At 56.9% G+C, this 55,801-nt stretch carries 64 protein-coding genes (2 of these 64 cut by a window edge); 19 read left to right on the forward strand and 45 right to left on the reverse strand.

Going from position 1 to position 55,801, the window contains the following annotated elements; all coding sequences use genetic code 11:
• From macB to AC6CWS_RS06935, 3 genes are all read right to left on the reverse strand, one after another.
• Positions 1-1,561, reverse strand: the 5' portion of a protein-coding gene (gene macB / locus AC6CWS_RS06925) for a macrolide ABC transporter ATP-binding protein/permease MacB (protein ID WP_044521907.1). It extends 380 nt beyond the left edge of the window; the window shows 1,561 of its 1,941 coding nt (coding positions 1-1,561); its start codon is at positions 1,559-1,561; its stop codon lies off the left edge, out of view.
• Complete coding sequence (macA, locus tag AC6CWS_RS06930) at positions 1,558-2,673, reverse strand: macrolide transporter subunit MacA (protein WP_050532922.1); 1,116 nt, start codon at positions 2,671-2,673, stop codon at positions 1,558-1,560. The genes macB and macA overlap by 4 nt, the downstream gene beginning before the upstream one ends.
• Positions 2,674-2,820: 147 nt before the next feature.
• Positions 2,821-4,479, reverse strand: coding sequence for an ATP-dependent endonuclease (locus AC6CWS_RS06935; protein ID WP_023289003.1), 1,659 nt, complete (start codon positions 4,477-4,479; stop codon positions 2,821-2,823).
• 418 nt (positions 4,480-4,897) lie between these two features.
• Here AC6CWS_RS06935 and aqpZ point away from each other — a divergent pair, with 418 nt between their 5' ends.
• From aqpZ to hcr, 4 genes are all read left to right on the forward strand, one after another.
• On the forward strand, positions 4,898-5,593 hold the full coding sequence (gene aqpZ, locus AC6CWS_RS06940) for an aquaporin Z (RefSeq protein ID WP_004201355.1): 696 nt from the start codon (positions 4,898-4,900) through the stop codon (positions 5,591-5,593).
• A gap of 115 nt (positions 5,594-5,708) precedes the next feature.
• On the forward strand, positions 5,709-6,608 hold the full coding sequence (locus tag AC6CWS_RS06945) for a LysO family transporter (protein ID WP_023289001.1): 900 nt from the start codon (positions 5,709-5,711) through the stop codon (positions 6,606-6,608).
• Between the two features lie 143 nt (positions 6,609-6,751).
• The gene (gene hcp, locus AC6CWS_RS06950; RefSeq protein WP_065882133.1) at positions 6,752-8,404 is read left to right on the forward strand and encodes a hydroxylamine reductase; all 1,653 of its coding nucleotides are present in this window, start codon (positions 6,752-6,754) and stop codon (positions 8,402-8,404) included.
• 10 nt (positions 8,405-8,414) lie between these two features.
• Entirely contained in the window at positions 8,415-9,383 is a 969-nt protein-coding gene (gene hcr / locus AC6CWS_RS06955; RefSeq protein ID WP_065881860.1) for an NADH oxidoreductase, read from the forward strand.
• 86 nt (positions 9,384-9,469) lie between these two features.
• Here the strand turns inward: hcr and AC6CWS_RS06960 are convergent, their stop codons facing one another.
• Positions 9,470-9,904, reverse strand: coding sequence for a DoxX family protein (locus AC6CWS_RS06960; RefSeq protein ID WP_023288998.1), 435 nt, complete (start codon positions 9,902-9,904; stop codon positions 9,470-9,472).
• 151 nt (positions 9,905-10,055) lie between these two features.
• Here AC6CWS_RS06960 and poxB point away from each other — a divergent pair, with 151 nt between their 5' ends.
• The 4 genes from poxB to AC6CWS_RS06980 all read left to right on the forward strand — a co-directional run bounded on the left by poxB (position 10,056) and on the right by AC6CWS_RS06980 (position 15,368).
• The gene (poxB, locus tag AC6CWS_RS06965) at positions 10,056-11,774 is read left to right on the forward strand and encodes a ubiquinone-dependent pyruvate dehydrogenase (RefSeq protein WP_023288997.1); all 1,719 of its coding nucleotides are present in this window, start codon (positions 10,056-10,058) and stop codon (positions 11,772-11,774) included.
• A gap of 38 nt (positions 11,775-11,812) precedes the next feature.
• On the forward strand, positions 11,813-12,814 hold the full coding sequence (gene ltaE, locus AC6CWS_RS06970) for a low-specificity L-threonine aldolase (protein WP_023288996.1): 1,002 nt from the start codon (positions 11,813-11,815) through the stop codon (positions 12,812-12,814).
• Positions 12,815-12,824: 10 nt separating this feature from the next.
• A complete protein-coding gene (locus AC6CWS_RS06975; RefSeq protein ID WP_065881862.1) occupies positions 12,825-14,267 on the forward strand; it encodes an SDR family oxidoreductase in 1,443 nt (480 codons plus the stop codon).
• A gap of 87 nt (positions 14,268-14,354) precedes the next feature.
• Positions 14,355-15,368, forward strand: coding sequence for a 3-beta-hydroxysteroid dehydrogenase (locus tag AC6CWS_RS06980; protein ID WP_065881864.1), 1,014 nt, complete (start codon positions 14,355-14,357; stop codon positions 15,366-15,368).
• On the opposite strand, the gene AC6CWS_RS06985 is transcribed toward AC6CWS_RS06980, so the two are convergent.
• Entirely contained in the window at positions 15,365-16,195 is an 831-nt protein-coding gene (locus AC6CWS_RS06985; RefSeq protein ID WP_048297142.1) for an N-acetylmuramoyl-L-alanine amidase, read from the reverse strand. The two genes, AC6CWS_RS06980 and AC6CWS_RS06985, sit on opposite strands and share 4 nt — an antisense overlap.
• 31 nt (positions 16,196-16,226) lie before the next feature.
• Positions 16,227-17,366: a GGDEF domain-containing protein gene (locus tag AC6CWS_RS06990; protein ID WP_023288993.1), complete on the reverse strand. Its 1,140-nt coding sequence runs from the start codon at positions 17,364-17,366 to the stop codon at positions 16,227-16,229.
• A gap of 361 nt (positions 17,367-17,727) precedes the next feature.
• On the opposite strand from AC6CWS_RS06990, the gene yahO reads away from it, so the two are divergent.
• The 7 genes from yahO to artJ all read left to right on the forward strand — a co-directional run bounded on the left by yahO (position 17,728) and on the right by artJ (position 22,783).
• Complete coding sequence (yahO, locus tag AC6CWS_RS06995; RefSeq protein WP_065881868.1) at positions 17,728-18,000, forward strand: DUF1471 family periplasmic protein YahO; 273 nt, start codon at positions 17,728-17,730, stop codon at positions 17,998-18,000.
• A gap of 254 nt (positions 18,001-18,254) precedes the next feature.
• Positions 18,255-18,770, forward strand: a complete 516-nt coding sequence (locus tag AC6CWS_RS07000; RefSeq protein WP_023288991.1) for a lipoprotein — start codon at positions 18,255-18,257, stop codon at positions 18,768-18,770.
• 226 nt (positions 18,771-18,996) lie between these two features.
• Entirely contained in the window at positions 18,997-19,725 is a 729-nt protein-coding gene (gene artP / locus AC6CWS_RS07005; protein ID WP_032428704.1) for an arginine ABC transporter ATP-binding protein ArtP, read from the forward strand.
• A gap of 20 nt (positions 19,726-19,745) precedes the next feature.
• The gene (artI, locus tag AC6CWS_RS07010) at positions 19,746-20,477 is read left to right on the forward strand and encodes an arginine ABC transporter substrate-binding protein ArtI (protein WP_002896390.1); all 732 of its coding nucleotides are present in this window, start codon (positions 19,746-19,748) and stop codon (positions 20,475-20,477) included.
• 6 nt (positions 20,478-20,483) lie between these two features.
• Complete coding sequence (artQ, locus tag AC6CWS_RS07015) at positions 20,484-21,200, forward strand: arginine ABC transporter permease ArtQ (protein WP_023288989.1); 717 nt, start codon at positions 20,484-20,486, stop codon at positions 21,198-21,200.
• Complete coding sequence (artM, locus tag AC6CWS_RS07020) at positions 21,200-21,868, forward strand: arginine ABC transporter permease ArtM (protein WP_004201338.1); 669 nt, start codon at positions 21,200-21,202, stop codon at positions 21,866-21,868. Before artQ ends, artM begins: the two co-directional genes overlap by 1 nt.
• 183 nt (positions 21,869-22,051) lie before the next feature.
• Complete coding sequence (gene artJ, locus AC6CWS_RS07025) at positions 22,052-22,783, forward strand: arginine ABC transporter substrate-binding protein ArtJ (protein WP_004201336.1); 732 nt, start codon at positions 22,052-22,054, stop codon at positions 22,781-22,783.
• A gap of 84 nt (positions 22,784-22,867) precedes the next feature.
• Here artJ and AC6CWS_RS07030 read toward each other — a convergent pair whose 3' ends face one another.
• The 12 genes from AC6CWS_RS07030 to AC6CWS_RS07085 form a co-directional block, all read right to left on the reverse strand.
• Positions 22,868-24,340, reverse strand: a complete 1,473-nt coding sequence (locus tag AC6CWS_RS07030) for a sensor histidine kinase (protein WP_065881870.1) — start codon at positions 24,338-24,340, stop codon at positions 22,868-22,870.
• The gene (locus AC6CWS_RS07035) at positions 24,337-25,053 is read right to left on the reverse strand and encodes a winged helix-turn-helix domain-containing protein (protein ID WP_023288987.1); all 717 of its coding nucleotides are present in this window, start codon (positions 25,051-25,053) and stop codon (positions 24,337-24,339) included. The genes AC6CWS_RS07030 and AC6CWS_RS07035 overlap by 4 nt, the downstream gene beginning before the upstream one ends.
• Positions 25,054-25,131: 78 nt before the next feature.
• A complete protein-coding gene (gene rlmC / locus AC6CWS_RS07040; protein ID WP_048297139.1) occupies positions 25,132-26,259 on the reverse strand; it encodes a 23S rRNA (uracil(747)-C(5))-methyltransferase RlmC in 1,128 nt (375 codons plus the stop codon).
• A gap of 41 nt (positions 26,260-26,300) precedes the next feature.
• The gene (locus tag AC6CWS_RS07045) at positions 26,301-26,789 is read right to left on the reverse strand and encodes a YbjO family protein (protein ID WP_023288985.1); all 489 of its coding nucleotides are present in this window, start codon (positions 26,787-26,789) and stop codon (positions 26,301-26,303) included.
• A gap of 57 nt (positions 26,790-26,846) precedes the next feature.
• The gene (gene potI, locus AC6CWS_RS07050) at positions 26,847-27,692 is read right to left on the reverse strand and encodes a putrescine ABC transporter permease PotI (RefSeq protein WP_023288984.1); all 846 of its coding nucleotides are present in this window, start codon (positions 27,690-27,692) and stop codon (positions 26,847-26,849) included.
• A complete protein-coding gene (gene potH / locus AC6CWS_RS07055) occupies positions 27,689-28,642 on the reverse strand; it encodes a putrescine ABC transporter permease PotH (protein ID WP_004201331.1) in 954 nt (317 codons plus the stop codon). Before potH ends, potI begins: the two co-directional genes overlap by 4 nt.
• A 10-nt stretch (positions 28,643-28,652) precedes the next feature.
• Positions 28,653-29,786: a putrescine ABC transporter ATP-binding subunit PotG gene (gene potG, locus AC6CWS_RS07060; RefSeq protein WP_044521950.1), complete on the reverse strand. Its 1,134-nt coding sequence runs from the start codon at positions 29,784-29,786 to the stop codon at positions 28,653-28,655.
• Positions 29,787-29,947: 161 nt separating this feature from the next.
• Positions 29,948-31,060, reverse strand: coding sequence for a spermidine/putrescine ABC transporter substrate-binding protein PotF (potF, locus tag AC6CWS_RS07065; RefSeq protein ID WP_023288982.1), 1,113 nt, complete (start codon positions 31,058-31,060; stop codon positions 29,948-29,950).
• Positions 31,061-31,408: 348 nt separating this feature from the next.
• The gene (locus AC6CWS_RS07070) at positions 31,409-31,888 is read right to left on the reverse strand and encodes a type III secretion system chaperone family protein (RefSeq protein ID WP_002896365.1); all 480 of its coding nucleotides are present in this window, start codon (positions 31,886-31,888) and stop codon (positions 31,409-31,411) included.
• 88 nt (positions 31,889-31,976) lie between these two features.
• Positions 31,977-32,879, reverse strand: a complete 903-nt coding sequence (gene rimK, locus AC6CWS_RS07075) for a 30S ribosomal protein S6--L-glutamate ligase (RefSeq protein ID WP_023288981.1) — start codon at positions 32,877-32,879, stop codon at positions 31,977-31,979.
• 114 nt (positions 32,880-32,993) lie between these two features.
• Entirely contained in the window at positions 32,994-33,716 is a 723-nt protein-coding gene (gene nfsA, locus AC6CWS_RS07080; RefSeq protein ID WP_048334563.1) for a nitroreductase NfsA, read from the reverse strand.
• Positions 33,700-33,987 (reverse strand): YbjC family protein, encoded by a 288-nt coding sequence (locus tag AC6CWS_RS07085; RefSeq protein ID WP_004201326.1) that lies wholly within the window; start codon positions 33,985-33,987, stop codon positions 33,700-33,702. The genes nfsA and AC6CWS_RS07085 overlap by 17 nt, the downstream gene beginning before the upstream one ends.
• Before the next feature lie 202 nt (positions 33,988-34,189).
• Here AC6CWS_RS07085 and AC6CWS_RS07090 point away from each other — a divergent pair, with 202 nt between their 5' ends.
• Positions 34,190-34,453, forward strand: a complete 264-nt coding sequence (locus tag AC6CWS_RS07090) for a GrxA family glutaredoxin (RefSeq protein ID WP_002896352.1) — start codon at positions 34,190-34,192, stop codon at positions 34,451-34,453.
• 6 nt (positions 34,454-34,459) lie between these two features.
• On the opposite strand, the gene ybjM is transcribed toward AC6CWS_RS07090, so the two are convergent.
• On the reverse strand, positions 34,460-34,843 hold the full coding sequence (ybjM, locus tag AC6CWS_RS07095) for an inner membrane protein YbjM (RefSeq protein ID WP_002896351.1): 384 nt from the start codon (positions 34,841-34,843) through the stop codon (positions 34,460-34,462).
• 267 nt (positions 34,844-35,110) lie between these two features.
• Between ybjM and AC6CWS_RS07100 the strand changes: the two genes are divergently transcribed.
• Positions 35,111-36,796: an aspartate:alanine antiporter gene (locus tag AC6CWS_RS07100; protein ID WP_004179131.1), complete on the forward strand. Its 1,686-nt coding sequence runs from the start codon at positions 35,111-35,113 to the stop codon at positions 36,794-36,796.
• A 221-nt stretch (positions 36,797-37,017) separates the two neighbouring features.
• Here the strand turns inward: AC6CWS_RS07100 and AC6CWS_RS07105 are convergent, their stop codons facing one another.
• The 14 genes from AC6CWS_RS07105 to AC6CWS_RS07170 form a co-directional block, all read right to left on the reverse strand.
• Positions 37,018-37,236 (reverse strand): ogr/Delta-like zinc finger family protein, encoded by a 219-nt coding sequence (locus AC6CWS_RS07105; protein WP_000972391.1) that lies wholly within the window; start codon positions 37,234-37,236, stop codon positions 37,018-37,020.
• Between the two features lie 90 nt (positions 37,237-37,326).
• The gene (locus tag AC6CWS_RS07110) at positions 37,327-38,427 is read right to left on the reverse strand and encodes a phage late control D family protein (RefSeq protein WP_075886509.1); all 1,101 of its coding nucleotides are present in this window, start codon (positions 38,425-38,427) and stop codon (positions 37,327-37,329) included.
• On the reverse strand, positions 38,424-38,909 hold the full coding sequence (locus AC6CWS_RS07115) for a phage tail protein (protein ID WP_000980395.1): 486 nt from the start codon (positions 38,907-38,909) through the stop codon (positions 38,424-38,426). The genes AC6CWS_RS07110 and AC6CWS_RS07115 overlap by 4 nt, the downstream gene beginning before the upstream one ends.
• The gene (locus AC6CWS_RS07120; protein ID WP_102062314.1) at positions 38,906-41,983 is read right to left on the reverse strand and encodes a phage tail tape measure protein; all 3,078 of its coding nucleotides are present in this window, start codon (positions 41,981-41,983) and stop codon (positions 38,906-38,908) included. The genes AC6CWS_RS07115 and AC6CWS_RS07120 overlap by 4 nt, the downstream gene beginning before the upstream one ends.
• Positions 41,976-42,095, reverse strand: coding sequence for a GpE family phage tail protein (locus tag AC6CWS_RS07125; RefSeq protein ID WP_000763311.1), 120 nt, complete (start codon positions 42,093-42,095; stop codon positions 41,976-41,978). Before AC6CWS_RS07125 ends, AC6CWS_RS07120 begins: the two co-directional genes overlap by 8 nt.
• Positions 42,096-42,109: 14 nt before the next feature.
• Complete coding sequence (locus tag AC6CWS_RS07130) at positions 42,110-42,412, reverse strand: phage tail assembly protein (protein WP_001281009.1); 303 nt, start codon at positions 42,410-42,412, stop codon at positions 42,110-42,112.
• A gap of 54 nt (positions 42,413-42,466) precedes the next feature.
• Positions 42,467-42,982 (reverse strand): phage major tail tube protein, encoded by a 516-nt coding sequence (locus AC6CWS_RS07135; protein WP_102062315.1) that lies wholly within the window; start codon positions 42,980-42,982, stop codon positions 42,467-42,469.
• 9 nt (positions 42,983-42,991) lie between these two features.
• Positions 42,992-44,164 carry a phage tail sheath protein gene (locus AC6CWS_RS07140; protein ID WP_040197576.1) on the reverse strand — a complete coding sequence of 391 codons (1,173 nt, stop codon included), beginning with the start codon at positions 44,162-44,164 and terminating at the stop codon, positions 42,992-42,994.
• A gap of 133 nt (positions 44,165-44,297) precedes the next feature.
• The gene (locus AC6CWS_RS07145) at positions 44,298-44,774 is read right to left on the reverse strand and encodes a tail fiber assembly protein (protein WP_040197578.1); all 477 of its coding nucleotides are present in this window, start codon (positions 44,772-44,774) and stop codon (positions 44,298-44,300) included.
• 13 nt (positions 44,775-44,787) lie between these two features.
• Positions 44,788-46,209 (reverse strand): phage tail protein, encoded by a 1,422-nt coding sequence (locus AC6CWS_RS07150; protein ID WP_050515778.1) that lies wholly within the window; start codon positions 46,207-46,209, stop codon positions 44,788-44,790.
• Complete coding sequence (locus AC6CWS_RS07155; RefSeq protein ID WP_046042967.1) at positions 46,206-46,811, reverse strand: phage tail protein I; 606 nt, start codon at positions 46,809-46,811, stop codon at positions 46,206-46,208. The genes AC6CWS_RS07150 and AC6CWS_RS07155 overlap by 4 nt, the downstream gene beginning before the upstream one ends.
• Positions 46,804-47,712, reverse strand: a complete 909-nt coding sequence (locus AC6CWS_RS07160) for a baseplate assembly protein (protein ID WP_046042965.1) — start codon at positions 47,710-47,712, stop codon at positions 46,804-46,806. The genes AC6CWS_RS07155 and AC6CWS_RS07160 overlap by 8 nt, the downstream gene beginning before the upstream one ends.
• On the reverse strand, positions 47,699-48,058 hold the full coding sequence (locus AC6CWS_RS07165; RefSeq protein WP_046042963.1) for a GPW/gp25 family protein: 360 nt from the start codon (positions 48,056-48,058) through the stop codon (positions 47,699-47,701). The genes AC6CWS_RS07160 and AC6CWS_RS07165 overlap by 14 nt, the downstream gene beginning before the upstream one ends.
• Positions 48,055-48,633 carry a phage baseplate assembly protein V gene (locus tag AC6CWS_RS07170; protein WP_024008958.1) on the reverse strand — a complete coding sequence of 193 codons (579 nt, stop codon included), beginning with the start codon at positions 48,631-48,633 and terminating at the stop codon, positions 48,055-48,057. Before AC6CWS_RS07170 ends, AC6CWS_RS07165 begins: the two co-directional genes overlap by 4 nt.
• Positions 48,634-48,715: 82 nt before the next feature.
• Here AC6CWS_RS07170 and AC6CWS_RS07175 point away from each other — a divergent pair, with 82 nt between their 5' ends.
• Entirely contained in the window at positions 48,716-49,870 is a 1,155-nt protein-coding gene (locus AC6CWS_RS07175; RefSeq protein WP_227655262.1) for a hypothetical protein, read from the forward strand.
• Here the strand turns inward: AC6CWS_RS07175 and AC6CWS_RS07180 are convergent.
• From AC6CWS_RS07180 to AC6CWS_RS07235, 12 genes are all read right to left on the reverse strand, one after another.
• On the reverse strand, positions 49,848-50,294 hold the full coding sequence (locus AC6CWS_RS07180) for a phage virion morphogenesis protein (RefSeq protein ID WP_000829128.1): 447 nt from the start codon (positions 50,292-50,294) through the stop codon (positions 49,848-49,850). The genes AC6CWS_RS07175 and AC6CWS_RS07180 overlap by 23 nt on opposite strands.
• Positions 50,287-50,718 (reverse strand): phage tail protein, encoded by a 432-nt coding sequence (locus AC6CWS_RS07185; protein ID WP_065519357.1) that lies wholly within the window; start codon positions 50,716-50,718, stop codon positions 50,287-50,289. Before AC6CWS_RS07185 ends, AC6CWS_RS07180 begins: the two co-directional genes overlap by 8 nt.
• Positions 50,681-50,929: an Rz1-like lysis system protein LysC gene (gene lysC, locus AC6CWS_RS07190; RefSeq protein ID WP_225560005.1), complete on the reverse strand. Its 249-nt coding sequence runs from the start codon at positions 50,927-50,929 to the stop codon at positions 50,681-50,683. The genes AC6CWS_RS07185 and lysC overlap by 38 nt, the downstream gene beginning before the upstream one ends.
• The gene (lysB, locus tag AC6CWS_RS07195; RefSeq protein ID WP_048292418.1) at positions 50,814-51,242 is read right to left on the reverse strand and encodes an Rz-like lysis system protein LysB; all 429 of its coding nucleotides are present in this window, start codon (positions 51,240-51,242) and stop codon (positions 50,814-50,816) included. Before lysB ends, lysC begins: the two co-directional genes overlap by 116 nt.
• Positions 51,239-51,616, reverse strand: a complete 378-nt coding sequence (locus AC6CWS_RS07200; RefSeq protein WP_040173125.1) for a DNZ54_00345 family protein — start codon at positions 51,614-51,616, stop codon at positions 51,239-51,241. The genes lysB and AC6CWS_RS07200 overlap by 4 nt, the downstream gene beginning before the upstream one ends.
• Position 51,617: 1 nt before the next feature.
• Positions 51,618-52,130, reverse strand: a complete 513-nt coding sequence (locus AC6CWS_RS07205; RefSeq protein WP_032357597.1) for a lysozyme — start codon at positions 52,128-52,130, stop codon at positions 51,618-51,620.
• Positions 52,111-52,326 (reverse strand): HP1 family phage holin, encoded by a 216-nt coding sequence (locus AC6CWS_RS07210; protein ID WP_000171568.1) that lies wholly within the window; start codon positions 52,324-52,326, stop codon positions 52,111-52,113. The genes AC6CWS_RS07205 and AC6CWS_RS07210 overlap by 20 nt, the downstream gene beginning before the upstream one ends.
• A gap of 3 nt (positions 52,327-52,329) precedes the next feature.
• Positions 52,330-52,533, reverse strand: coding sequence for a tail protein X (locus tag AC6CWS_RS07215; RefSeq protein WP_047681888.1), 204 nt, complete (start codon positions 52,531-52,533; stop codon positions 52,330-52,332).
• Positions 52,533-52,997, reverse strand: coding sequence for a head completion/stabilization protein (locus AC6CWS_RS07220; RefSeq protein WP_002896151.1), 465 nt, complete (start codon positions 52,995-52,997; stop codon positions 52,533-52,535). The genes AC6CWS_RS07215 and AC6CWS_RS07220 overlap by 1 nt, the downstream gene beginning before the upstream one ends.
• 95 nt (positions 52,998-53,092) lie before the next feature.
• On the reverse strand, positions 53,093-53,743 hold the full coding sequence (locus AC6CWS_RS07225) for a phage terminase small subunit (RefSeq protein ID WP_102062373.1): 651 nt from the start codon (positions 53,741-53,743) through the stop codon (positions 53,093-53,095).
• A gap of 3 nt (positions 53,744-53,746) precedes the next feature.
• Entirely contained in the window at positions 53,747-54,805 is a 1,059-nt protein-coding gene (locus AC6CWS_RS07230; RefSeq protein WP_000742525.1) for a phage major capsid protein, P2 family, read from the reverse strand.
• Positions 54,806-54,821: 16 nt separating this feature from the next.
• Entirely contained in the window at positions 54,822-55,655 is an 834-nt protein-coding gene (locus tag AC6CWS_RS07235; protein ID WP_002895967.1) for a GPO family capsid scaffolding protein, read from the reverse strand.
• Positions 55,656-55,797: 142 nt separating this feature from the next.
• Here AC6CWS_RS07235 and AC6CWS_RS07240 point away from each other — a divergent pair, with 142 nt between their 5' ends.
• Positions 55,798-55,801, forward strand: the start of a protein-coding gene (locus AC6CWS_RS07240; protein ID WP_102062372.1) for a terminase ATPase subunit family protein. 1,763 nt of this gene lie beyond the right edge of the window; the window shows 4 of its 1,767 coding nt (coding positions 1-4); its start codon is at positions 55,798-55,800; the stop codon falls past the right edge of the window.

The following is a 55,801-nucleotide window of genomic DNA, read 5'->3' on the forward strand; positions in this document are numbered from 1 at the left end:
GCTGTAAGGTATGTGTGGTCCTTTCGGCGGTTTTCAAGATGCTGTCCATATTCCAGGTGAATACATCTTTTTTACCATGCCGCAGCTCCAGCAAACGCAGCAGCTGCTTTTCAGCGGTGTCGCTGTCATAGCCTTCATGAACGCGGACGGTGATCGAGTTCAGCCACGACTGGCCCATCACCCTTCCCGCCATGGTGGTGTAGGGCAACCAGACGCGGAGAATTTTACTGCTGCCGAACATCGACTGCTTTTCATCCGCAACGCCAATCACCGTGGCCGGCATATTGCCCACCAGAATCACCTCGCCCACCACTTTCGCTTTATTGGGAAACAGCTGGCGACGGGTATTGCTGTCGAGCACCACCACCTGCGCCCGGCTGTTGAGCTGCAGCTCATTAAAGGTATTGCCCTCGCTAAAGGTCATGCCGTAAACATTAAAGTATTGCGGCCCCACCCCTTCCGCGCTGGCGGCTACGTCAATATTGTTGGCGCGCAGACGCAGGCTTTTTGACACCGCCGGCGTAGCGGAACGCACCCACGGCTGTTTCTGGATCGCCAGCAAGTCGTCATACTTCAGCGCCTGTTGATAGCGCGGGTCGTCATCGCCAAAATCCTTGCCAGGGTAGACGTCAATGGTATTGGTGCCTATCGCGCGAATATCTGCCAGCACCATCTGTTTGGCGGCATCGCCCACCACGACGATCGACACCACCGAGGCAATCCCAATAATAATGCCGAGCATGGTCAGCAGGGTGCGCATTTTATTCGCCGCCATCGCCCGCCAGGCCATGACCAGCGCCTCGCGAAAGCCGCTGGTGAACTGACGCCACGCCGAGGGCTCCTCCTGCTGACGGGCGCGCAGCCCACCGCCCTGGCGGCTGGCGGAGGGGTTGCGGACGATTTCGCCATCGCGGATCTCGACGATCCGCTCCGCCTGAGCGGCGACCTGCGGATCGTGAGTGACAATGATGACCGTGTGCCCCTGCGCTTTCAGCTGGTGCAGGATCGCCATCACCTCTTCGCCGGAATGGCTGTCCAGCGCGCCGGTCGGCTCATCGGCGAGGATCACTTCCCCACCGTTCATCAGGGCGCGGGCAATACTGACCCGCTGCTGTTGGCCGCCGGACAGCTGCGACGGCTGATAGTCGGCGCGATCGCCAAGCCCCAGGCGCGCCAGCAGCTCATGAGCGCGCGCCAGGCGCGCCCGCCGTTCACTGCCGGCATACACCGCCGGCACTTCGACGTTCTGCGCGGCGGTCAGATGCGACAGCAGGTGATAGCGTTGAAAGATAAAACCAAAGTGTTCCCGCCGCAGACGGGCCAGCGCATCGCCATCCAGCTGTGCAATATCGGTTCCCGCCACCCGATAGGTGCCGCTGGTGGGTTTATCAAGGCAGCCAAGGATGTTCATCAGCGTTGATTTACCCGAGCCGGAGGCGCCCACGATCGCCACCATCTCCCCGGCATGGATACTGAGGGTGATCCCCTTGAGGACCTCAACGCTGCCGTCGCCGGAAGGATAGCTGCGACGAATATCACGCAGCTCGAGCAAGGCCGTCATTTTGCCGCCCCGCTCGCGCTCTCGCCGACGATCACCTCATCCCCCTCTTCAAGTCCCTGCACCACCGCGACGTCGGTATCATTGCGCGCGCCAATGACAATCTCACGCTCTTTGACCTCGCCGGTACGCAACAGCCGGACGTGGTAGCGGTTATCACCGACCGCATCGCCCAGGGCGCTCAGCGGGATGGTGATCACGTTCTTCACCTCGGCCAGTTGAATATGCACCTGCGCGGTCATGTCGAGGCGCAGAATCCCCTGCGGGTTCGGGACCTCGAAGCGGGCATAATAGAAGATGGCGTCGTTGACTTTTTCCGGCGTCGGCAGAATGTCCTTCAGCTTGCCTTCATAGCGGGTTAACGGGTCGCCCAGCACGGTAAACCACGCCTTTTGCCCCGGTCTGAGATGGATGACATCCGCTTCGGAGACCTGCGCTTTAACCAGCATGGTGCTGAGGTCCGCCAGGGTCAGAATGTTCGGCGCCTGCTGGGCAGCGATCACCGTCTGTCCCTGCAGGGTGGTAATTTGCGTCACTTCGCCAGCCATCGGCGCCAGGATCCGCGTGTAGTCGAGGTTGGTCTTCGCGGTGTCGAGCGTCGCCTGGTTGCGCTTAATTTGCGCTTCAATGGTGCCGATTTGCGCCTGTTTCACCGCCAGGTCGGTGGCCGCGGTATCGAGGTCCTGTCGCGAGACCAGCTGGCGCTGCGCCAGCTGCTGCTGACGGGCCAGGGTCACCTGCGCCAGCTTACTCTCCGCGCGCGCCTGATTGAGCTGGGCGCGCAGCTCCATCAACGTCGCTTCCACCTCTTTGATCTGGTTTTGCGCCTGCTCAGGATCGATAACCCCCAGCAGTTGGTCCTTTTTGACCTTATCGCCGATATTCACGTGCAGCGTCTTCAGCTGTCCGCTGACCTGGGCGCCGACGTCAACTTTTCGCAGGGCATCCAGCTTGCCGGTAGCCAGCACGCTCTGCTGGAGGTCGCCTTTGCGCACCACCAGTGTCTGGTAGTGCGGCAGCGGCGCGTTGAGGATCTGCCATCCCCAGACCGCCAGACCCAGCACCACGATCGCCAACAGCCACCAGACGGTCCTGCGTTTTCCCTTCACTTTCATATTCCGATTCCTGCTGTTTCCCCTGCCGCTCCAGGCGGTGATTCTATCGAAACCCATTGGCAACAGAACATCCATTTTTCGCGCCAATGACGTTTTGTTTAGCTGCCGGAGAGCTTTGCGCCACCGAGCTCCCCGACGGCGAAGAGATTAATCGGCGCGACCGCGGGCCAGCCACAGTACCCGCGAGAACATTTTTTTCAGCAGCGTCGGCACTGCGTCCACCCCACGGCGGCCGGCTTCCATTGCCACCTCAATCGCCAGGTCCGGCTTGGATGAACGATGAATGGCCTTGGTGATCACCCGCCGCATATTCATGGGCACATTATCCGGGATCTGCGCCACCCGGTGGTAAACGTCATCAAATCCCTGACGATACATAAAGTGTTCCATATCCAGCGCCGGCAGAGTGGTCAGATGGTCGCGCTCCAGTTCGCGATCGTTATTCAGCAGGCCGCGTACGGTCGCGGCATATTTTTTCCCTGCCTCATCGCCGTCCACCAGCACGTGCCACTGGATCCCCATCCGGCGGGCGAATTTGATCAACGGCTTCAGGCCCGACTGGGCGAATTCAATGACTTTCACCCCTTCAGCATCAAAATGATGGCCGCACTGGCGGGCCAGTTCGTTGATAACCCAGGTTTCCGTCTCCCCCTCCACCAGCAACCAACAGCGGGCGAAGAGCGATGAGGCGCGATTGAAGCGGATATGAAAGGCAATGCGCCGACTCTCTTCGGCATTCATTCCGCCGGGCCCCAGCCGCCATGCCGACACCCGCGCCGATTCACGCACCAGCCGACACACCTGCTCCACCGGCGTCAGGGACAGCAGCTCTCCGGAGTTGGTGGTGGTCACCCGCTGCAACGGCAGCAAATTCAGCAGATGCCAGGCGACGGAGAGCATGATCGGATGCAGGCGGGTCTCGGGATCTTCAATCAACAGCAGCGGCCGCGCGTCGCGATCGAGGCGCACCGTCCCTTTCGCCTGCAGCAGGGTGGCGAACAGCCCCAGCAGGATCACCCGATGGCTGCGCCCGCCGGGCTTGTCGATCATCCGGTTGATAATATCCAGATAACGCCAGCTACGCTGTTCATCATGGGAACGCCGCCGCATCAGGCGATGTCGCGTCTGGGCGCTGCTTTGCTCGGCAAAATAATGCTCCAGCAGCTGCACCATGGCCGACAACCCCTCGCGGATCTGACCGTCGGATAAATTTTGCGGGTGGCTGACCAGTTCGCGGGACAGAAAATCCAGCTGGCGGGCGGTGATCTCTATCTGCGGCGAGTGCGGTACCGTTCCGTTATGAATGCGCCGCATAAAGCGCGCGTCGCGCAGACGCAGCACCGGCATCAAACGCACCAGGTGTCTGGCCAGCTCATCGATATCCTCCAGCGCCAGCGCTTCGCCTTCGCCATCGATAAAACTGCGCAAGGTCATCACGCTGTCGTCATCGGCGAGTTCGCCTTCCAGGCGGTAGAACACCCGGTGATACCCGTCATCACAGGGCACCCAACAGCGCTGAAGCGGACGGAAACGCCGCACCCGATGGCGTCCCGGCTCCGTTTCGCGGAAGGTCAGAATAATATGCAAATGGTGCTCGCGCCCCTGGATGTCGCCCGCGGGGAACCAAAAGTCATCGCGGACAAAGTGATAAAGATCGAACTCTGGCGACAAAAGCAGGGTCAGCGCATCAAGCAGACTGGACTTCCCCCACGCGTTCTCCCCGATCAGGACGTTATTTTGCTCGAGCATCAACGACAGACGATTGATACCGCGAAAACCGACGATTTCTACGCGCTCAAGAAGCATATCCCCTCCGCTACACCACCACTCTCCTTCAGTAATCAACAGTATAGCGAGGGCGGCGGCAAGATGACACTCCGCTTAGTCACCTCGCGCATCCTATTCAGGAGGTTAAATATATTCATAAAATTACACACTTACCGCCTATTAACCGCTGTTGATTATTCATCAAACAAAATAGTTTTATTTCAGACGTTATGTTCTACACTATTGATAATCTTGGATGGATATAGGAATAGTTAAACTGGCAAACGCAATCCCTTCACCTTGCCCTAAATCAAATAATATCAATATATTTAACTGGCTCTGGGATGGCGATTATCTCTAGAATAACGCCGCTTTATTTTTATCGTCGTCCCTTATCACGATAAATAAAGAACGGCACGGTCCGCTCGTGCGCGTAAACATTTAAATTGAGGTGGTTATGTTCAGAAAATTAGCAGCCGAATGCTTCGGCACCTTCTGGCTTGTATTTGGCGGCTGCGGTAGCGCCGTCCTTGCCGCAGCATTTCCCGAGCTGGGTATCGGTTTTGCCGGCGTGGCGCTGGCATTTGGTTTAACCGTATTAACCATGGCGTATGCGGTTGGCCATATTTCCGGCGGTCATTTCAACCCGGCGGTGACCTTAGGCCTGTGGGCCGGCGGTCGTTTCCCGGCGAAAGAGGTCATTGGCTATATTATCGCCCAGGTGGTCGGCGGAATTATTGCCGCCGCGGTGCTGTACGTAGTGGCCAGCGGTAAAGCCGGCTTTGATGCCGCCGCCAGCGGTTTTGCCTCCAACGGCTATGGCGAACACTCCCCGGGCGGCTTCTCTATGCTGTCGGCTATCGTTATTGAAATCGTACTGACCTGCGGCTTCCTGCTGGTTATCCATGGCGCTACCGACAAACACGCGCCTGCGGGCTTCGCGCCGATCGCTATCGGCCTGGCGCTGACCCTCATCCATTTGATCAGCATTCCGGTCACCAACACCTCAGTCAACCCGGCGCGCAGCACCGCGGTGGCGATTTTCCAGGGCGGTTGGGCGCTGCAGCAGCTGTGGCTGTTCTGGGTCATGCCGATCGTCGGCGGGATCCTCGGCGGCGTGCTATACCGCACTCTGCTGGAAAAACGCGATTAATCTTTTCTAAAGCCCGGGTCCCCGGGCTTTTTCTTTCTGGCGACAGCTTTACTCGGCCCGGCTATTTGGATAGTGTCATGAGCGCTATTCTCATCATGCAAGGGTTGCATCGTTCATGTTCTCGGGACTATTCATCATTCTGTTGCCGCTGGTCGTCGGCTATTTACTGCCTCTTCGTCACTCCTCCGCGTTAAAACTGATTAACCGGATGCTGAGCTGGATTGTCTATGTGATCCTCTTTTTTATGGGTATCAGCCTGGCGTTTCTCGACAATCTGGCCAGCAATCTGCTGGCGATATTGCATTACGCCGCGGTGAGCGTGGTCATCATTTTACTGTGTAATATTACCGCTCTGCTGTGGCTGGAAAGAAAAATGCCCTGGCGCAGTCTGCATCGTCAGGAGAAATTACCCTCGCGCCTGGCCATGGCCCTGGAATCACTCCAGCTGTGCGGTGTGGTGGTGCTCGGTTTCTTGCTTGGCCTGACCGGCCTGTCTTTTTTACAACACGCCACCGAAGCCAGCGAATATACGCTGATCTTTCTCCTGTTCCTCGTCGGTATTCAATTACGCAATAATGGAATGAGTTTGCGACAAATAGTCCTCAACCGGCGGGGAATGATCGTCGCCGTGGTGGTCACGGCCAGTTCATTACTCGGCGGCATCCTCAACGCCTTTATTCTGGATTTGCCGCTAAAGACCGGTCTGGCGATGGCCAGCGGCTTCGGCTGGTATTCACTCTCCGGTATTTTACTGACCGAATCCTTTGGCCCGGTGATCGGCAGCGCGGCGTTCTTTAACGACCTGTGCCGCGAGCTGCTGGCCATCATGTTAATTCCGGGCCTGATTCGCCGTAGCCGCTCCACGGCGCTGGGGCTGTGCGGCGCCACCTCCATGGACTTCACCTTACCGGTGCTGCAGCGTTCCGGCGGCGTGGAGATCGTCCCTGCCGCCATCGTGCACGGTTTTCTGCTGAGCCTGCTGGTCCCGATCCTGATCGCCTTTTTTGCCGCCTGAGCAGGCGCTGGCGGCAGACTTCCTGCCGCCAATTTTGCGCTAAATCAATCTCCCTTTAAGTTGTATCAGAAATACCTTTTCTCCTCACGCGCTCGGGCATAACCTTAAACATGTATATCAAATATAACTTTAAAGGTGTGACCATGTTTTGTGTGCAATGTGAACAAACCATTCGTACCCCGGCCGGCAACGGCTGCTCTTACGCGCAGGGGATGTGCGGTAAAACAGCGGAAACCTCCGATCTACAGGATCTGCTGATTGCGTCACTGCAAGGCCTCTCCGCCTGGGCGCTCAAGGCCCGCGAATATGGCATTATCGACCACGACGTCGATAGCTTTGCGCCGCGCGCTTTTTTCTCTACGCTGACTAACGTTAACTTCGACTCCCCGCGTATAGTTGGCTATGCGCGCCAGGCTATCGCCATGCGTGAAGCGCTTAAAGCGCAGTGCCTGAACATTGATGCCCACGCGACGGTTAACAATCCGATGGCCGCTCTGCAACTGGCTAGCGACGATCTGGGCGACCTGCAGCGTCAGGCGGCGGAATTTACCCCGAACAAAGACAAAGCGGCCATCGGCGAGAACATTCTCGGCCTGCGCCTGCTGTGCCTGTACGGCCTGAAAGGCGCTGCGGCTTATATGGAGCACGCGCACGTTCTCGGCCAGTACGACAACGACATCTACGCCCAGTACCATAAAATCATGGCATGGCTGGGTACCTGGCCTGCCGATATGAACGCGCTGCTGGAGTGCTCAATGGAGATCGGCCAGATGAACTTCAAAGTCATGAGCATTCTGGACGCCGGTGAGACCAGCAAATACGGTCATCCGACCCCAACCCAGGTCAACGTTAAAGCGACCGAGGGCAAGTGCATCCTGATCTCCGGCCATGACCTGAAAGATCTCTATAACCTGCTGGAGCAGACCGAAGGCACCGGCGTTAACGTCTATACCCACGGGGAAATGCTGCCGGCGCACGGCTATCCGGAGCTGCGTAAATTCAAACACCTGATTGGGAACTACGGCAGCGGCTGGCAGAACCAGCAGGTGGAGTTCGCCCGCTTCCCGGGCCCCATCGTCATGACCTCTAACTGCATCATCGACCCCACCGTCGGCGCCTACGACGATCGTATCTGGACCCGCAGCATCGTCGGCTGGCCGGGCGTGAACCACCTGGAAGGTGAAGACTTCGCGCCGGTTATCGCCCAGGCGCAGCAGATGGCTGGCTTCCCGTACAGCGAGATCCCGCATCTCATCACCGTCGGCTTTGGCCGTCAGACCCTTCTGGGCGCTGCTGATACCCTTATCGATCTGGTGAGCCGGGAAAAACTGCGTCACATTTTCCTCGTCGGCGGCTGCGATGGCGCCCGCGGGGAACGTAACTATTTCACCGATTTCGCCACCAGCGTGCCGGACGACTGCCTGATCCTGACCCTGGCCTGCGGTAAATACCGCTTCAACAAGCTGGACTTCGGCGATATCGAAGGCCTGCCGCGTCTGGTGGATGCCGGGCAGTGCAACGATGCCTACTCGGCGATTATTCTGGCGGTCACGCTGGCGGAAAAACTGGGCTGCGGCGTCAACGATCTGCCGCTGTCGCTGGTGCTCTCCTGGTTCGAGCAGAAAGCGATCGTCATCCTGTTGACGCTGCTGTCTCTCGGCGTGAAAAACATTGTCACCGGCCCGACGGCTCCTGGCTTCTTCACTCCGGATCTGCTGGCTATACTCAATGAGAAGTTTGGTCTGCGTTCCGTGACCACCGTGGAACAAGATATGCAGCAGCTGCTGAGCGCGTAAGGAGTCCCTGATGACCATGCCAACCTCACAATGCCCGTGGCGAATGCAGGTGCATCACATCCATCAGGAAACGCCGGATGTGTGGACCGTTTCATTGCTCTGCCATGACTATTATCCGTACCGTGCCGGGCAGTACGCCCTGGTCAGCGTACGTCATTCGGCAGAGACCCTGCGCGCTTACACTATTTCGTCCACGCCGGGCGTCAGCGAATATATTACGTTGACCGTTCGCCGTATTGACGATGGCGCGGGCTCACAGTGGCTCACCCGCGACGTAAAGCGCGGCGACTATATCTGGCTGTCCGACGCGATGGGGGATTTCACCTGCGAGGATAAGGCGGATGATAAGTTCCTGCTGCTGGCCGCTGGCTGCGGCGTCACGCCGATCATGTCGATGCGCCGCTGGCTGGCGAAGTACCGTCCGCAGGCCGACGTGCAGGTGATCTATAGCGTTCGTTCGCCGGAGGATGTGATCTTTGCCGAAGAGTGGCGCAACTATCCGGTTACCCTGGTGGCGGAGCACCACGCGACGCACGGTTTTGTCGCCGGCCGTCTGACCCCGGAACTACTGCAGAGCGTGCCGGATATCGCCAGCCGCACCGTGATGACCTGCGGGCCAGCGCCGTATATGGAGAAAGTTGAACAGGACGTTGCCGCCCTGGGTGTTACCCGCTTCTTTAAGGAGAAGTTCTTCAGCCCGGTGGCGGAGGCCGCCACCAGCGGGCTGAAATTCACCAAACTGCAGCCGGCGCGAGAATTTTACGCGCCGGTGGGCACCACCCTGCTCGATGCGCTGGAGAGCAATCAGGTGCCGGTGACCGTCGCCTGCCGCGCCGGCGTCTGCGGCTGCTGCAAAACCAGAGTCGTTTCCGGGGAGTATAGCGTCACCAGCACCATGACGCTGACCGACGGCGAAATCGCCGACGGCTATGTGCTGGCCTGCTCCTGTCACCCGCTGGGCGATCTGGTTCTGGCTTGACCTTAAAAGGCCGGATGACGCTAGGTTTATCCGGCCTCTGTTTCTGCTTTACGTCGTACGCAGTTGTTCCGCCTTTCGGCGCATGGCTATCGCCAGGCCGACTGACCGGCCAGCGAGTAACGCCCGGCGCCCAAAAGCGCAATCGCCAGCGCGCCAACAAAGAAATAGACCAGATTCTCAATCGCCCACGCGCCCACCGCATCAAGCGCAAACGTCTTGCCGAGACCGACCATCAGCCACGCCACTACCATGGTGAAAGCCAACACCAGCGCCGCTGGGCGCGTCAGGATGCCGACAATCAACAAACAGGGGGCAACCACTTCCCCCACCAGCACACCGTAGGCGATAAACCCCGGCAACCCCTTCGCCACCAGCATCCCGCTAATGCCGTCCACGCCATCCAGCAGCTTGTGCAAACCGTGAAACAGCATTAACCCGCCGACGGCGAGTCGTAACAAGAGTTTACCGGCATCTTCATGCGACAGCGTTCTGTTTACTGTGTTTAACAATCCCTTAACCATTTGATGTGCTTCCTGTTTTACACCCTGTGAGACCCCAGAGTATGCCCAATACTTCAGCAATAAAACCAGCGAAAAATTGAGGGAAATCGGCAACGTACGCTGCAGTTTCATCTAAGCTTGAAGGCGTTATCAAAAAAAGGAGATGGAGATCATGAAACAAACCGTGGCCGCATACATTGCCAAAACGCTGGAACAGGCCGGCGTGAAACGTATCTGGGGCGTCACCGGCGATTCCCTCAATGGATTGAGCGATAGCCTGAACCGCATGGGCACCATCGACTGGATGGCCACCCGGCACGAAGAGGTCGCTGCTTTCGCCGCCGGCGCGGAGGCGCAACTGACCGGCGAACTGGCGGTCTGCGCCGGTTCCTGCGGTCCGGGTAACCTGCACCTGATCAACGGTCTGTTTGACTGTCACCGCAACCATGTCCCGGTGTTGGCGATTGCCGCCCACATCCCTTCCAGCGAGATTGGCAGCGGCTATTTCCAGGAGACCCATCCCCAGGAGCTGTTCCGCGAATGTAGCCACTACTGCGAGCTGGTCTCCACCCCGGAGCAGATCCCGCAAGTGCTGGCGGTGGCGATGCGTAAGGCGGTGATTAACCGCGGCGTTTCGGTGGTGGTTCTGCCCGGCGACGTGGCGCTGAAAGCCGCCCCGGAGAGCGCCAGCAGCCACTGGTACCATGCGCCGTTGCCGACGGTCTCCCCGGCCGACGAGGAGCTGCGCAAGCTGGCGCAGCTTATCCGCTACTCCAGCAATATCGCGCTCATGTGCGGTAGCGGCTGCGCCGGCGCCCACCAGGAGCTGGTGGAGTTCGCAGCAAAAATTAAAGCCCCCATCGTCCATGCGCTGCGCGGTAAAGAGCATGTGGAGTATGACAACCCGTATGATGTGGGCATGACCGGGCTGATTGGCTTCTCTTCTGGCTTCCACACCATGATGAATGCCGACACCCTGATCCTGCTCGGCACCCAGTTCCCCTATCGCGCCTTCTATCCGACCGACGCCAAAATTATTCAGATCGACATTAACCCCGGCAGCATCGGCGCGCACAGTAAGGTTGATATGGCGCTGGTGGGCGACATCAAATCAACGCTAAAGGCGCTGCTGCCGCTGCTGGAAGAGAAAACCGATCGCCGCTTCCTCGATAAGGCGCTGGAGCACTATCGCGACGCGCGAAAAGGACTCGACGATCTGGCGAAGCCCAGCGAGAAGGCGATCCACCCGCAATATCTGGCGCAGCAGATCAGCCATTTTGCCGATGAAGACGCCATTTTCACCTGCGATGTCGGCACCCCGACCGTCTGGGCGGCACGCTATCTCAAGATGAACGGCAAACGCCGCCTGCTGGGTTCATTCAACCACGGCTCCATGGCCAACGCCATGCCGCAGGCCATTGGCGCCAAAGCCACCGCGCCGGAGCGTCAGGTGGTGGCCATGTGCGGCGACGGCGGGTTTAGCATGCTGATGGGGGATTTTCTGTCGCTGGCGCAGATGAAGCTGCCGGTGAAAATTATCATCTTTAACAACAGCGTGCTGGGTTTCGTGGCGATGGAGATGAAGGCCGGGGGCTATCTCACCGACGGCACGGAGCTGCACGACACCAACTTCGCCCGCATCGCCGAAGCCTGCGGTATTAAAGGTATTCGCGTTGAGAAAGCTGCCGAAGTGGATGAAGCGCTGCAGACCGCCTTCCGCACCGACGGTCCGGTGCTGGTCGACGTCGTGGTCGCCAAAGAGGAGCTGGCGATCCCGCCGCAGATCAAGCTGGAGCAGGCGAAAGGCTTTAGCCTGTATATGCTGCGGGCGATCATCAGCGGGCGCGGCGATGAAGTCATCGAACTGGCGAAAACCAACTGGCTCAGGTAAAACAGAAGCAATACTCTGAACCAGAACAAGGAAAAGCCGTGATCGATCTGCGCAGTGATACCGTTACCCGTCCCGGGCGCGCCATGTTGGAAGCCATGATGGCCGCCCCGGTCGGGGACGATGTGTATGGTGACGACCCTACCGTCAATGAACTTCAGCGCTACGCCGCCGACCTGGCCGGCAAAGAGGCGGCGCTGTTTCTGCCCACCGGCACCCAGGCCAACCTCGTCGGCCTGCTCAGCCACTGCCAGCGCGGCGAAGAGTATATCGTCGGCCAGGGGGCGCATAACTATCTTTACGAAGCCGGCGGGGCGGCGGTTCTCGGCAGTATTCAGCCGCAGCCGATTGACGCCGCGGCGGACGGGTCGCTGCCGCTGGATAAAGTCGCAGCGAAAATCAAACCTGACGATATCCATTTTGCCCCGACCCGCCTGCTGAGCCTGGAAAACACCCATAACGGTAAGGTGCTGCCGCGCGACTATCTCCAGGAAGCCTGGGCGTTTACCCGCCAGCGCGATCTGGCGCTGCACGTCGACGGCGCGCGCATCTTTAACGCCGTGGTCGCCTACGGCTGTGAGCTGCGCGATATCGCCCAGTACTGCGACTCCTTCACCATCTGCCTGTCAAAGGGGCTTGGCGCCCCGGTTGGCTCGCTGCTGGTCGGCAGTGAGGCGTATATTCGCCGCGCCGTTCGCTGGCGGAAAATGGTCGGCGGCGGGATGCGCCAGGCGGGCATTCTGGCCGCCGCCGGGCTGTACGCGCTGAAAAATAACGTGCAGCGCCTGCAGGAGGATCATGATAACGCCGCGTGGATGGCGGATCAGCTGCGCGCCATCGGCGCCGACGTCACCCGTCACGATACCAACATGCTGTTCGTTCGCGTCGGTGATGAACAGGCCCGGGCGCTCGGCGAGTTTATGCAGGCGCGCGGCGTGCTGATCAACGCCTCGCCCATCGTCCGTCTGGTCACTCACCTGGATGTCAATCGTCAGCAGTTGAGCGAAGTGGTCGCCCACTGGCAGGCTTTTTTACAACGCTAAGGAGTCAGGCGTGTCGCAATCGGTTTTGGTGCTCGGCGCCAGCGGCTATATTGGTCAACATTTAGTCCGCGAATTAAGCGCGCGGGGTTATCCGGTGCTGGCGGCGGCGCGCCATACCGACCGACTGCAAAAACTCGCTTTGCCCGGCGTCACCTGCCGGTCAGTCGATCTCAATCAGCCGCAGGCTCTGCCTGCGCTGCTCACAGGTATCGATACCCTTTACTATCTGGTACACGGCATGGGCGAAGGCGGCGATTTTATCGCCCATGAGCGTCGGGTGGCGACGCATGTTCGCGATGCCCTGCGCCAGACGCCGGTGCGTCAGATTATCTTTCTCAGCTCGCTGCAGGCTCCAGCGCAGGAGCAGTCCGACCATCTGCGCGCTCGTCAGGTCACCGGCGATCTCCTGCGCGAGTCGGGCGTGCCGGTAACCGAGCTGCGGGCCGGAATTATCGTCGGCGCCGGCTCCGCCGCCTTCGAGGTGATGCGCGATATGGTCTATAACCTGCCGGTGCTGACCCCCCCGCGCTGGGTGCGTTCGCGTACCACCCCTGTCGCGCTGGAAAACCTGCTCGTTGATCTCGTTGAGCTACTGAATCACCCTTCCGACGCGCACCGCGTCTTCGAAGCCGCCGGTCCGGAGGTGTTAAGCTATCAGCAGCAGTTCATTCACTTTATGGCCGTCAGCGGCAAACACCGCCCGCTCATTCCGATTCCCCTGCCGACGCGCTGGATCTCGGTGTGGTTCCTCAATGTCATCACCTCGGTGCCGCCGACCATCGCCAAAGCGCTAATTCAGGGGTTGAAGCACGATCTGATCGCCGATGACCGGGCGCTGCGGGCGCTGATCCCGCAAACGCTGATCCCCTTCGATCAGGCGGTTCGCCGCACCCTGAAAGAAGAAGAGCAGCTGGTAAACTCCAGCGACTGGGGCTACGACGCCCAGGCTTTCGCCCGCTGGCGACCGGAGTATGGCTATTATCCGAAACAGGCAGGCTGCACCATCACCACTCAGGCGAGCCGCAAAGCCCTGTGGCAGGTCGTTAACCAAATCGGCGGTAAAGAGGGATATTTTTTCGGCAATCTGCTGTGGAAAACCCGCGGCGCGATGGATCTGCTGGTCGGCCACCGGCTGGCCAAAGGGCGACCGCAGCGCGACTATTTGCAGACCGGCGATACGGTCGACAGCTGGAAGGTGATTATCGTGGAGGAAGAAAAACAGCTCACTCTGCTGTTCGGCATGAAAGCGCCGGGACTGGGCCGGTTAAGCTTTACCATTAACGATAAAGGCGATCGTCGTGAACTGGACGTCCGCGCCTGGTGGCACCCGCACGGTATGCCGGGCCTGGTCTACTGGCTGCTGATGATCCCGGCGCACCTGTTTATTTTCCGCGGTATGGCGCAACGCATCACCCGGTTGGCCGAACAAATCTCAGGCAGAGTCGAAGGATAAGCATTATTCTTTCATGATTCTCATTGCATAGTCGGGAGAATCACGGAAAAATGCGCACGAAATTCTTTTCTGGGACAGTAGAGTAATATGAAGGTACTGGTTACCGGTGCGACCAGCGGATTAGGCCGCAACGCAGTGGAATATCTGCGCAACAAGGGCATCAGCGTGCGAGCGACCGGGCGCAACGAAGCGATGGGTAAGCTTCTGAGCAAAATGGGGGCGGAATTCATCCCGGCAGATTTAACCGAGCTGGTCTCTTCGCAGGCTAAAGTGATGCTCGCCGGTATCGATACCCTGTGGCACTGCTCAAGTTTCACCTCGCCCTGGGGCACGCAGCAGGCTTTCGATCTCGCTAACGTCCGCGCCACCCGCCGCCTCGGCGAATGGTCGGTAGCATGGGGCGTACGCAATTTCGTCCATATCTCTTCGCCCTCGCTCTATTTTGATTATCACCACCATCGCGATATTCAGGAAGATTTCCGCCCGCACCGCTTCGCCAATGAGTTTGCCCGCAGCAAGGCGGCCAGCGAAGAGGTGATCAACCTGCTGGCGCAGGCCAATCCGCACACCCGTTTTACCATTTTGCGCCCGCAGAGCCTGTTCGGGCCGCACGATAAAGTCTTTATTCCCCGGCTGGCGCAAATGATGCAGCACTACGGCAGCGTCCTGTTGCCGCGGGGCGGCAGCGCGCTGGTCGATATGACCTATTATGAAAATGCCGTCCACGCGATGTGGCTGGCGAGCCAGCCGACCTGCGATCATCTTCCCTCCGCCCGCGCGTGGAATATCAGCAATGGCGAACCGCGCACCCTGCGCAGCATCGTGCAGAAACTGATCGATGAGCTGGGCATTAAATGCCGGATCCGTTCAGTTCCCTACCCGATGCTGGATATTATCGCCCGCAGCATGGAGCGTTTTGGCGATAAAACGGCCAAAGAGCCGGCCTTTACCCACTACGGCGTCTCTAAACTTAATTTTGATTTTACGCTCGATATCACACGCGCGCAGGATGAGCTGGGCTATCAGCCGGTGGTGACGCTGGACGACGGGATTGTGCGTACCGCCGCCTGGTTACGCGACCACGGTAAACTTCACCGCTAACCCTGGCCATATTTCTCTAACAGCGCCTCGGCTATCGCTTCGGTTTGCGCATCCGCTACGCCATCCCAGCGCTGGGGGCGGAAGTGCATCTGGAAGGCGATAATTACCCGTTTCTTCTGCGCGGGAGTCATCTCCGGCGTGACCTGATAGCCGTAGCGCGCCAGCAAATCCAGCACCACCTCAGGGTCCACTGGCTCACTGGGCGGCCGCCCGTTCAGATAAAAAGCCACCCGCTGCTCGTCCGGCCAGGCGCCAATCCCCTGCTGCGCCAGCTGTTGCCAGGGGAACAACGGCCCCGGATCGTCTTTGCGCTGCGGGGCGATATCGGCATGGGCCACCACGTTCTGCGGCGCGATGTGGTAGCGGGTGATAATATCGCGCGCCAGCGGGATCAGGGCCGCGATCTGTTCCGGGTGAAAGGGGGTAAAGCTTTTACCTCCCGCGGTCTTCTGCCAGCCGCGGTTTTCCAGTTCAATACCGATGGAAGTATCGTTGATGCGCGTGCTGCCGCGCCAGTAGCTGACACCGGCGTGCCAGGCCAGATCCTCTTCCGGCACCAGCTGCCAGATCCGCGGTTTATCATGGTGGCGCGGCGGCTGTTCAGGAATTAAATAGTGGGAGCTGACCTCTTTATCGGTCAGGGTCGCCAGAGAAGTATCAAAGTTGTCTGCCGTATAGTGGATCACCAGCACTTTTATTCGCGGATAGGCCGCCTGCGCCGGATGGCGGGTGTCCAGCTGGTATCCATCGCGATCGATAATCCCTTTTTCGCCGGCACAGCCGCTTAGCAGTAACGCCAGCAGCGCGATCAGCGCAATCCGTGTCATTCTTTCATCCTTGCCCGGCAGCGTCTCCGGGTTAATAAGACCATCGATTTCGTCCTTTATTTTTCGCCTGGTACAGCGCGCTGTCCGCCCGGGCGATCAGCGTCTCCATCGGAACCGTGCCGTCGGAGGCGACGACCCCCATACTGACGGTCACCACCGAGGCCACCGCCGAAGCCTCATGGGGGATCGCCGCCTCGCTAATTTTCTGCTGAATGCGCTCGGCAATGGAGGTGGCTCGCGCTAAGGAAACCCCCGGCAGGGCGATGACAAACTCTTCGCCGCCGTAGCGGGCGACCAGATCGCCCTCGGCCCGTACCGCCATTTTAAGCACCTGGGCGACAGTCGATAAGCAATCGTCGCCAGCCTGATGGCCATAGTGGTCGTTGTAACGCTTAAAGTAATCGACGTCGATCATCATCAGCGCCAACGGCGTTTTTTGCTGCCAAATCTCCGCCAGATAGGCATTCAACGCCCGGCGATTCGCGGTCCCGGTTAATGCATCCTGGTTGGCAATACTTTCCAGCCGCTGAATAAGCCGCATATTTTCCTGATGCGTATTCCAGGCCTCATCATACCAGCGCTTAAGAATACGCCTGCCATAGAGTAAAATCGCCGTAAAAATGCCCCACAGGATCAAAAAGCGGACCTCAGTGTGAGGGTGGATCTGTAGTCCCGCCAGCAGGGCGGTTCCCCATAGCGGAAGCAAAAAAGCGATAATGCCGGGCCAATGGTGATACAGCGCGGCGAGGCCGGTGGTCATTAATATCACCAGCAGCGGCCAGGCGAAGGGCAGTGTCCAGAAAAAGATGAAACAGTAATTACTCAGGGACCAGCACAGGCTGAGTGCCAGCTGCAGGCCGGTGATAATGCTCAACGTATAGCGCCCCTGCGCCAGGCGCGGCGTGACGGCAATAATGGCTAAAATTACCGAAATAATAATAACCGCGATCAGCGCGACTTCGACATAAGGAATAACCGCCTGGTGCGTTAACAGCTTCTTATCAAAATGAGTAAAGATAAAATTGCGGAAGAAAACCATTAACGCAAAAGCGATATTGACAAAGGCCAGCCAGGGCATACTCATGGATAGCGCATGGCGCTGGACATTATCTCTGGTGGCCCACAGCTCGGTTCGCAGCTGGCGGACGCCCTCTTGCTTATTTGTTAACATCTTATCTCCCTGGTGACCTGCATGACCATGGGCGCAGACCCTGCTTTGCTTTATGATAAACCATGTTTCCGGGAATGTCTGTCAACGCTTCCCCCCTTTCTGCCCCGGCGCCTTAAGCTGATTTTCTGCTAACGTCAGATGAAAAGGGTCTGGTCCTCTCCCTATGTGTATCCGGCAAAAAAAAGCAAGCATTATCAATACGAAATACGTCATCTTTTCTTTAAAAAAGAGTTAACTAACCGTCATAAAATTGCAGTATTCCACTTGAAAAAAAAACGGTGTTAGTACAATCTGAAACCGCTCATTGGTGAGATAAAACAAGAGCATGATGATAGCAAGATAAACAATGGAGTCTAAAAATATGAAATATGCAGCTTTAGTGGCAGGTGCAGCATTGTTTTTTACGGCGAACGCCTTCTCTGCAGAAATTTTAACGAAAGAAGCCTTCGATAAGGTCCATACGCAATATACTAAAATCGGTACCATTTCTTCTACCGGTCAGACTGCACCCAGCGATGCCCGTGAAGAACTGATTAAAAAGGCCGATGAGAAAGGCGCAGACGTTATCGTGCTCTCTTCCGGTAATACCGATAAAAAACTGCACATCTCCGCTAACATCTATAAGAAGAAGTAATTAATCTTATATTTCAAGAAACATTATCATATTGCCCGGGTAATGTTTCTTGTTTGACCAAAAAGTCTGTTTATTTTTAAACGGCCCCCAGATTTTCCTGCCTTAATATCATACAGCGATCTCCCCTGTCGATGTCCTGCCCTAAGGCCGTAGTCACATCAAGGTCTTAGCTCTTTGCGTCAAGTACAATCCGTACGCTATACGCTATGCTTTAACGGAAACTGAAAACGTAGTTCGCTTATAAGGAAATCATCATGCGCTACAAACTTCTTGCAGCACTTCTCCCTTGCGCGCTGGCGCTCAGCGCCTGTACGACCGTCACCCCGGCCTATAAAGATAATGGCACCCGCAGCGGCCCCTGTGTCGAAGGCGGCCCTGACGACGTAGCGCAAAAATTCTACGACACCCAGCTCCAGAACCGTACGCAGGATCCGGCGGCGCTGCGCCCCTATCTCAGCGACGGCCTGGCGAAGTTACTCAATGACGCCCGTCAGGATCCGGCCAACAGCAAACTGCTGCAGGCTAACCTGTTCTCGAGCAGCAGCACCCCGGCGGACAGCGCCGTCGTCGCCAGCGCCTCAACCATCCCTAATCGCGATGCGCGCAACATTCCGCTGCGCGTGGAGCTGAAGCAGGGAACCCAGAGCTGGAAAGACGAAGTGCTGATGATCCAGGAAGGCCAGTGCTGGGCCGTCGATGACGTTCGCTATCTCGGCAACAACAGCCACGCGCCGGCCGGGACGTTGCGACAGAGTCTGGAGAAACGTTAGTTCCGGAGTTGAAGCGACGTCGCTGAAACGATAACCCCGGTAAAATGTCGGTATTCGCCCCGAGAATGCCGACATTTACTCCCCCCTCACCCACCAGGCAATATTTTGTGCTAACTTTAAAGCTAAACGTGGTTTAGATTTAACTTTTAACGCATAAATATTGCATAACTATTCTGCCAAAGGTAGTATTTGCGGCCTCAATAGCTATTCGTATCAGACTGCCCAGATGAGTATTAAACTAAACGGCATTAATTGCTTCTACGGCGCGCACCAGGCGCTGTTCGACATCACGCTGGATTGCCCGCAGGGGGAAACGCTGGTGCTGCTCGGCCCCAGCGGTGCCGGGAAGAGCTCGCTGCTGCGCGTACTCAACCTGCTGGAGATGCCGCGTTCCGGTTCATTAACCATCGCCGGTAACCATTTCGACTTCACCAGAGCGCCGTCCGATAAAGCGATTCGCGAACTGCGGCAGAACGTCGGCATGGTCTTTCAGCAGTACAACCTGTGGCCGCACCTGACGGTACAGCAGAACCTGATCGAGGCCCCCTGTCGCGTACTGGGGTTAAGCAAGGATCAGGCGCTGGCTCGCGCAGAGAAGCTGCTGGAGCGCCTGCGTCTGAAGCCCTACAGCGATCGTTACCCGCTGCATTTATCCGGCGGTCAGCAGCAGCGTGTGGCAATCGCCCGCGCGCTGATGATGGAGCCGCAGGTTCTGCTGTTCGATGAGCCTACCGCGGCGCTCGACCCGGAAATCACCGCCCAGATCGTTAGCATCATCCGCGAGCTGGCTGAAACCGGCATCACCCAGGTTATCGTCACCCATGAAGTTGAAGTGGCGCGCAAGACGGCCAGCCGGGTGGTGTATATGGAAAATGGCCATATCGTCGAGCAAGGGGATGCCTCCTGCTTCACGCATCCGCAAACTGACGCGTTTAAAAACTATCTTTCACACTGATGTTTTTCGGGGAAATGACGATGAAAAAAGTACTGATTGCCGCCCTGCTCGCAGGCATGAGCCTCTCCGCTTCCGCCGCGCAAACCATTCGTTTCGCCACCGAGGCCTCCTACCCTCCGTTTGAGCTGGTGGATGCCAACAACCAGATCGTCGGTTTCGATGTGGATCTGGCTAACGCGCTGTGTAAAGAGATCGACGCCACCTGTACCTTTACCAACCAGGCCTTTGACAGCCTGATCCCGGGCCTGAAATTCCGCCGTTTCGACGCGGTCATGGCCGGGATGGACATCACGCCTGAGCGTGAAAAGCAGGTCCTGTTCTCCACCCCGTATTATGACAACTCGGCGCTGTTCGTCGGTCAGCAGGGCAAGTTCACCAGCATTGACCAGCTGAAGGGCAAAAAAGTGGGCGTACAGAACGGCACCACCCATCAGAAATTTATCACGGATAAACATCCGGAAATCACCACCGTGCCTTACGACAGCTACCAGAATGCGAAGCTGGATCTGCAGAACGGTCGTATTGACGCGGTCTTCGGTGATACCGCCGTGGTCACCGAATGGCTGAAGAGCAATCCGAAGCTGGCGGCCGTGGGCGATAAAGTGACCGACAAAGCCTATTTCGGCACCGGGCTGGGCATTGCCGTGCGTCAGGGCAACACCGACCTGCAGCAGAAATTTAACGCTGCGCTGGAAAAAGTGAAGAAAGACGGCACTTACCAGACCATCTATAACAAATGGTTCCAGAAGTAAGACTGAATGAACGAAATTTTTCCATTAGCAAGCGCCGCCGGGATGACCGTCGGCCTTGCCGTTTGCGCGCTCGCCATCGGCCTCGTCCTGGCGATGCTCTTCGCGGTACTGGAGTCAGTGAAATGGCGCCCGGTAGCCTGGCTTGCAACCGGCATTGTGACCATTCTGCGCGGCCTACCGGAAATTCTGGTGGTGCTGTTTATCTATTTCGGCTCGTCCCAGCTGCTGCTGACGCTCTCTGACGGTTTCACCATCCCGCTCGGGTTCACGCAGATCCCGGTGCAGATGCAGATTGAGAACTTTGACGTCAGTCCGTTCCTCTGCGGGGCGATCGCCCTGTCGCTGCTGTATGCCGCCTACGCCTCGCAAACGCTGCGCGGCGCGCTGAAAGCCGTTCCGCAGGGTCAGTGGGAGTCCGGCCAGGCGCTGGGGCTGTCGAAAGCGGCCATTTTCTTCCGCCTGGTGATGCCGCAGATGTGGCGCCATGCCCTGCCCGGTCTCGGCAACCAGTGGCTGGTGCTGCTGAAGGACACCGCGCTGGTGAGCCTGATCAGCGTCAACGATCTGATGCTGCAGACCAAAAGCATCGCCACCCGCACTCAGGAGCCCTTTAACTGGTATATCATTGCCGCAGCAATCTATCTCGTCATCACCCTGTTGAGTCAATACATCCTTAAGCGGATTGACCAGCGTGCGACGCGCTTCGAACGGAGGCCAGGCTGATGCTCGACTACTTACCCGAACTGCTGAAAGGCCTGCATACCAGCCTGACGCTGACCGTGGCGTCGATTATCGTGGCGCTGATCCTGTCGCTGATCTTTACCATTATCCTGACGCTGAAGACGCCGGGGCTAGTGTGGATAGTGCGCGGCTACATCACCCTGTTTACCGGTACGCCGCTGCTGGTGCAGATCTTCCTGATCTACTATGGCCCCGGGCAGTTTCCTTCGCTGCAGGAATATCCATGGCTGTGGCATCTTATCTCCGAGCCGTGGCTGTGCGCCCTGATCGCCCTGTCGCTTAACAGCGCCGCCTATACCACCCAGCTGTTTTACGGCGCCATCCGGGCGATCCCCGACGGGCAATGGCAGTCGTGCAGCGCGCTGGGGATGAGTAAAAAGGATACCCTGGCGATCCTGCTGCCGTACGCCTTTAAACGCGCGCTGTCGTCCTACTCCAACGAAGTGGTGCTGGTATTCAAAAGTACTTCTCTGGCCTACACCATCACCCTGATGGAAGTGATGGGTCACGGCCAGCTGCTGTACGGAAGGACCTACGACGTGATGGTGTTCGGCGCCGCCGGGATTATTTATCTCATCGTCAACGGGTTGCTGACCCTGTTGATGCGCCTGGTGGAGCGCAAAGCGCTAGCTTTTGAACGGCGTAACTAGCGCCTGGCGTATTTGCATAATAAGCGAACAACAAGACGGACAAGTCTAACACCTGTCCGTCTTTTTTTATATCAATTAAAATATTTAATCATTTTTATTGCATACAAATTCATTTAATGGCATTGTCACCCTATGCCGCAGACACGGCGAATAATCATAAGATTGACAGACGGGAGTTCCACGATGAAAAAGTTAGTTCTGGCTGCACTGCTCACCACGTTCACCTTCGGCGCCGCCGCCGCGGAGAAAATCAGCTTCGGCGTGTCCGCGACCTATCCGCCGTTTGAATCGATGGACGCGAATAACCAGATTGTCGGCTTTGATATCGATCTGGCCCATGCGCTGTGCAAACAAATGCAGGCAGAATGCACCTTTACCAACCACGCGTTTGACAGCCTGATCCCGGCGCTGAAGTTTAAGAAGTATGACGCGGTGATTTCCGGAATGGATATTACGCCGGAACGCAGCAAGCAGGTGGCCTTCACCGACCCGTACTACGCCAACTCCGCGCTGGTGATCGCCAAAAAAGACGCGTTCCACTCGTTCGATGATTTGAAAGGCAAACGGATCGGCATGGAAAACGGCACCACCCACCAGAAATATCTGCAGGATAAACATCCTGAGGTGAAGACCGTCGCCTATGACAGCTACCAGAACGCGATTATCGACCTGAAAAATGGCCGTATCGACGGCGTGTTCGGCGACACGGCGGTGGTCAACGAGTGGCTGAAAACCAACCCGCAGCTGGGGGCAGCCACGCCGAAAGTAACCGATCCGCAATACTTTGGCACCGGCCTTGGGATTGCCGTGCGCCCGGATAACAAGGCGCTGCTGGAGAAACTGAACGCCGCGCTGAAGGCGATTAAAGCCGACGGTACCTACCAGAAAATCAGCAACCAGTGGTTCCCTGAGTAATTTTTTTGCCGGGGGGGCGCTGCGCTTACCCGGCCTGCTCCGTCCCCGTAGCCGGGTAAGGCGTAGCCGCCACCCGGCAATTTCTCAAAGTGGCACGAAGAACCTGAACCGCGCCCCGCTTACCGACTCCACCAGCCGGATCCCGCCCCCGTGCAGCTCCAGCATCCGTTTCACAATCAGCAGCCCTAACCCACCGCGATCCTCCCGCGACGCCTGGGTAGACAACGCCGACGGCCGCTGGAACAGATCATCGCGCAGCGCGGCATCGACGCCCGTTCCGTTGTCTGCCACTTCGACCTGGATCTGTTGATTCTCCTGCCAGACCGCCAGACGGATCTCCCCGCCGACGGGAGTATGCCGCATCGCGTTATCGAGCAGGTTGGTCACCACCCTCTCAATCATTGACACATCGGCGTTGATCAGCGGCAACGGCCCCGGCACATCAATTTGCAGGTTCACCTCGCGCGTGCGGGCGGTGAGTTCAAACTTCTGCGCCACGTCGGAAATCAGCTCCGCCATCGCGAAACGCTCGCGCTGCGGTTTAATGCTCCCGTGCTCCAGTCGCGCCAGCTCAAACAGCTGCTGTGAAAGATGGCGCACCTTGTTGCCCTGGCGCAGGGCGATGGTGAGATACTGCCTTCGCTCCTCGGCGGTCAGCCTTTCGTCCTTCAGGGTCAGCGTTTCCAGATACCCCAGCAGCGAAGTCAGCGGTGTGCGCAAATCGTGGGAAATATTGGCCACAAATTCGCGGCGCTGGCGGTCGCTGTCGGCCAGCCGATCCCACTGACCGGCTATCTGCCGGGCAAGGTCAATAAAGCGGTTCTCAAGGACCGCTACCTCGTTACCGGGCTGTGGCTCCGGCGTGCGGGCCGCCAGGGTTTTGATGGCGCTGATGCTGTCCCGATCGTTCGCCGCCACCTGGGCGGTGAGCTGGCGGACAGGCCGGGTAACCCAGAACCATGCCAGGCCTCCCGCCAGCAGACCAAACAGGGCCACCAGCAGCAGGGTCCACAGAACAATGCTCCACAGCGTTTTTTGCCAGGCGTCGGCCGCCAGCTGATTAAAGGTCTCCCCCTGCAAAATGATATACAGGTAGCCGCGCAGCTGGCCGTCGACGCGCAGCGGGGCGGCGCTGAAGACTTTTCGCCCGTCAAGGCTGCGGGGATCGTCGCCATACACCGGCGACGTACTGCCGGTGAGAAAAACCTGTACCGGCGCCATGTCGATCCGCTGGCGTTGGATATGGCCCGGCGGCGCCGCATCGGCCAGCAGGTCGCCATCCGGCGACAGCAGATAGAGCTCCACGCTGGGATTAAAGGTCATCAGGCGGTCAAACAGCGACTTCAGGGTTTGCCGGTTGACCTCGCCGTGGGCGTCCAGCAGCGGTTCGCGGGCCACAATTTGCTGAGCCAGCCCGGCGGAGAGGCGCTGCACCATGGCGTTGCCATACTGCGCGCTGCTGTGTAACTGAACGGCGCACACCGCCGCCGCGCACAGCATCAGCAGGGAGACCACCACCAGCGCCAGCCGCTGGCTGAGGCTCAGGCGGCGGATCACGGGGCGGCCTCCTGGGTCACCGGGGCGAACTTATAGCCTTTTCCCCAGACGGTCAGAATGATGTCCGGCTCGGCCGGGTCACGTTCGATTTTACTGCGCAGGCGGTTGATATGGGTATTGACCGTGTGCTCATAGCCCTCATGCTGATATCCCCAGACCTGCTCCAGCAGCGCCAGCCGGGAAAACACCTCCCCGGGATGGCGGGCAAAGTAATACAGCAGCTCAAATTCGCGCGGGGTGAGGTCCACCATCTCGCCGCGCAGCCTCACTTCGCGGGACAGCGGATCGATGCTCAGACCATGGCAGGACAGGCGCCCGGCGTCCATCAGCAGGTTCTGCCCCATCGCCTCCTGGCGACGAAACAGCGCTTTAACGCGGGCGATAAGTTCCAGTAACGAAAAGGGTTTCGCCAGATAGTCGTCAGCGCCCATCTCCAGGCCCAGCACACGGTGCATTTCGCTGGTGCGAGCGCTGATGATGATCACCGGCAGATAGCGGGTCATCTGGCGGATGCGCCGGCAGATCTCCAGGCCATCGACGCCGGGCAGCATCAAATCGAGGATCACCGCATCCCAGACCCGCGTTTCCAGTCGGGCGAGGGCCTGGCCGCCATCGGCCTCATGCACAATCTGATAGCCCTCATCCTGCAGATTGAGCCGCAGCAGCGTGGCTATATCCTCATCATCTTCCACCAGCAGAATGGTTTTGGCCATTAGATTCCCCCCACCAATAACAAAACATGCTGCGTCAAGCTTACCCGATTTCGGCGGCGCAAAGCCTTCACATTTTGTTTAAACTTCGCGGACCAGCAAGGTCAGCACTTCGTAGTGGGCGGTATGAGGGAACATATCAAACAGCTGGACCCGCTCGACGCGATAGCCGCTAAGACGGGCAATGTCGGTCGCCATGGTGCGGGCGTTACAGCTGGAATAGATAATGTAGGGCGGCGCCATGCGGCTCAAATAGTCGCACAGTTCAGCGCCAATGCCGCGTCGCGGCGGGTTGACCAGCACCAGCTGCGGGATATCCGCTTCATGCGTGGCGAACCGCGTGGAGTCCAGCGCCTGAAAATGCAGATTGCCGAGCCCCAGCTGCGCGGCAGACTGCCTGGCGCAGGCGATCGCTTCCGGGGCTATCTCTATCCCGGTCAGGCGCATCGCCGGCGTCGCGCAGTGCAGGCCAAAACCGCCGACGCCGCAAAACAGATCCCACATATGCTGGACCGGCAGCGCGCGCACCCAGTCGCGGGCGGTGGCGTACAGCCGGCTGGCTACCGTCGGGTTAGTCTGAAAGAAGCTTTGCGGACGGATCCACAGCGGCACCTCATTAAAGACCTCGCCCAGCGCCTGCTGTTCGGTGAAGAAGATCTCCTGCTCGCCTTCCATGATTGCCATATGCACCGGCTGGATATTCGCCGTGATCACCTTGAGCTGCGGGAGCTGTGCCTGCAGCCAGGGCAGCGCGGCGCGCAGCTGGGCCACCTTGGCCTCTGAGCGCAGCACAAAGCGCAGCATCATCTCCCCCTGCTGGCTGGCGGTCAGCAGCAGATATTTCAGCTCCCCGCGCTTGCGCGCGACGTTGTAGGGAGTTAACCCGGCGCGGGCGATAAAGGGCTTCAGGCCGGCAAACACCGGCGCAAACTCGGCGGGATAGAGCGGGCAGTCGGTGAGGTCCACCGGGGTGCCATCGCGGTGCAGCATCCCCAGCAGCGGACGCTCCACGCTGCCGCTGACCACCATTTTGGCCTTGTTACGGAAAGCCGCCTCCGGCCCGCTGACCGGCTCGCCCCAGTCGGCGACGGGGATTGCCGCCAGCAGCGTGCGCAGGTCGGCCATTTTATCGGCGAGCTGTTGCGGAACCGACCGTTCCAGCCATTGACAGGAACGGCAGCGGCCGGCGTCGTAGAGTGCGCAATGCATAATTGACCTTCAAAATTCCAGGGGCGGGGATTGTATCACCGTTATTGCAGGCGGAAAAACCGACGGCAGGTCGCTGGCACAAACAGCAGCGTCAGGACCAGCAGATCCGGCAGTTTTTGCATCACCAGCGAGTGGAAGATCTCCCGTTTGGATTCGCCGGGAATACTGAACAGCTCCGGATACCCATAGCCCAGCGACGCCGCCCACAGGTAGCCGGCGGCTATCATCTGCGTCAGCAGATAAACCCAGCGCGCCCAGTTGCGCCCTTTCACCAGCGAGAAGGCGCACCAGATTTCGATAAACACCAGCGCCAGGCTGCCGAGGAAGACCAGCGTCAGGTTCCAGGTCTGGACGCTACGGTGTATGAATTCGTTCAGCCCCTGCAGGCCCAACAGATTGAGGATCATCAGCAGATCCAGACCGCGAATCAAAATAATCGCAAAGGCCGCCACCTGCACCAGCGCAGGGACGTTAAGGCGGGCATGCGATGAGCGAGTTTTCGTAAACAATCCCAACGTAATGTCTTCCATGAAAACGGCGCCACAGAGTGGCGCCGACCGGAGGCTGCTGTACCGATTTTAGGTGGTTCAGCCTTGTCTTGCACGCTGGATATCGCGCACTCGCTGCTTTTCTGCGCGGGCCATCAAATACCAGGCGATAAAACCAACAACGCCGACCACGCCGAGGATGAGCGTCGCCAGGGCGTTAATCTCCGGGTTGACCCCCATGCGCACGCTGGAGAAGACCAGCATCGGCAAGGTCGTGGCCCCGGGACCGGAGACAAAGCTGGCGATCACCAGGTCATCCAGCGACAGCGTGAAGGCCAGCAGCCAGCCGGAGATCACCGCTGGCATAATCATCGGCAGCGTGATGACGAAGAAGACCTTCAGCGGCGCGGCGCCCAGATCCATCGCCGCCTCTTCGATCGAGTGGTCCAGCTCACGCAGGCGCGAGGAGATCACCACCGCCACGTAGGCGGTACAGAAGGTGACGTGCGCCAGCCAGATGGTCAGCATCCCGCGATCCGACGGCCAGCCGATGGCATGTCCCAGCGCCACGAACAGCAGCAGCAGCGAGAGCCCGGTGATCACGTCCGGCATGACCAGCGGCGCGGTGATCATAAACGCGAAGCCGTTGGAGCCGCGAAAACGTCCAAAGCGCACCATCACCACCGCGGCGATGGTGCCAAGGATCGCCGCCGCCGTCGCCGCGCAGGCGGCGATAGTCAGGCTGAGCCCCACCGCGCTCATCATCGCGTCATCGTGGAACAGCTCGCTATACCAGCGCGTTGACCACCCGGCCCAGACCGTCACCAGCTTTGAGCTATTGAAGGAGTAGATCACCAGCATCAGCATCGGGGCATAGAGGAAGGTGAACCCGAGCACGAGGATCAGAATGCGCCACGGCGAGCGTACTACCGGCAAGTCGTTCATCCCTGCTCTCCCATCTGTTTTTGCTGGTGCTTATGGAACCACATGATCGGCACGATCAGCAGCAGCAGCATGACAATCGCCACCGCCGAAGCCACCGGCCAGTCACGGTTGTTAAAGAACTCCTGCCACAGCACGCGGCCAATCATAATGCTGTCCGGCCCGCCCAGCAGCTCCGGGATCACGAACTCCCCCACCGCCGGGATAAACACCAGCATGGAGCCAGCGATAATCCCCCCTTTGGTGAGCGGAACGATCACCTGAAAGAAGGTCTTCAGCGGCCGGGCGCCGAGATCCAGCGAGGCCTCCACCAGCGAATAGTCGATGCGGGTCAGCGCGGTGTAGATAGGCAGCACCATAAACGGCAGATAGGCATAGACGATACCGATATATACCGCCAGGTTGGTGTGCAGGATCTCCAGCGGCTGATCGATAACCCCTAGCCACAGCAGGAAGTTATTCAACACCCCGTTGCTTTTCAGCAGTCCCATCCAGGCATAGACGCGGATCAAAAACGACGTCCACGACGGGAGGATCACCAGCAACAGCAGAATATTGCGCGTCGACGGCTTGCTGTGCGCCACCGCCCAGGCCAGCGGATAGCCCAGCAGCAGGCAGCAGAGCGTCGAGATGCCCGCCACCTGCAGCGACTGCAGATAAGCCTCAAAATAGAGCGGATCGTCGGTCAGCTGCAGGAAGTTGGCAAAGTTAAGGGTCAGCGTCAGCTGACCATCCGCCCACTCCATCAGATCGGTGTAGGGAGGGATCGCCCGCGCCATCTCGGCAAGACTTATCTTGAACACGATCAGGAACGGCAGCATAAACAACAGGATCAGCCACAGATAGGGCAGCGCGATCACCAGCTTGCGGCCATGCGCCATCTGCAGGCGCGCCGCCCACAGCGCGAAGCCGCCCGGTTTTTTCGCCCCTGACGGGGATTCAACGGTACTCATCGCCCTCTCCTTACACCGTCAGTACAACGCAGCTGTCCGCATCCCAGCATAAACGCACCTCGTCACCCCAGGTGGGCGTCCCTTTCCGATGGCGGTGCTCATTCTGCAGCTGGGCGCTGATCATCTGCCCGCTTTGCAGGCGCACATGGTAGATGGAGAGATCCCCCAGATAGGCGATATGAATCACCTCGCCGACGGCAAAATTGTAGCCATCCGCCGGCGGCTCATCGCACAGCATGATTTTCTCCGGACGCAGCGCCACCCACACCGGCACGTTGTCCACCACCGAGGCGTCGGGGTCGACCTTCAGCGGATGCACCAGTCCCGGCGAGCGCAGCACCAGGCCATCTTCCAGACGCTCTTTCACCAGCCCTTCAAAGACGTTCACCGAGCCGATGAACTCGGCGCTGTAGCGGGTGGTCGGGTGCTCGTAAATCTCTTCCGGTTCGCCAATCTGCACAAACTTGCCGCGGTTCATGATGGCGATACGGCCCGCCATGGTCATGGCCTCTTCCTGATCGTGAGTCACCATCACGCAGGTCACGCCAACGCGCTCAAGAATATCTACCACCTCCAGCTGCATGCGATCGCGCAGCTTTTTATCCAGCGCCCCCATCGGCTCGTCGAGCAGCAGCAGCTTTGGTCGTTTCGCCAGGCTGCGCGCCAACGCGACGCGCTGGCGCTGACCGCCAGAGAGCTGGTGCGGCTTACGTTTAGCGAACTCCTGCATGTGCACCAGAGCCAGCATCTCCTGCACCCGGGCGGTGATTTCCGCCTTAGGCAGACGATCCTGCTTCAGGCCGAAAGCGATATTCTGCTCAACGGTCATATGGGGAAACAGGGCGTAGGACTGGAACATCATATTGATAGGCCGCTGATAGGGCGGTACGCGCGCCAGATCCACGCCGTCGAGCATAATCTGTCCGGCGGTCGGTTGCTCAAAGCCCGCCAGCATGCGCAGCAGGGTCGATTTCCCGCAGCCTGATGCGCCCAGCAGAGCAAAAATTTCGCCTTTATAAATAGTGAGACTGACATCGTCGACAGCGTGCTGGCCATCAAACGACTTGGTTAAGTTACGGATTTCCAGCAGCGGGGTCAGCGCTTTGGGGGCTTTCGCCTGTGGGCGGGGCATTACGTCGTTCAATCGGGTGCTCTCCGGCAAAAAAACGATCACCATATGGTCCGGTGCCATACTTCGTGCTTAACAGTGCAGGTGCACCATCCTGGTGCTTCTGCTCGCCGGGCGCGCTGCCATTTCCCGGCGAGTGCCGTTCTGATACGGCCCGCTTACCGGGCCGTCAGAGTTTATTTACCGCTCTTCACTTTGGTCCACGCGCGGGTGCGCACGCGGTCGATCTTCGGATCCTGCACCTTCAGCGTGAACAGTTTGGCGAACACATCCGCTGGCGGATAAATCGCCGGGTTGTTACGGATAGTCTCGCTGACCAGCGGCGTGGAGGCCTTGTTGCCGTTGGCGTAGAACACCTGGTCGCTGATTTTGGCGATCACATCCGGGCGCATCAGATAGTTAAGGAACTGATAGGCCTCATCTTTATTTTTAGCGTCGGCCGGCATCGCAAAGACGTCAAAGAACGCCAGGGCGCCTTCCTTCGGAATAAAGTAGGAGACGTTGACGCCGTTCTTCGCCTCTTTCGCGCGGTTCGCCGCCTGCCAGACGTCCCCTGCCCAGCCGATCGCCACGCAGATGTCGCCATTGGCGAGGTCGTTAATATATTGTGAAGAGTGGAAGTAGCGAATGTTCGGCCGCAGCTTCAGCAGCAGATCGGTGGCCGGGCCGGTGTAATCATTCGCTTTGCTGCTGTTCGGATCCTTGCCAAGGTAGTTCAGCACGGTGGCGAAAATCTCTTCCGGCGCATCGAGGAAGGAGACGCCGCAGCTTTTCAGTTTTTCAAGGTTCTCCGGCTTCAGCACCAGATCCCAGCTGTCCACCGGCGCATCTTTGCCGAGGACGGCTTTCACTTTATCAACGTTGTAGCCAATGCCCGTCGTCGCCCACAGGTAAGGCATGGCGTATTTATTCTCCGGGTCATGCTTGGCGACCAGCTTCAGCACTTCGGGGTCGAGATTCTTCCAGTTCGGCAGCTTGCTCTTATCCAGCGGCTGGAACACGCCCGCCGCCAGCTGGCGCTCAAGGAAGCTGGCCGATGGCACCACCAGATCGAAACCGGTGCTGCCGGCCATTAATTTACCTTCCAGCACTTCATTGGAATCAAAAACGTCATACACGACTTTAATCCCGGTCTCTTTTTCGAAATTGGCCACGGTGTCCGGCGCAATATAATCAGACCAGTTATAGACATGCAGGGTTTTTTGTTCGGCGGCGAGCGAACCGGCAGAGACGGCCATCAGCGCACCCGTAACCAGACCTGTTAACCATTTTTTACCAAAGGCGGTCATATCTCTTTTCCTTCTCAACGCCCGTTAACTTACGGGCTCAAATATACGCATTTCTACGCATGCAAAAATCATGCATATTTTTTCATTGCCTGAGAAAAGGAGAGCGGATCTCTCCCGGAGTGGTTGCTCGCAACTGGAAGCATCGCCAGAATAACTGTAGCCAGAATAAGAGGCTATAGCCCAGGTAAAAAAACGCCTTTTATCAAATTTTTATGCAATAACGGTCTACGTGATAAGCCAAAACGGCCTGAATGGCGGTGAATAATGCTTTAAAGAAAGGTTAAATGCAGAATAAAAGCGGGTAATACGCAGCCGCTGCGGTAGTGGCTGCGCTAATTTTAGGCAGGTTTAGTGAAGAAAATGGTATTGCACGTTTTCTGCGGCCGGCTCTTCTTCTTCGCCTTTGTACAGCAGCTGATTGGCGCCGGCTTCGAGGATCACCATCGAGATCTGCTCCTCGCTTTGGCGGAAGAACCAGGCGAACTGCTCCATCGTCACCCCGGGGCCGATAGACAGCGACTGGCAGACCACCAGCTTGGGCAAATTATCGTCCTGAATGTCGATAAACGCCTTCACGGTTAACGAACTGGCGTTGATGGCCGAGAGATCCGCCGACAGCGCCAGTAAAGCAGACGGCTTCACCTCCGCCAGGGCGGAAAAGAGCACCACGTTATCCACCAGGTCAATTTTGGCATCAAAAATACCGTCGAAATTCTGCATATGCGGCAGGTGCAATGCCTGACAGGAATCGCACTCAAAAAAGCTGATGCCGATCTCATCCAGCCAGCGACGTAGCGTATCCAGACCTGGAACGACCAGTGAATCCATAGTGCCTGTGACCTCTTACAGTGGAAAAACGACGCCATAGCTTACGCAAAAAAAGCGCCGCATACCATGACAGTCTTGCATCCGGCGGTTAGCCGCCTATTTTCAAACAGAATTCTGGGGTCGCCTGGCGCTCGATCCAGGCGATCATCCTGCTGGCGATGTCCACGCCGGAGGTGGTTTCCACGCCTTCCAGTCCGGGCGAGGCATTCACCTCCATCACCAGCGGCCCGCGGGTGGCGCGTAAAATATCGACACCGGCGACGTCCAGGCCCAGAGTTTGCGTCGCCTTGATGGCAATGGCGCGCTCCTCATCGCTAATCTGCGCCACCGTAGCCATGCCGCCACGGTGCAGGTTAGAGCGAAAATCGCCCTCTTTCGCCCGCCGTTCGATCGCCGCCACCACCTCATTGCCGACCACCAGGCAGCGAATATCGCAGCCTTTCGCCTCGGCAATGTATTCCTGCACCAGGATGTGGGCGTTCAGCCCGCGAAAGGCGTCGATCACGCTCTCCGCCGCCTGGCGGGTCTCCGCCAGCACCACGCCGATCCCCTGGGTGCCCTCCACCAGCTTCACCACCAGCGGCGCGCCGCCGACCATGGCGATCAGATCGCTGGTGTCATCGGGGGAGTGAGCGATGCCGGTCAGCGGCAGATCGATGCCCTGGCGCGCCAGCAGCTGCAGCGAGCGCAGCTTATCGCGAGCGCGGGTGATGGCGACAGATTCGTTCAGCGGATAGCTTCCCAGGAGCTCAAACTGACGCAGGGCCGCGGTGCCATAGTAGGTAATCGCCGAGCCAATGCGCGGGATCACCGCATCAAAGTGCGGCAGCTGGCGCCCTTTATAGTGGATCGAAGAGGCCACCGGGCTGACGTTCATATAACAGGAAAGCGGATCGAGGATCTCGACCTGATGCCCGCGCTGTTGCGCCGCTTCGCGCAGGCGTCGACATGAATAAAGCGTTCCATCCCGGGATAATATGGCAATTTTCATCCTGCACCTCTGCAAAAAGACCCGCACTGGCGGGCCTCAGCTATCGAACACACTTCCACCTTTCCTGCCGCCAGCGTCGGATACCGCCTGGCCGGAGCAGCAGTGTACACGTAATCAGCGCGTTGCCCACCCCTGCTTATGCAGATAGTCGAGAATAAACGGACGACTCTCTTTCACGATAGTGCGACGGATATGATCGCTCCAGGTATCGCGGCGGGCGTTGCTGCCGCGCGACAGATAATAGTGCGCCAGCTGTTCGTCATACTCCGCCAGCAGCGCGTTATCCAGCGGCTGATAGCGGTTCTCATGCACCAGCATGGCGGCCGGCATCCGCGGCTTGATGTCCGGGTTATCCGCCGGCCAGCCAAGGCAAAGACCGAACAGCGGCAGGACGTGCAGCGGCAGCTCCAGCAGCTCGGTCACCGCCTCGATGCTGTTGCGCAACCCGCCGATATAGACGCCACCCAGCCCGAGGGACTCGGCGGCGGTCAGCGCGTTTTGCGCCAGCAGCGCCGTATCGACAACGCCGATCAGCAGCTGTTCCGCCAGCCCCAGCTCCGCCTGCGGGCAGATCTGCAGGTGGCGGTTAAAGTCGGCGCAGAAGACCCAAAACTCCGCCGCCTGGGCGACGTGCTGCTGGCCGCCGGTCAGCGGGACCAGACGTTCACGCAGGGCCGGGTCGGTAATACGGATGATGGAGGTGCACTGTAAAAAACTCGAGGTAGATGCCGCTTGCGCGCTGGCGATAATCGCCGCGCGCTGTTCGTCGCTCACGGGCGCATCGGTGAAGTGGCGGATAGAACGGTGGCTGCGCAGCAGCTCAATGGTCGGCGTCATTTCGTTTTTCTCTGTCAGACAAGGATTCAGGCTCAGGAGAGTGGGTTAACTGCGGGGCCACGATCTGCGCCATCCGCCACATCACGACGATGGCGGCGGGGATCATCAGCACGATCCCGGCAAAGAGCATCACCAGCGCCGCGGTCGGGCTGGCAATGGGCGCAGGCAGCTGGACATACTGGTTAAGCGAGAGCCAGGCGAGGGTTAACAGCCCCATCCCGAGGATCTCAACCAGCAGTATGCTTTTTGGCAACGGGGCAAATTTTCGCATCACGCCTCTCCGGTTGATAAACGCGGCGCGCCAGCCAATGCCACCGCGCCGCCGGGTCAGTATACGGGTTTTGATAGTACGACATTTATCAAACATAGCCGTAAACCATCGAAGCAAAAGGCAGAACCTTCTTTCCCTCACCGGCCAATGCAGGCATCATAAGCGCCATTCGCCATCCGGCTGAGGTTTAAGGAGAGAAGCAATGTTTACCGTTATTTTTGGTCGTCCAGGCTGCCCTTACTGCGTTCGCGCCAAAGAGCTGGCAGAAAAACTGACCAACGAGCGTGATGACTTTAACTACCGTTACGTGGATATTCACGCCGAAGGCATCAGCAAAGCTGATCTGGAAAAAACCGTCGGCAAACCGGTTGAAACCGTACCGCAGATTTTCGTCGACCAGAAACACATCGGCGGTTGCACCGATTTCGAAGCCTGGGCGAAAGAGAACCTTGGCCTGTTTGCCTGAGTAAATTTATTTACTCGATGAATGACTGCGCCAGGTATCAAGCCAGGCGCAGATAAACAAAAAGCACAACGCCCCGAGCGCACACCAGAACACCGCGCTCAGTACCCACGCCATCTCCTGCCAGAACGTCCGGTGCGTGACGAAAAACAGCCGCATCGTCACCATACAGACCGGCGCCGCCAGTATCGCGCCGAGCAAAGGACGCAGCACCCGCCGTCCGGGAGAGAGACAGCTCGCCGCCGCCCCTGGCAGCAAAAAGAAGAGCAGGCCCAGCTCCGGGTTGCCGCTGGCGCGAAAGGCCCCTTTCATATGTAACAACAACGATAAGCACACCACAATGAACAGAACGAAGCCACAGATAATGCCGGCCCAACTACGCTCAGATTTCACCGTATCCTCCTGATGTTGCCTCTAACTCACGTCCACGTCGCCCAGTCAGATAAAGCATTTCGGCAATCCATGCCAATAACTCCCCTACCAGCCTAAAAACGATTGTCACTAGCCGCCGCATCCAGGAAGGATTAAACTAGCGGGTATATTTTTGCTGGTTATAACAGGGTGCCAGAATAGGTTCGCGACAACGCGAACGCCTGAGCAACCTTAGACCAAATAACCATTTCCTTCAACAACTTACTAGTAAACGAGAAGTTGGCTTTCGTGAATATAAACGTCGCAGATTTGTTAAACGGGAATTACATCCTGTTATTATTCGTTGTACTTGCATTAGGACTATGCCTGGGAAAACTGCGTCTCGGCTCAGTACAACTTGGTAATTCCATTGGCGTTTTAGTCGTTTCTCTATTATTAGGTCAGCAGCATTTCGCGATTAACACCGATGCCCTTAATCTCGGCTTTATGTTGTTTATTTTTTGCGTCGGCGTGGAAGCCGGTCCTAACTTTTTTTCGATTTTTTTCCGCGACGGGAAAAACTATCTGATGCTGGCCCTGGTGATGGTCGGCAGCGCGATGCTGATCGCCATGGTGCTGGGTAAAGTGTTCGGCTGGGATATCGGGCTCACCGCCGGTATGCTGGCGGGGGCGATGACCTCCACCCCGGTGCTGGTGGGCGCGGGGGACACCCTGCGCCATTTCGGCCTGCCCAGCGATCAGCTGGCGCAGTCGCTTGACCACCTGAGCCTCGGCTATGCCCTGACCTACCTGGTTGGTCTGGTGAGCCTGATCGTCGGCGCCCGCTATATGCCCAAGCTGCAGCATCAGGATCTGCAGACCAGCGCCCAGCAAATCGCCCGCGAGCGCGGCCTCGATACCGATTCCAAACGTAAAGTCTACCTGCCGGTGATCCGCGCCTATCGCGTCGGCCCGGAGCTGGTGGCATGGGCGGATGGTAAAAATCTGCGCGAGCTGGGCATTTATCGCCAGACCGGCTGCTATATCGAACGCATCCGCCGCAACGGCATTCTGGCCAACCCGGACGGCGACGCGGTGCTGCAGATGGGCGACGATATTGCGCTGGTGGGCTACCCGGACGCGCACGCCCGCCTCGACCCGAGCTTCCGCAACGGTAAAGAGGTGTTCGACCGCGACCTGCTCGACATGCGCATCGTCACCGAAGAGATTGTGGTCAAAAACCACAACGCCGTCGGCCGCCGCCTGGCGCAGCTCAAGCTTACCGATCACGGCTGCTTCCTGAACCGGGTCATTCGCAGCCAGATCGAGATGCCTATCGACGACAACGTGGTGCTGAACAAAGGCGACGTGCTGCAGGTCAGCGGCGACGCCCGCCGCGTGAAGACCGTAGCCGACCGCATCGGCTTTATCTCCATTCACAGCCAGGTGACCGACCTCCTCGCCTTCTGCGCCTTCTTTATCGTCGGCCTGATGATCGGCATGATCACCTTCCAGTTCAGCTCCTTCAGCTTCGGCATCGGCAACGCCGCCGGCCTGCTGTTCGCCGGCATCATGCTTGGCTTCCTGCGCGCCAACCACCCAACCTTCGGCTATATCCCGCAGGGGGCGCTGAACATGGTGAAAGAGTTTGGCCTGATGGTGTTTATGGCCGGGGTCGGGCTCAGCGCCGGGGCCGGGATCAATAACGGGCTGGGCGCCGTCGGCGGCCAGATGCTGGCGGCCGGGCTTATCGTCAGCCTGGTGCCGGTGGTGATCTGCTTCCTGTTCGGCGCCTACGTGCTGCGCATGAACCGGGCGATGCTGTTCGGCGCCATGATGGGGGCCCGCACCTGCGCCCCGGCGATGGAGATCATCAGCGATACCGCGCGCAGCAACATCCCGGCGCTCGGCTACGCGGGCACCTACGCCATCGCCAACGTGCTGCTCACCCTCGCCGGGACGCTCATCGTGATCATCTGGCCAGGGCTACAATAATTTTTTTGCGAAAAAAGCCGCCACAGGCAGAACTTTTTCTCAGGGCATCAGTCATAAGTAATGCCACTGCTTTTCTTTGATGTCCCCATTTTGTGGAGCCCATCAACCCCGCCACTTCGGTTCAAGGTTGATGGGTTTTTTGTTGCCTGAAATTTATACCGTTTAAAATCATGATGTTAGAAGCACTGTTGTTTAACGATGGCGACAAAATGGCGGCAGCGTCAAAGAGAGAGCGCCACCTGTCCTGATTTCATTGGATGCGGCTGAACCGGATTTGACTCTTTTGGCGTTGCAATCGAACGAACAAAAGTTTCATGGGTAACAAAAGTATGGCTGCAGTTAATGTTCTGGCACTGGTTGTAACGCTCTTTGGTCAATGAAGATACCTGAAAGCTGCTGCGAGTATGGGCGGCACTTCCACACAGTGGGCAAATCATCATTTTTCGAGTTCTCCCCATTTTTGCTAAATTCACAATAATGATACCGCATTATTCCATTTTGAAAACTTAAAAGTTCTCCATTGCGAAGAATCATTCCATTTCGAGATCATCAACCTTCACTTCAAGCTCAAGACTGGTCGTAAAACCATTATCCGGGCTGACGGTATGTGTCAGAGTCGTAATGGTCCATTCCGCATCATCTATCGGCTGTTTAAAGCCACTGACTTTCACTGGCATTTCCGTGTAGAGATCTGCCCGCCCTTCCGCCAGTTGTAGCGAGAATGACGCAACGCCGCGTTGCAGGCGTTCCCACTGCATTTTCGCTGCCCGTTCAGCGTTGCTCCGGTTGGCATAGGTGCGATTAAGTACCAGCACGTTTTCATCTGTACCCACCAGGTAATCGCCCTGCTTCGCTTCCGGCTCTTTCTTCTGCTTCTTAGTCCTGCGCTTACGCTTCACCGTGGTGCTTTCTTTCTTCGCGGGTTCGCGGGTATGCAACCAACTGGCAATTACGCCCGTATAGGCTCCGCGATCAGCCAGGGTAAAGCGGTGACTGTCGCCGTCCTTGCGTGTGATAGTGATCACTGGCAGTGGTTTACCAGTGGCGCTTTTGCCCTGCCCCTGCCGGATGAATAACAGATTGCCATTTTTCACCGACGCGATGGCACCGTACTGTCGCGCCAGTCGCATCAGAAAACTGCCGTCACTCTCATTAGTCTGGTCTATATGCTCCACGGGCTTATCCGACAGCTCTTTACCCAGTGCCATCTTCAGCTTGTGCCGCGCGGCTATTTCCTTCACCACTTCCCCGATGGTGGTGTTATGCCACGATTTTTCACGGCGGGTATTCAGGGTTTCCCGAAAATCAGCACTTCGCGCCCGGATAGTCAGGCGGTCCGGTGCGCCAGTGTGTTCAATCTCGTCCACCGTGAATGCCCCTTTCGGGAAAAGCGGCTGCCCCTTCCAGCCCAGCGCCAGCGTAATGACCGCACCACGGCGCGGCAGCACGATTTTTCCATCGGCGTCGTCCAGCTCCAGATCAAGCTGGTCCGCTTCAAATCCCCGGTTATCCGTCAGCGTCAGCCCCATCAGGCGGTTGTCCAGCACAGTGGTGATATCCCTGCCTTCAATACTGATGCTGAATGCCGGAGTTTTGTTGCCTTTGTTAAGCAGTTCAGAGCTGAAATTCACGACAGCAGCCCTCCCACCGTTTTACTGATATCGCTTAAGGCAGATGTTGCCGTTCCCTGCAGATTATTCAGTTGCGCACTGAGATCACCGAACATATCGGACAGGGATTCATCCACGCGTTTTAGCGACAGGGTGAACTCAATCCTGCGCGGCATACCGTCGCGGAAAAACTCCGTTTTAGTCTGATTCAGTCCCTCAATCACATACATGCCGTAAATCGTGCCGCTGCCTTCAATCAGGGGCCATGCTTTCCCCTGTTCTGCCATCTGCTCCAGTGCCAGCAACGACAGCCTGCCGCCTGTTATTTCCGGCATAAGAACGCCAGAAAGCGTCAGCATGTCGTTATCCGGTCCCAGAAACTGCGTTGACGGGCGTCGGTTAACCCGGCTGTTAGCCGCATGTCGCCAGCTGCGCTGATACTGCAGCTCCTGATACGGCACGGTGCGCAGCATAAACACGTATAATCCCAGCACCATCATCATGCGTCGTATCCCCCCTGATCGCTGTAGTTACTCCTGGCTTTTGCCTTCAGCCTGCGTTCACGTTCATCAAGCTGGCGGGCCACCTCCCGCGCAATATCCTGCGCACTTTGTCCTGGCTGCGTCTGAATGATGATCTGCGTCGGTGCCTCAATCCGTTGAACGGGCGGCACAGTGGCTGCACGACTCAACATCGCTTCACCGCCTTTCGCGGGAAGTGCCAACGGATGCAACGGTGGAAGCTCTGCAGGCGCGGCAGCAACACCCATCATTCCGGCAACAACGGCAGCCAGTGCAGCTGTATTTCTCCGGCTGGTCACATTTGCCGGGCCGTTAACAATTTCCGGCCCGTTTTCACCGACGATGCCAAACTGCCCGCGCGGGATATAGCCGCCGCTGTCATACATCCCCGCAAAGCCATATCCCCATGACGGAAAACCACCCGATGGCATCATCACTTTACCGTCTGTATTCACCGTCGCAGGTTGCTGACGCGTCACGCTTTCCGGCAGTTTCGCCTTTGCAGCCTCTTTACTGACAATGCCGAGTTTCTCCAGCAACCAGGAAACGCCAGATTTCAGGGAGTCCAGCGGATGCATAACCATATTCAGCCCTTCCGCCAGTGCCTCCCCGAATCTCCGCCCCATTGCCGCTGCACTCTGCAGTTCGGCAGAGGTCGACTTAACGGGCGTCAGCAGATCAGTAAACCAGCCCCACAGCGCCTGCACTTTGTCGCCAATCCACTGAAACACAGGCTTAAGTGGTTCGAATGCAGCACTGACGGGACCTGCCGCCGCTTTGAATCCTTCCACCACGCCACCGAGAAATGCGGTGATGGGTTGCCAGTATTTCCAGACAACCAGCGCCACGCCCGCCAGTGCAGTAACCACAAGACCTATCGGACTGAGCAGAGCACCTAACAGACCAGATATGGCATACAGGGCAACGCGCAGCATCGCCAGCGGACCGGATGCCAGTACTCGCAGCACCGCGCCTGCGGCAGCCAGTCCACCGCGTAGTGCTGCCAGTGGATTCATAAACATCACAGCAACCGCACGTAAACCGGATAATCCAGACCGCAACAGTACAACCGGCACACCTGCTACAGTTTTCAGGACATTCCCCGTCAGTGATGCCGTGCGGCGCAAAGACGACAACGGCGCAGTAAGTAAACCCGCTGCGTTGCCCGATGAAGCAAGCCCGCGTCGCAGCAGTGCCAGTGGAGCGCCAGCTAACCAGGACAACGCGCTGCTGGTTCGTGTTACTGCTGCCGTAACGGAAGGTAACGTTTTGATACCCAGCACAGAGAATCCCAGACGGATCACTGCCAGCGGCCCCAGCACTGCAGCCAGTGCCACCGCTAAGGTGCCGAGGCCTACGGTAACCGCAGCCACAACAACCGCTACTTTCATCAGTGTGCCCGTCAGTTCCGGGTTAGCTTCCACCCAGCGACGCAACGCTCCCGTAACGCTTTTCACCGTGTACAGAATATCCATCAGCGGCTGGCGCAGCGTTTCGCCCAGGCTGCTGAAGGTGTTCTGCGCTCCGGTTTTAACCAGCAACCACTGAGCAGAAAGTGAGTCCTTGTTGATGTCGGATTCTTTCTGCATGGAACCGAGCGCATCATTGCCCGCTGTCAGTTTTAGCTGGCGCTGTAGTTCCGGCAGGTTGTTTGCCAGTTTCGCCGCGTCATCACCAAACTCTTTACCAAACAACATGGTCATGGCAGACAGACGCTTGTCCTGCGGCAGTGCGTTCACCTTCTCCAGCACACGCTGGATAGTTCCCATCGCATCCTTCGTCATCTGCTTTTCAATCACTTCAGGATTGAGTTTCAGCAGATTCATCCCTTCAAAGAAACTCTTGCTTTGCATGGTGGCAATGGACAATTCACGCACCATCGCGTTTGCTGCACTGGCTGCAACCTCCGGCGCAGCCCCCAGAGTCAGGAAGGTGGAACCCAGCGCCGCCGCTTTACGATAATCCAGACGGTCAGCCACACCGCCCAGACGTTGCATCACATCGATGATGTCCGCCCCTTTCGACATGGCGTTATCATCCAGATAGTTCAGCGCATCACCGAGCTGTTCAATATTGCGGGTAGGTATTTTGTAGAGCTGGGCGATTTTCCCCAGACTTTCTGACAGTTCATCCGCTGGCAGCTCAAAGGCTGTTGCCGCCTTTGCCGCCGTACTGGCGAAGGCCAGCAGGTCACGTTTCTGGTCTTCCCAGCTGTCGTCAGGGTTTGCGACGTTCATGCGCGCACCACCTTCAACCAGTGCAGCGAAGTCAACCGCACCGTTTTCCATCGGCAACTGTTCGCTGGCAGCCTTGATGGCATCCTGCATTTCATAAAAACGTGCAGTGCGGTTGCCATTATCGTCACGCAGACCATTGACCTGCTTTGCCACACCTTTCATGGCATCTTCCATGCTGGTATAGCTTTTTACTGCCGCCATCACTGGTGTCCCCATTGCCAGCCCTGCAGCCGTGGTGGTGGCTCCGGCTCCTGCAATACGATCACGCACCTCCAGCGAACGGGCATAACTGGCACGCGCCGCATTCATCCTGCGCTGAGCTTCCCCCAGTCGCTTCAGCCGCGCCTCCTGTTTCGACAATTCCTGGTTATAACGTGATGTTTCACGGGCTAAACGGGCAGTTGCTCCCGCATCATCGTTCGCAGAAATTCCCGCCCGATACAGTTCTGCACGCACAAGCGCCGTTTGCTTCTGCAAATATTTTTGTTGTTCTTCCAGGCGTTGGACTGCCAGCGTTTGCCGACCTAAAGCCACAAGGTGCCGTTGTGATGGTTGTTCCATCGCTTCCAGCTCAGAACTAAGCAAATTTGCCTTCTGTCTGGCATAGTTCAGCCTGTCGCCTAACCTTTTGTTATCGGCATGCAGCTTGCGAAATTTTTCCAGGCTGTTACCCGCCTGATTGAGTTGCTTTAATGCGTCACGGGAGTTTCTGATTGCGCCAGCCAGCTCTTTCGAACTGGCCTGTGCAGCACGGAATGGGCGGGTGAGTTTGTCAACCGCATTAAGAATGACCTGCAGGCGCAGGTTATTATCACTCATCGTTGGCCCCGCTTCTCTGAATCGCTTTATACCGCCATTCCAGCACTTCTGTCAGCGGCATAACGTCAGTAACGGATGGCGGCCAGTGAAAAATGGTGGCGATATCTGCCACCAGATCGTCAACCGTCAGGCTGTCGGTAAACCGGCAAGCACCGACTTCTTCAACAAAAAAGTGACAACCTCAACCGACATGGCAGTGAGATCTGCCGGGTCCATCTCTGCAATTTCCTGTGCGGTCAGTGCCGGGCTGGAGATGCGGGGGATCACGGTCATCATCGCGTTCACATCCATATCCATAATGGCCTGCAGGCGTGTACCGCGCAGCGCACCGGACTGCGGTTTACGCAGCACAATTTCGGTGATTTCAGTTTTACCACGCTTGATGGGGGTATCCAGTTGAATGGTCTTTTCAGTCTGCTTATCGCTCATTTTGCTGTCCTGTAAATTGGGGCCTGGCGCGGCATTCCGCGCCGTTCAGATACATCAGAGGCCGAGGGCGTTGCGGTGCGCTTCCATCAGGTCCACACCGTCCACAATTTCCACCATGTTGATAAGGTCCACTTCATAGAGCACCTCACCATTGATGGTCAGCTTCGCGTAGCTGTTGGTACTGGTCACTTTGGTGGTGTTGCTTTCGCCCGTCTTCCACTCGCCGGAATCCACTTCTTTGTGACGCCCACGCACGACAAGCTCCACTGCCTGCACTTCCCCGGTATCGTCACGCTGGATAGAGCCGGTAAAGCGCAGTTGGATGCCATCCACCTTGGATTTGCCCATCTGCTTAAACAGCAGCAGTTCAGTACCACCAATGGAAAATTCTGTGTCCAGAGCACTGTCATCAAGCCCCAGATCCACATCCACCGCCCCCGGCATTCCGCCGCCGCGATACTTCTCATATTTGCGGGTGAATTTCGGCAGCGTCAGCGACTCAACGATCCCCTGCCAGTTGTTCCCGTCGTTAAACAGGTTCAGGTGTTTTAATTTGCGTGGTAAAGCCATGTTATCCCCTTACGCGCTGACCTGGCTGGAGAAATTCACCAGGTACTGATCGGTGATGCGCTGACGCAGCATCAGGTTTTCAAGTGGCGGCACTGGCGTGTAGTCGTAGTCGATGGTGAGCTTCCCGGCTTTCAGAGTATCTTTGTCGTTCACCGACTCATCCAGCCAGCAATCACCACCAATGAGATAGCCCTGACTGACCAGGCTGCGCATTTTGGCGCGGATACCTTCGATAATGTCGCGGGCCAACGACGGGTTCAGCGGTTTGTCCACCGCCCACATATGCGCTTCTGCCATTGTGTCCATAAGTACCTGCGCCGTGCGGGTGTAGTTTTCGAAGGCAAAGAGCGGGTCATCACTCAGGCAGCGGGAACCCCAGAAGCGGAAACCGTCTTTGCGGATAAGGGTGGTGACGTCGTTCTGGTTCAGCAGTCCCGCATCTGTTGCCGTGTCCTGCAGATCCCAGAACACATCAGCAGAAATTCCGGTGACACCGTTAACGCCCACGTTGGACAGGCTTTTGTGCCATCCGGTCTGCTCGTCAATTTTAGCGCGCAGACCAAGCGCACGGGCGGTGGCATAAGCCGTTGCTTCGGCATTCAGCACCGTGTCCCAGCCAGTAAAGTCGGGCCAGATCAGCATTCCTTCACGCTGACTGAAGTTTTCACGGTAAGTGATCGCCTCCTGCACTGTCTTGCAGCCATACGCTGACAGGTAAGCAAACCCACGCAGGCTTTGCGCCACGCTCAGCAACTCAGTCGCAACGGCTTTGTTATCGTGGCCTGGCACGCCGAGAATGCGCGGTTTAACGCCGAGCTGTGACTGGGCAGATAACAGAGCTTTCATGCCTGTTTTTTTACCTTCATCAGTCACTGCGCCGATGATATTAGTTGTGGTTTCTTCTTCCGTTTCACCCTGCGGCACACGCACAACAACGGTCACGGGTTTTGCCTGATCAGCAATTGCATCCAGCGAACGAGCCAGTGTGCCGGACTCGCCCGCCTTACCGCTGGCGGTCAGCACATCGGTCAGCAGGACCGGCTTATTGAGCGGAAACATGGACGCATCAGCATCATCGCCGGTGCAGACCATGCCCACGATAGCGGTGCTCACCGTGGTAATGGATCGGGTGCCATCGTTGACTTCAACAACGCGCACCCCGTGGTGGTAATCCTGGGCCATAAGGCAGTCTCTCCAATTTACAGGGGGTGTGCCTATGTTCTGGTTAATAAGCGCGCGCCGCACGCGCCGGGCTATGTGTGGGGAATGACACAATGGAAAGGACAGAAAAATCCCCGCAGGTGCGGGGACGGGATTAATCTTTGGGCGGCTCAGGCCAGTTAATATCAGGTGCCAGCGATGTATCCACCCGCATCAGCAATACGCGGTATTTTCGCCAGGCATCATAGCGGCTCTTTTCTTCGTCTGTTGCCATATCCAGTTCAACAGCATCCTGCAGCGGAGATATCGCGGTACCTGCTTCGGATAACAACGTAGATCTCCGTAGCTCAGCATCAGCTATTAGATCTGCCGACTTTCGCGTTACGGCTGCATCTGTCATAACCCAGGTATTGCCAGCTGCATCCCATGAATGGTATTTATCAGGGCGCGGTTGAGAAATGTTGTATTTATCGGCAACCAGATAAACCACCCGGTCACTATTTATTGCATTAAAAAAACGGGCATATTGCTCATTATCTATCGCCTGAACATCTGAGGGTAAATCGTCGACTATTGCGTTTTCCTCATAATTATCATCGTAGAATGATTGGGTGCTAACTGAAAATCTCATTTAATGCCCTCATTTAATAGCCAATTGCAAGATATGAGCCATTCATCGATGCGTTTGGGGTACGGCATTGAAAACCAAAAATCCCATAAGTTTTTGTCTTGCCCAGACTCCATGCCATCTCTTGCTGCCCGACACCACTAACATCAGATGAACCGCCTGTTATCACCTGGAAAACCGCATTGGGGAAAGCAACTGGCCAGGTGACGGTGATATTTGAGGTTTCATATACCCCGTCAGAGCCGGAGCTACCTGTAGCTCCAGTAAATCCTCCCCATTGAATGTATAAGACCCGCCGTGCTCCACTGATAATCATCGGAATGGTGATGTATCCTGAAGCAGATGCAGCGCCACCGCTAACCCCAGCAGCAGACAATTCCCCTAAACCAAGGTATGCGAGAAGACCAGTCACATCCTTTCCACTCAAATTAGTCAGCGTATTGTCCAACGGTTGTTTACCTGCCAGCGCATTAAGCATTGTCGTGGCAAAGTTCGGGTCATTCCCCAGCGCCGCCGCCAGTTCGTTCAGTGTATCCAGTTCCGCAGGTGCAGAACCCACCATTGCCGCAATCGCCGATTTCACAAAAGCCGTAGTGGCAATCTGTGTATTGTTGACCGACTGCGCCGCCGTGGGGGCTGTTGGCGTTCCGGTGAGTGCCGGACTCGACAGCGGCGCTTTCAGTGCCAGCGCATTGTTAATGGTGGTACTGAATTTCGGATCATTGTTAATGGCTACGGCTATTTCTTTCAGCGTGTCCAGCGTGGCTGGCGCACCATTAATAAGAGCCGTCAGTGCCTCCTGAACAAACGCGGTGGTCGCAACCTGCGTGGTGTTATTCCCCGCCGCTGGCGTTGGCGCTTTGGGTGTCCCGGTAAACGTAGGACTTTCTTTCTGTGCATACTGTGAATGCGGGTCCGGTGCGGCAAGATGTTTTGCCATCTGATCATCCGCGTACACCTTCAGCTCCAGTACCTTATCATCCACATACTTGCGGGTTGCCAGCACTACGGCAGGATCGATTTTCAGGGTGATATTGTCCGTGCTGCTGGTAATCAACACCATACGCACGGTCTGGGTACGCCCGCTGCCTTCAGCCAGTTGCGGCTTATAGCTTTCCGGGCAGTTGCCCACGGCAATCAATGCCCCGGACTCATCAAACAGGCCCACTTCACGTATCCACCAACCGCCCTCGTTTTCAGGGATCACCTGCTCAGCAATAATCTGGCTGCTGTTCTGCGGGTCGATATAGAGCATATTCAGCGCAGCCCGGCGTTTCTCATTTACCAGTGCTGTCTGCTTTGCGTCCGGCGTTGGTAATGTTCCGCCGCCATCGCCGACCGCCATATGGGTAATTTTTAAAGGCACACCGAGCGCGGCGACGCTGGCAAGTTTCGCCGCGCCAATATCCGTCAGCAGGGTATAAAATTTTGTGCTCATGGATTCACTCTCATTGTGTCAATAACATGGACCGCCCCGCCTTCATGCGCGGTGCCGCCAGAAATAATTGTTTCGTTGATATACGGATAGATCGTGATTTCTTCGCCAAGATAGCTGGCGGCCCCCACCCAATACGGACCGCTGGTCTGCAGATTGATGGACATGCCGATCATGTGACGGCTACATGGTTTGGCATCGCTTATCAGCCGCTCAAGTTCCAGATAGGTATCTTCAGTGATGCCCTGGTCCTGCACGCCGATATCCAGGCGAAACGTGCCCGGTGTTTCTCCGGTCTGCCACCACTCAATAATGCGGATCAGGAATCCGAACGGTTCCACCACCCGCCGCACGGCACTGGTAGTTCCTTTATGCTGATGAATATAAAAAGCATCCTTCACTACCTGGCGTTTGACGCTTTCTGTCCAGCCCTCGTCCCAGCGATCCACAGAGAACGCCCAGGCGAGATAAGGCAGGAAGCTGACCGGACAGGTAGCCGGATTCCACAAGTCACGCAGCGGCACCTGCAGATCAGAAATCCCGCTACAGGTTTGCGCCAGTCGGCGCTCCAGTGAAGTTGAACCCGGTGGCAGCAGACTATTCATCCGTTCCTCCGTTGGTTACGCTCCACTGCGTACATGATGCCGCCTGTGTTTTGTTCAGGACCACATCCGCCAGCGGAGAAGCCAGTTCCACACGTTGAACACCTTCAACATGCAGAGCAGCAAAGATGGCGCTACGGCGAATATCCCGACCAAGCCTCGTCTGGCTGGCAATGTACTTCTGCAGACTGGCTTTTGCCGCTGCCATTACCGGCTCTGCTTCCGGTCCCGGATAGAGAAAAATGGTGGCTTCCACGCGATACGGGATGATTTCTGCGCTGCGAACCGTAAGACGGTCAGCCACCGGGCGGACGTTCTCACTGTTCAGAGCTTTTTCAACCACGTCCAGCAGGTCTTTTTCTGCAGTTCCATCGCCTTCGCGGCTAAGGACAGTCAGCACCACCTCTGCAGGTGCCGGGCTGGTTGCACTGGCATCCGCCACCCGACCGTCGGCGCTTCGGGCATGAAATTCATAAGCTGCAGTTGGCCCCGCAACAGAAAGCCCTTCAAAGGCTGCAGGCACACGCAGGCGTAACGCTTCATCGCTTTCCATCACAGCTGCAACGGGCGGCACAGCATCATTATCAGCAGGCGTCACCGTCAGGCGTTTCACGTTGTAATTGGCAGCGAGCTGGTCCAGATCGCTCCCTATGGCATAAGCCACCATCACCGCCTGCGCGGCTTCGTTAATGCGCTGGCGCAGAAGCAACTCACGATAAGCGTTCTCCTGCAACAACTTGGTGACGGGTTCAGATTCCAGTTCCAGGGTACGCATCACAGCCTCCTGTTCATCTTTCGGATGAAGCGCCACAAATTCAGCCTTGCGTTCGGCAAGCAGCGTCTCAAAGTCCGGCACATCCACAATCTGCGGCGCAGGCAACTGCGAAAGGTCAATCACTGCCATTCTCTGCTCCTGTTGATACGGAAAGGGAAACAGGCACACCGTTATTACGCCGCCCGGTCAGCTCCACCACCATTGAACCGTCAAAAATGCTGTTAATGGTGATGGAATCCAGCGTCAGCCGTGGCTCCCAGCGACTCAGCGCCACATACACTGCCGACATGACCTGCAGGCGTAATGCCGGATTTTGTGGCTGGTCTATCAGTGCCGACAGCAGAGAACCATATTCCCGACGGGCAATACGGCTACCCTGCGGTGTCAGCAGAATGTCCCGCACCGACTGGCGCAGATGGTCAATATCAGTAATGGCTTTGCCGCTGGTATTGTTCATCCCGCTATAAAGCGTCATACCGGACCTCCGGTTGTGTCGCCGCCTTTCAGGACGCCAGTATGCTGATGCGCATCAACCACAATCCCGTTAGAACTCATCGCTCCGCCGCCCTGGGTAACGCCACCATTGATCACCACTTCGCTGTTAATGCGCGTGCGGTCAGCCTCCAGTACAAACTCACTGGTTTTCATGGTGATGTTGTCAGCGGCCTCAATGACCATTGATTTGATGCCCCTGACATACCAGCGCCCGGTGGCGGGTTCGTATTCAAACCAGCCACCGTCAGGATGCTCTGTCACGCAGGCGTCCGCCGACGTCGACGGTGGTGCAAACTGATTCGAATAGACAGCGGGCAGCGCAAAGGCGGTCTCCAGATTGCCGCCCAGACTCAGCAGCACCACCTGCTCACCTTCCGATGGTCGCCACCATGTCCGGGCATTCCCGGCACGCAGGGTCAGCCAGTTGATCCAGTTGGTTTCTAAGTCGCCTGTTTTCACCCGGCAAAGCCAGTTTTCCCTGTCCACTTCGGTGACTACACCAGTGCGGATCAGGTTGGTGATAAGGCGCATGATTTCGGTTAGTTGTGCATTCATCCTTCTATAGTTGCAAAGCAAGATTTTTTTTCATCGTTGTGGCAGTGTATGATTTTTGGCACAATTGAATTCTCATATGGAGATGACTGAAATGATCTTTGCTGCACGTTACTTGGTCGAGTTGCCTTATGTCCTCAATATTCCAGATGGTGATTATGATTTTCTATATGAAAATAACCATTTACGCTTAACAGTTCACAACGATTACTATGCACTATTTAAAGATGCAAGCTTATTCCCTCAAACCCTATTAATCGGTACCAGAGAACAACTACTACCACATCACACAAATGAAAGAGGGATAATGAAATGCCGGACTATTATTTCTCTCGCCAACTATTGGGAATGTTTTGACCTTTTAGAAATATCACATGAAGAACTAATCAACTCTATAAGAAACCAAATAAGGAAAGAAGATAACTTCCCATCTGTGGAAGATGCTGAGATGTTCCTATCCAAAATGAGCCAGCAAGATATAGATAAAAAAATAGAGTTAGAGAGAAAAATAAAAACTGCTAGAGAGATATTTCCACCTAAAAGATCAGAGGAATGCATCGGAATAATAAACCACTTTATAAAACAGTATAGAGTTGCCTTTAAAGATCAATTTGCAGACGAGATATCTCTTTATCAAGTTGGCTCAGGATTTACCAACGGAGTTTTACAAGAGCATTATTGCGATGGTATTAAGATAAGTGCAATTCCTTTAGTTGGAGTAATCACCCCATTAATGAGAGAAAGCTGGTATAAACACGATGAAAGTCTCATTGATAATTTCAAAAAACGTTTAATGTCAAATAAATTCAATGAACATCCTGAACTATTATTGATTAGAGCAGACAATCTTGTTCATAAAGGTGCATTTAGATCAGCCGTAATTGAAGCATCAGCAGGCCTTGAAAGCTATATTCTCAGAAAAATTATTAATGCCTTTCATCGCAATGGTATCAATGAATGCCAGACAAAAGAAACATTAAATAAAAACTGGAAGTTCGATGATAGATGTAAAAAAATATTCAAACAACTCTTTAACATCTCTGTACCCGAAATTGCGCCACTTGAGTGGCAGCATGCAAATAAAAACAGGAAAGAATTACGTGACAAAATAGCTCATACATCACATGAACCAACAGAGAAAGAAACAAAAGAATTTATAAAAAGCATCAATTTATTAATTGAAAAAATAGACTCATACTTTAAGAAAATTAATGAATCTAACGAATCAAAAAATTTATGATTATCTCTTCTATAATATCAAAATCAGTATCATAAATTCCAAGTAACCTACGTTTAGCATAACGTATCTGTGGCCCCTTACGGCTGACGCGATCGCGCAAGCCGTAATGGTGAACACGGGCAATGCGCTGCACCTTACCTTCAAACTGCACGCTGGCAGAGTCGGCGCTGGCGGCAGTTTTCAGGTATTTTGTGGTGCGAAGTTTTGTAAACATCTGTCGTTTGATGCGGCCTTTTTTACTGCGTGCTGTTACCCGTCGCGGTTCATAGCTGCTGCCGTCAGGGTTGCGCTGCATCCTGATGTTCTGCTGCTGTGTCCGGCGCAGTTCCTGCGCCAGCTGGCGCATCATGCGGCTTCTGGCGGCTGGCTCCAGATTCGCCAGCAAGGCACTCAGCCAGTCGTCCACTTTCTGCAGTTCAGCCACGTTTCACCGTCCACATTTCTTCAGGTTCATCAGGTTCCGCTACAGCTTCAACGCTCGACACACTGCCGTCAGTGCTGACCAGCACACGCTCCGTCAGTTGCAGGTTCAGGCTGATATCACAGACATCGTTGCGCAGAATATCCACCTCAAAGGTGAATAATTTTTCCCGTAACGCCGGGTTATTGATGGCATCGGGCTGGTTATCCCTCAGCCACAGCAAAACCGGGGCCATCAGCAGATTCTGGTCGCCGCTGAAATCCTCAATCACCGCGTTCAGGGTGTAACGGTACTCCCACGACATGGAGCTGGCCCCCGTGGCAACCAGCGAACCGTTATCCACAAACAGATGCAGTTTGTCCGGGTTATTGCGGACATAAGGCACCGCTTTATTGAGGGCCTGGCGCAGGGATTGTGGTTTGTTCACTGTTTCGCTCCTGACACGCAATAATCATGTCCACTTTGTCTGCACAGACCGCCCAGGCAGCCTCCGTTTCATCCAGCAACGCGTTCAGATCACCATTAGTGCGCGGCGTTGCCTGATCCAGCCGACACGGCGTCACTCGCGGACAACCACTGACGGTAAGCCGTACCTCCGGTGAGTGCCGGACGTTCCCGCAGCCGGATAATGTCAGCAGGCAAAGGAGTATCAGCCCAGCGGCGTAAATCCTCGTTCTCACGTTTCAGTTCCTCGATCCGGTGTTGTCGTTGTCTCAGCAGCGCGCTGGTCTGTTCTGCTTCGGCATAGAGCCGCGCCTGCTCCCGGTTATTGGTTTCAGTCAGAATGGACAGGCTAATAAGCTGGCTGTTGCTCTTTGCCAGTGCCTGGCTTTTGCTCTGCAGCTCGCCTGCCTGCGTGCTAATGGTCTGGCTGGCATCAGCCAGCCGCCACGTCTGCCAGCCCAGCGCCGCCAGTAATAACGCCAGCACAACCAGCAGCAACCGGTTCATGCTGCTACCTGTTGCGCCATCTGATTACGGGTGATCCAGAAGGCAATAACGGTCAGCAGATAAAAGACCAGGGTAATAGCCCACCCCGCCCAGGCGAGACTTACGACAATCAGCAATCGCATCACCCAACTGATAAATACGTTTTCTTTTCGGGTAATTGTCTTCAGCAAAGATGCCCTTAACTCCTGCCAGAGCGGGCCATTCTTTATTAACGCAGCCAATGCTACCGGAATTACCGCCCATGTCAGCAAACAGGCTACCCAAACGCCGGACGCTGCCAGTACCGGAAAAATCCCCTGCGGATACACCATTGCTGCGATTAACAGCGCCATCCATAACATCAGAAACAGTCCGCTGATTAATTTCTTTTTCATTTCAGTTTGCTCCCTGTAAACACCAGGCCATCTCCCGCGCACGGCGGTTATCCAGCCCCTGATTAAACACACCTTTTACATACACCCAGCGCGGTAACTGTCGGCACGCATCCGCCCAGCGCCGCTGGTTGAGCAATTTCACCAGCGTGGAACTGCAGGCATTGCCCGTTCCCACGTTGAAGGCAAACGACACCACCGCGTCATACACCTTCTGCGGCGGCTGTTGCTTCACACACCTTTCCAGCACCCGCTCCACACGTAGCACGTTGGAGATCAGCCCTTCTGCTGCCTGTCGTTCCGTAATGGTTTTGCCGGGAATGACGCCCGACGTATTACCAATGCCGTCGGTCCAGACACCCGCGCTGCACTGATACGGCTGCAGACGACAGCCTTCGTAATCGGCAATCAGTTTCAGTCCCTCCACGGAGGTGTGAAGCTGCTGAAAACCCGGCAGCGTGGCAGCAATAGCCAGCACGGTCCCGACAAGGCAGCGTTTAACGATTGATGGATTCATAATCCTCCCGCGAGATCTGCCCGTCGCGCAGAAGCTGGTAGGCTTTGTGTTTGTAGTACCAGTTGATAGCCAGCATCAGCACACCAATCATCAGGCCCCCCAGCGTTGAGGCATCCTTGATGGACAAATCGCCCAGCCAGGCCAGCACGACGGCGATGCAATACGTGATAAAGGCGCTGATTCGCTCAAGCGTCATAATTCAGTCCCATAGCTGGACGGTCTGCACGGTGGTGGTGGTCGGAATGTCCGGCAGCTCCACCTGCAGCCCGTGAGGTAAAAAGGGGCCGTGTTCGGCAAGCCCCGGATTTGCCTTCAGTACCTGCTCCGTGACACCCTGTGTACGCCCGTAATGACGCCAGCAAAGCGCGTCCACCGTGTCATACTGATGCGCACGTATTTTCATCAGATAAGCTCCACTGTGCAGTGCGGCGCATCCTGCACCCGGCTGACGGCCCAGCGGGCGTCACGCCACAAATCACCGCTGGCTTCAGCCAGTTCTTCGCCTCGCTTCACACCGGATGCCGTGGCGTCATAGTCCTGGTATCGTTCGTTGAGCATGGCGCGTGCCCAGCAGTAAACCGCGTTGAAATAGTGCTGAATGCGCTCACTTTTCCCGTCCAGCTGTTCTGCCGGAACCTCTGCCAGCGAGGCATACCCCAGCATCTGCTGGCGTCTGCGAAACTCATACAGCTCTGCGTTGACCTCCGAAATTGCCGACAGCGCAACCTGCTTTAAACGCGGCTGCGTCACCGTGCCGTCAGTGCGCATCACGCTGCGAAACTCCGACAGGTCCACATCAGGCCAGAACGGCGTATTTCTGATGATTTCCGCCTGTTCCGGTGCCTGTTCTGGCGCAACAAACTTCATGCTGCTTTCTCCTGAAATAGAGGGCGGTGGACGGGGTTTTGATGTGGCGGTGCCTTTCGCCACCCCGTGCCGCCCGTGCGCGGGGGCACGTTCTGTCAGCGGCTGTCATTGCGCAGTCTGCGCTCCAGCTGCTGTTTGTCTTTTTTCACGCCACAGCGGGGATCGAGCTGTAACGCATGGTTGAGATGATTAAGGGCGGAAGCCGGATTGCTTTCACTCAGGGCAGCGCCAATCGCTTTATGCAGACGCGCCCGTGACTGGTCCGGCATATCCAGACCGTCTGTCAGCTCAAGCGTCTGCAGCAACAGATCGGCATCAAAGCCGGTGGCGGCAAGCATTGCGCTCTGGGCTGCATCTGCCATTTCCTCTGCCAGCACGGTCTGCACGTTGCGGTTACCCAGCGGCATCACCCAGCCATGACGCAGGGCATGACGCCCGATCTCCAGCGCCCCGGCATAATCTCCGGCATCAATGCGCCACAGCATCACGTACATCAGCACGTCATCCTGTTGAGCGCCTCCGGCAGCCAGGACGCCCTCCGCCCAGGCGGCATATTTCGGCAGCAGCTCCACCTTTATTTCCGCTTTTTTCACCGTGGACTGAACGCCCTTGAGACGGCGGCGGTCTTCCGCCAGTTGCAGCAGCATCAGGTCATAGCCCGACGCGTGGCGAACACTGCCGCCTTCACGGGCGGCCTGTTCAGCCTGAACGCGCAGGCGATGCTGCCGTGCGGGACTCAGGCTCATAGGTTACGCTCCGGCTTCTGCTGCGGCGGCGCTGAAATCGCCAATCTGGATGTTTTCCACCAGTGCGGCGCAGCGGTAGTCCTCAACCACATAGGCTTCGTTAACAGATTCAAAGTTTTCAATCCGGTCACGTTTCGGGTTGTCGATAACTGAACGGCGGCGGGTGTCTTCCTGCCAGTAGATGGACAGGTTATCCAGACGGGTGATCAGCAGCGCATTCGGCGGGAAGAACGGCGCACGCACGGCCTGCAGACCGCCCATGCGTTTCTGACTGATAATCATATCGGCTGCCAGTTTTTCACTGTTTTCCTGCTCTTTGTTGACCAGCGGGAAATACTTGTCAGACAGCAGTTCACGACCGCAAATCACCACCAGATCGTCATCGTCCTGGTAGACCACGTCGATAAGCTCATTAACGGCATCCATCACCACGGCGTCCAGGTTGGCATATTCGCCACCTTTACCGACTTTCACCGCACCCGGTGTGGTTTCACCGCCCGTGGTGGTGCTGCCCATGACGTGATCCGGTGCATCCTCACGGATTTTCTGCAGCCAGCCTTTGTTCACATCCTGCAGCAGCGGGTTTTCGCTACGGTTGGAGGTTTTCGCACGCTTCACGCCGTTAAAGCCGATCATGATGCGGTCCAGTGCCTGACGTTTCACGATGGCGTTACGGATACGCACCTGGAAATCCTGAAACTTCGCCCACAGGTCCAGCTTCGCGTAGGTCAGCACCGTGTCAAAGTTGGTCTGTTCGCATTTGTATTCCACATCGACCATCAGCGTCGGATCGACAGGTTCACGCTCTTTCGCGGTGGTGTCAGTGGTTCCGGCAATGGTGCTGCCAACACCCAGCCCCAGCAGCTGACCGGACTGCTCAGTCACTGGCGTGACGTTAATCAGCGTCAGGAAAGCGGCGGACTGCTGGATCTGGTCTTCCAGCGTCTGCTGTACAGACGGCTCCACGGTGAACTTGCTGGACAGTTCTTCAACTGCCACACCGTTCAGACGCGCCAGCTGCTGCAGGTAAGCGTTAAAAGCAAAGCGGGTATTCTTCTTCATCGGGTTTTATGCTCCATCAGCAATTGGTCAGAGTGTCAGCGGGGGCGTTACCGCCTGTTGCACGCTGGCGGTAGTCCTGGCGGCAGTCCTCATGGCTCAGCTTGTCCACCAGTTCGTTAAAGGCGGCCTGTTGTGCCTGCAGGGCTGTCTCCAGCTCAGACAGGCGTTCTTCCTGCTCAGACAGGGATTTTTCGGTGCGTGCGCTCAGGTTTTGCTGCTCAGTGGCGACCAGCTCCACGGCCTTATGCACATCAGAGAACCGGGCATCGTCGGACTGCTCTTTTTTGGTGAACAGCGCCGTGACGCGGGCAAACAGGGACGGCTTGTCCTCCTGGATTTCTTCCAGTTCGATCACCGTTTCCTCTGCGGCGGTAAAGAGATTGGCGGGATTCTGCTTGCGGTTTGCCAGCGGGTTATGGGCTGCACTGGCGCTGAATGTCAGCATTTCCGTACCCAGACTGGCTGGATCATCAGTGGCAGCCAGGCCAACCAGGTAGGCTTTGCCCGTATCAGCGAACTTCGGGCTGACTTCCATAGAAGTGAATAATTTCTGGCCTTTTTTCACCAGCTCCACCAGGGACTCCGTTGGCTCAACGTCGGCATACAGCGCCATCTTGCCTGCCAGCGGACCTTCCGTGATTTCTTCAGCAAACAGCGCCGTTACCTTGCCGTAGCGGTTAAAGGTGCTGTCCGGCAGATAAGACTTGATGTGCTCAAGGTTAATCAGCGCGGTATACACTGCCGGGTTGTAGCTGGCTGCCATCTGTTCCAGCCATTCACGCTGGATTTCGCGTCCGTCGGTGGTGGCACCTTCCACCCCGATGCGAAAACGCTTTGCTTTCACTGTCATGAGCCGTGCTCCGTTAGAAAAAACTTACTGGAGCCTTATGGTTGCGGTGATGAGGGCAGTGAAACAATGCGCGGTATTTGTACCGACAACCACACAAACCGCAGGCGGGGAAAGCCTTCATTCAAGGCTGTAGGTTTGTGCCATGA

The organism is Klebsiella sp. M041, assembly GCF_059759695.1.

Coding starts and splice junctions, on each gene's coding strand:
- macA (WP_050532922.1), bottom strand. CDS start 2,673: ATGAAAGTGAAGGGAAAACGCAGGACCGTCTGGTGGCTGTTGGCGATC.
- AC6CWS_RS06935 (WP_023289003.1), bottom strand. CDS start 4,479: ATGCTTCTTGAGCGCGTAGAAATCGTCGGTTTTCGCGGTATCAATCGT.
- aqpZ (WP_004201355.1), top strand. CDS start 4,898: ATGTTCAGAAAATTAGCAGCCGAATGCTTCGGCACCTTCTGGCTTGTA.
- AC6CWS_RS06945 (WP_023289001.1), top strand. CDS start 5,709: ATGTTCTCGGGACTATTCATCATTCTGTTGCCGCTGGTCGTCGGCTAT.
- hcp (WP_065882133.1), top strand. CDS start 6,752: ATGTTTTGTGTGCAATGTGAACAAACCATTCGTACCCCGGCCGGCAAC.
- hcr (WP_065881860.1), top strand. CDS start 8,415: ATGACCATGCCAACCTCACAATGCCCGTGGCGAATGCAGGTGCATCAC.
- AC6CWS_RS06960 (WP_023288998.1), bottom strand. CDS start 9,904: ATGGTTAAGGGATTGTTAAACACAGTAAACAGAACGCTGTCGCATGAA.
- poxB (WP_023288997.1), top strand. CDS start 10,056: ATGAAACAAACCGTGGCCGCATACATTGCCAAAACGCTGGAACAGGCC.
- AC6CWS_RS06980 (WP_065881864.1), top strand. CDS start 14,355: ATGAAGGTACTGGTTACCGGTGCGACCAGCGGATTAGGCCGCAACGCA.
- AC6CWS_RS06985 (WP_048297142.1), bottom strand. CDS start 16,195: ATGACACGGATTGCGCTGATCGCGCTGCTGGCGTTACTGCTAAGCGGC.
- AC6CWS_RS06990 (WP_023288993.1), bottom strand. CDS start 17,366: ATGTTAACAAATAAGCAAGAGGGCGTCCGCCAGCTGCGAACCGAGCTG.
- yahO (WP_065881868.1), top strand. CDS start 17,728: ATGAAATATGCAGCTTTAGTGGCAGGTGCAGCATTGTTTTTTACGGCG.
- AC6CWS_RS07000 (WP_023288991.1), top strand. CDS start 18,255: ATGCGCTACAAACTTCTTGCAGCACTTCTCCCTTGCGCGCTGGCGCTC.
- artP (WP_032428704.1), top strand. CDS start 18,997: ATGAGTATTAAACTAAACGGCATTAATTGCTTCTACGGCGCGCACCAG.
- artI (WP_002896390.1), top strand. CDS start 19,746: ATGAAAAAAGTACTGATTGCCGCCCTGCTCGCAGGCATGAGCCTCTCC.
- artQ (WP_023288989.1), top strand. CDS start 20,484: ATGAACGAAATTTTTCCATTAGCAAGCGCCGCCGGGATGACCGTCGGC.
- artM (WP_004201338.1), top strand. CDS start 21,200: ATGCTCGACTACTTACCCGAACTGCTGAAAGGCCTGCATACCAGCCTG.
- artJ (WP_004201336.1), top strand. CDS start 22,052: ATGAAAAAGTTAGTTCTGGCTGCACTGCTCACCACGTTCACCTTCGGC.
- AC6CWS_RS07035 (WP_023288987.1), bottom strand. CDS start 25,053: ATGGCCAAAACCATTCTGCTGGTGGAAGATGATGAGGATATAGCCACG.
- rlmC (WP_048297139.1), bottom strand. CDS start 26,259: ATGCATTGCGCACTCTACGACGCCGGCCGCTGCCGTTCCTGTCAATGG.
- AC6CWS_RS07045 (WP_023288985.1), bottom strand. CDS start 26,789: ATGGAAGACATTACGTTGGGATTGTTTACGAAAACTCGCTCATCGCAT.
- potI (WP_023288984.1), bottom strand. CDS start 27,692: ATGAACGACTTGCCGGTAGTACGCTCGCCGTGGCGCATTCTGATCCTC.
- potH (WP_004201331.1), bottom strand. CDS start 28,642: ATGAGTACCGTTGAATCCCCGTCAGGGGCGAAAAAACCGGGCGGCTTC.
- potF (WP_023288982.1), bottom strand. CDS start 31,060: ATGACCGCCTTTGGTAAAAAATGGTTAACAGGTCTGGTTACGGGTGCG.
- AC6CWS_RS07070 (WP_002896365.1), bottom strand. CDS start 31,888: ATGGATTCACTGGTCGTTCCAGGTCTGGATACGCTACGTCGCTGGCTG.
- rimK (WP_023288981.1), bottom strand. CDS start 32,879: ATGAAAATTGCCATATTATCCCGGGATGGAACGCTTTATTCATGTCGA.
- nfsA (WP_048334563.1), bottom strand. CDS start 33,716: ATGACGCCGACCATTGAGCTGCTGCGCAGCCACCGTTCTATCCGCCAC.
- AC6CWS_RS07085 (WP_004201326.1), bottom strand. CDS start 33,987: ATGCGAAAATTTGCCCCGTTGCCAAAAAGCATACTGCTGGTTGAGATC.
- AC6CWS_RS07090 (WP_002896352.1), top strand. CDS start 34,190: ATGTTTACCGTTATTTTTGGTCGTCCAGGCTGCCCTTACTGCGTTCGC.
- AC6CWS_RS07105 (WP_000972391.1), bottom strand. CDS start 37,236: ATGATGATTTGCCCACTGTGTGGAAGTGCCGCCCATACTCGCAGCAGC.
- AC6CWS_RS07115 (WP_000980395.1), bottom strand. CDS start 38,909: ATGATGATGGTGCTGGGATTATACGTGTTTATGCTGCGCACCGTGCCG.
- AC6CWS_RS07120 (WP_102062314.1), bottom strand. CDS start 41,983: ATGAGTGATAATAACCTGCGCCTGCAGGTCATTCTTAATGCGGTTGAC.
- AC6CWS_RS07130 (WP_001281009.1), bottom strand. CDS start 42,412: ATGAGCGATAAGCAGACTGAAAAGACCATTCAACTGGATACCCCCATC.
- AC6CWS_RS07135 (WP_102062315.1), bottom strand. CDS start 42,982: ATGGCTTTACCACGCAAATTAAAACACCTGAACCTGTTTAACGACGGG.
- AC6CWS_RS07140 (WP_040197576.1), bottom strand. CDS start 44,164: ATGGCCCAGGATTACCACCACGGGGTGCGCGTTGTTGAAGTCAACGAT.
- AC6CWS_RS07145 (WP_040197578.1), bottom strand. CDS start 44,774: ATGAGATTTTCAGTTAGCACCCAATCATTCTACGATGATAATTATGAG.
- AC6CWS_RS07150 (WP_050515778.1), bottom strand. CDS start 46,209: ATGAGCACAAAATTTTATACCCTGCTGACGGATATTGGCGCGGCGAAA.
- AC6CWS_RS07155 (WP_046042967.1), bottom strand. CDS start 46,811: ATGAATAGTCTGCTGCCACCGGGTTCAACTTCACTGGAGCGCCGACTG.
- AC6CWS_RS07160 (WP_046042965.1), bottom strand. CDS start 47,712: ATGGCAGTGATTGACCTTTCGCAGTTGCCTGCGCCGCAGATTGTGGAT.
- AC6CWS_RS07165 (WP_046042963.1), bottom strand. CDS start 48,058: ATGACGCTTTATAGCGGGATGAACAATACCAGCGGCAAAGCCATTACT.
- AC6CWS_RS07170 (WP_024008958.1), bottom strand. CDS start 48,633: ATGAATGCACAACTAACCGAAATCATGCGCCTTATCACCAACCTGATC.
- AC6CWS_RS07175 (WP_227655262.1), top strand. CDS start 48,716: ATGACTGAAATGATCTTTGCTGCACGTTACTTGGTCGAGTTGCCTTAT.
- lysB (WP_048292418.1), bottom strand. CDS start 51,242: ATGAACCGGTTGCTGCTGGTTGTGCTGGCGTTATTACTGGCGGCGCTG.
- AC6CWS_RS07200 (WP_040173125.1), bottom strand. CDS start 51,616: ATGAAAAAGAAATTAATCAGCGGACTGTTTCTGATGTTATGGATGGCG.
- AC6CWS_RS07205 (WP_032357597.1), bottom strand. CDS start 52,130: ATGAATCCATCAATCGTTAAACGCTGCCTTGTCGGGACCGTGCTGGCT.
- AC6CWS_RS07210 (WP_000171568.1), bottom strand. CDS start 52,326: ATGACGCTTGAGCGAATCAGCGCCTTTATCACGTATTGCATCGCCGTC.
- AC6CWS_RS07215 (WP_047681888.1), bottom strand. CDS start 52,533: ATGAAAATACGTGCGCATCAGTATGACACGGTGGACGCGCTTTGCTGG.
- AC6CWS_RS07220 (WP_002896151.1), bottom strand. CDS start 52,997: ATGAAGTTTGTTGCGCCAGAACAGGCACCGGAACAGGCGGAAATCATC.
- AC6CWS_RS07225 (WP_102062373.1), bottom strand. CDS start 53,743: ATGAGCCTGAGTCCCGCACGGCAGCATCGCCTGCGCGTTCAGGCTGAA.
- AC6CWS_RS07230 (WP_000742525.1), bottom strand. CDS start 54,805: ATGAAGAAGAATACCCGCTTTGCTTTTAACGCTTACCTGCAGCAGCTG.
- AC6CWS_RS07235 (WP_002895967.1), bottom strand. CDS start 55,655: ATGACAGTGAAAGCAAAGCGTTTTCGCATCGGGGTGGAAGGTGCCACC.